General features: G+C 52.8%; 57 protein-coding genes (1 of these 57 cut by a window edge). 50 read left to right on the top strand and 7 right to left on the bottom strand.

What is annotated here, in order from left to right; all coding sequences use genetic code 11:
• Positions 1-449: the 3' portion of a hypothetical protein gene (locus NSU18_RS05040; protein ID WP_341148405.1), read on the top strand. It extends 289 nt beyond the left edge of the window; only the last 449 of its 738 coding nucleotides appear in the window; its start codon lies off the left edge, out of view; its stop codon occupies positions 447-449.
• An 80-nt stretch (positions 450-529) separates the two neighbouring features.
• Here NSU18_RS05040 and NSU18_RS05035 read toward each other — a convergent pair whose 3' ends face one another.
• The gene (locus tag NSU18_RS05035) at positions 530-910 is read right to left on the bottom strand and encodes a PilZ domain-containing protein (protein WP_036694281.1); all 381 of its coding nucleotides are present in this window, start codon (positions 908-910) and stop codon (positions 530-532) included.
• Positions 911-1,053: 143 nt separating this feature from the next.
• Here NSU18_RS05035 and NSU18_RS05030 point away from each other — a divergent pair, with 143 nt between their 5' ends.
• From NSU18_RS05030 to NSU18_RS05005, 6 genes are all read left to right on the top strand, one after another.
• A complete protein-coding gene (locus NSU18_RS05030) occupies positions 1,054-1,659 on the top strand; it encodes a pentapeptide repeat-containing protein (protein WP_341148404.1) in 606 nt (201 codons plus the stop codon).
• A 153-nt stretch (positions 1,660-1,812) separates the two neighbouring features.
• Positions 1,813-3,444: a sensor domain-containing diguanylate cyclase gene (locus NSU18_RS05025; protein WP_341148403.1), complete on the top strand. Its 1,632-nt coding sequence runs from the start codon at positions 1,813-1,815 to the stop codon at positions 3,442-3,444.
• Positions 3,445-4,105: 661 nt separating this feature from the next.
• Positions 4,106-4,909, top strand: coding sequence for a glucosaminidase domain-containing protein (locus NSU18_RS05020; protein WP_341021507.1), 804 nt, complete (start codon positions 4,106-4,108; stop codon positions 4,907-4,909).
• A gap of 5 nt (positions 4,910-4,914) precedes the next feature.
• A complete protein-coding gene (locus tag NSU18_RS05015; RefSeq protein WP_341021509.1) occupies positions 4,915-5,196 on the top strand; it encodes a holin in 282 nt (93 codons plus the stop codon).
• A gap of 114 nt (positions 5,197-5,310) precedes the next feature.
• Positions 5,311-5,733, top strand: coding sequence for a hypothetical protein (locus tag NSU18_RS05010; protein WP_341148402.1), 423 nt, complete (start codon positions 5,311-5,313; stop codon positions 5,731-5,733).
• Positions 5,734-5,888: 155 nt separating this feature from the next.
• A complete protein-coding gene (locus NSU18_RS05005) occupies positions 5,889-6,023 on the top strand; it encodes a YjcZ family sporulation protein (protein ID WP_209873522.1) in 135 nt (44 codons plus the stop codon).
• 215 nt (positions 6,024-6,238) lie between these two features.
• Here NSU18_RS05005 and NSU18_RS05000 read toward each other — a convergent pair whose 3' ends face one another.
• Positions 6,239-6,814, bottom strand: a complete 576-nt coding sequence (locus tag NSU18_RS05000; protein ID WP_341021511.1) for a hypothetical protein — start codon at positions 6,812-6,814, stop codon at positions 6,239-6,241.
• 213 nt (positions 6,815-7,027) lie between these two features.
• Here NSU18_RS05000 and NSU18_RS04995 point away from each other — a divergent pair, with 213 nt between their 5' ends.
• The 4 genes from NSU18_RS04995 to coaD all read left to right on the top strand — a co-directional run bounded on the left by NSU18_RS04995 (position 7,028) and on the right by coaD (position 9,244).
• Complete coding sequence (locus NSU18_RS04995; protein WP_341148401.1) at positions 7,028-7,420, top strand: hypothetical protein; 393 nt, start codon at positions 7,028-7,030, stop codon at positions 7,418-7,420.
• A 74-nt stretch (positions 7,421-7,494) separates the two neighbouring features.
• Entirely contained in the window at positions 7,495-7,770 is a 276-nt protein-coding gene (locus tag NSU18_RS04990) for a hypothetical protein (RefSeq protein WP_341148400.1), read from the top strand.
• A 363-nt stretch (positions 7,771-8,133) separates the two neighbouring features.
• On the top strand, positions 8,134-8,742 hold the full coding sequence (rsmD, locus tag NSU18_RS04985) for a 16S rRNA (guanine(966)-N(2))-methyltransferase RsmD (protein ID WP_341021517.1): 609 nt from the start codon (positions 8,134-8,136) through the stop codon (positions 8,740-8,742).
• Entirely contained in the window at positions 8,726-9,244 is a 519-nt protein-coding gene (gene coaD / locus NSU18_RS04980) for a pantetheine-phosphate adenylyltransferase (RefSeq protein WP_341021519.1), read from the top strand. The genes rsmD and coaD overlap by 17 nt, the downstream gene beginning before the upstream one ends.
• Here coaD and NSU18_RS04975 read toward each other — a convergent pair.
• Complete coding sequence (locus NSU18_RS04975) at positions 9,216-10,472, bottom strand: nucleoside recognition domain-containing protein (RefSeq protein WP_341021520.1); 1,257 nt, start codon at positions 10,470-10,472, stop codon at positions 9,216-9,218. The genes coaD and NSU18_RS04975 overlap by 29 nt on opposite strands.
• A gap of 161 nt (positions 10,473-10,633) precedes the next feature.
• Between NSU18_RS04975 and NSU18_RS04970 the strand changes: the two genes are divergently transcribed.
• Positions 10,634-11,674 carry a SepM family pheromone-processing serine protease gene (locus tag NSU18_RS04970; protein WP_341148399.1) on the top strand — a complete coding sequence of 347 codons (1,041 nt, stop codon included), beginning with the start codon at positions 10,634-10,636 and terminating at the stop codon, positions 11,672-11,674.
• Here the strand turns inward: NSU18_RS04970 and NSU18_RS04965 are convergent.
• Positions 11,664-12,902 carry a tRNA(Met) cytidine acetate ligase gene (locus tag NSU18_RS04965; protein WP_341023299.1) on the bottom strand — a complete coding sequence of 413 codons (1,239 nt, stop codon included), beginning with the start codon at positions 12,900-12,902 and terminating at the stop codon, positions 11,664-11,666. The genes NSU18_RS04970 and NSU18_RS04965 overlap by 11 nt on opposite strands.
• A gap of 139 nt (positions 12,903-13,041) precedes the next feature.
• Between NSU18_RS04965 and NSU18_RS04960 the strand changes: the two genes are divergently transcribed.
• The 22 genes from NSU18_RS04960 (at position 13,042) to NSU18_RS04855 (ending at position 38,121) form a co-directional block, all read left to right on the top strand.
• Complete coding sequence (locus NSU18_RS04960; RefSeq protein ID WP_340941084.1) at positions 13,042-13,563, top strand: YceD family protein; 522 nt, start codon at positions 13,042-13,044, stop codon at positions 13,561-13,563.
• 51 nt (positions 13,564-13,614) lie between these two features.
• Positions 13,615-13,788: a 50S ribosomal protein L32 gene (rpmF, locus tag NSU18_RS04955; protein ID WP_019911234.1), complete on the top strand. Its 174-nt coding sequence runs from the start codon at positions 13,615-13,617 to the stop codon at positions 13,786-13,788.
• 554 nt (positions 13,789-14,342) lie between these two features.
• Positions 14,343-14,939 carry a transcription factor FapR gene (gene fapR, locus NSU18_RS04950; protein WP_341021524.1) on the top strand — a complete coding sequence of 199 codons (597 nt, stop codon included), beginning with the start codon at positions 14,343-14,345 and terminating at the stop codon, positions 14,937-14,939.
• Positions 14,923-15,912, top strand: a complete 990-nt coding sequence (gene plsX / locus NSU18_RS04945) for a phosphate acyltransferase PlsX (RefSeq protein WP_341021525.1) — start codon at positions 14,923-14,925, stop codon at positions 15,910-15,912. Before fapR ends, plsX begins: the two co-directional genes overlap by 17 nt.
• 8 nt (positions 15,913-15,920) lie before the next feature.
• Entirely contained in the window at positions 15,921-16,910 is a 990-nt protein-coding gene (locus NSU18_RS04940) for a beta-ketoacyl-ACP synthase III (protein WP_341148398.1), read from the top strand.
• A gap of 91 nt (positions 16,911-17,001) precedes the next feature.
• On the top strand, positions 17,002-17,925 hold the full coding sequence (gene fabD, locus NSU18_RS04935) for an ACP S-malonyltransferase (RefSeq protein WP_341148397.1): 924 nt from the start codon (positions 17,002-17,004) through the stop codon (positions 17,923-17,925).
• A gap of 52 nt (positions 17,926-17,977) precedes the next feature.
• Positions 17,978-18,727, top strand: a complete 750-nt coding sequence (gene fabG / locus NSU18_RS04930; protein ID WP_341148396.1) for a 3-oxoacyl-[acyl-carrier-protein] reductase — start codon at positions 17,978-17,980, stop codon at positions 18,725-18,727.
• Positions 18,728-18,851: 124 nt separating this feature from the next.
• Positions 18,852-19,085, top strand: coding sequence for an acyl carrier protein (acpP, locus tag NSU18_RS04925; protein ID WP_036694165.1), 234 nt, complete (start codon positions 18,852-18,854; stop codon positions 19,083-19,085).
• Between the two features lie 223 nt (positions 19,086-19,308).
• Positions 19,309-20,547 (top strand): beta-ketoacyl-ACP synthase II, encoded by a 1,239-nt coding sequence (gene fabF / locus NSU18_RS04920; protein ID WP_209873549.1) that lies wholly within the window; start codon positions 19,309-19,311, stop codon positions 20,545-20,547.
• Between the two features lie 14 nt (positions 20,548-20,561).
• Positions 20,562-21,266 (top strand): ribonuclease III, encoded by a 705-nt coding sequence (gene rnc / locus NSU18_RS04915; protein ID WP_036728876.1) that lies wholly within the window; start codon positions 20,562-20,564, stop codon positions 21,264-21,266.
• 161 nt (positions 21,267-21,427) lie between these two features.
• A complete protein-coding gene (smc, locus tag NSU18_RS04910) occupies positions 21,428-24,997 on the top strand; it encodes a chromosome segregation protein SMC (RefSeq protein WP_341148395.1) in 3,570 nt (1,189 codons plus the stop codon).
• A 138-nt stretch (positions 24,998-25,135) separates the two neighbouring features.
• A complete protein-coding gene (gene ftsY / locus NSU18_RS04905) occupies positions 25,136-26,131 on the top strand; it encodes a signal recognition particle-docking protein FtsY (RefSeq protein ID WP_341021536.1) in 996 nt (331 codons plus the stop codon).
• 738 nt (positions 26,132-26,869) lie between these two features.
• The gene (locus NSU18_RS04900) at positions 26,870-28,333 is read left to right on the top strand and encodes a circularly permuted type 2 ATP-grasp protein (protein WP_341148394.1); all 1,464 of its coding nucleotides are present in this window, start codon (positions 26,870-26,872) and stop codon (positions 28,331-28,333) included.
• Between the two features lie 29 nt (positions 28,334-28,362).
• The gene (locus NSU18_RS04895) at positions 28,363-29,316 is read left to right on the top strand and encodes an alpha-E domain-containing protein (protein ID WP_341021539.1); all 954 of its coding nucleotides are present in this window, start codon (positions 28,363-28,365) and stop codon (positions 29,314-29,316) included.
• Positions 29,313-30,179: a transglutaminase family protein gene (locus tag NSU18_RS04890; RefSeq protein WP_341148393.1), complete on the top strand. Its 867-nt coding sequence runs from the start codon at positions 29,313-29,315 to the stop codon at positions 30,177-30,179. Before NSU18_RS04895 ends, NSU18_RS04890 begins: the two co-directional genes overlap by 4 nt.
• A 204-nt stretch (positions 30,180-30,383) precedes the next feature.
• A complete protein-coding gene (locus NSU18_RS04885) occupies positions 30,384-31,193 on the top strand; it encodes an SDR family oxidoreductase (RefSeq protein WP_341021541.1) in 810 nt (269 codons plus the stop codon).
• Positions 31,194-31,335: 142 nt separating this feature from the next.
• A complete protein-coding gene (locus NSU18_RS04880) occupies positions 31,336-32,133 on the top strand; it encodes a DUF2087 domain-containing protein (protein ID WP_445321846.1) in 798 nt (265 codons plus the stop codon).
• Positions 32,134-32,158: 25 nt separating this feature from the next.
• Positions 32,159-32,539 carry a GIY-YIG nuclease family protein gene (locus NSU18_RS04875; protein WP_341021546.1) on the top strand — a complete coding sequence of 127 codons (381 nt, stop codon included), beginning with the start codon at positions 32,159-32,161 and terminating at the stop codon, positions 32,537-32,539.
• Between the two features lie 122 nt (positions 32,540-32,661).
• Positions 32,662-33,072 carry a DnaJ family domain-containing protein gene (locus NSU18_RS04870; RefSeq protein WP_341021547.1) on the top strand — a complete coding sequence of 137 codons (411 nt, stop codon included), beginning with the start codon at positions 32,662-32,664 and terminating at the stop codon, positions 33,070-33,072.
• A 598-nt stretch (positions 33,073-33,670) separates the two neighbouring features.
• The gene (gene hrpB / locus NSU18_RS04865) at positions 33,671-36,163 is read left to right on the top strand and encodes an ATP-dependent helicase HrpB (protein ID WP_341021548.1); all 2,493 of its coding nucleotides are present in this window, start codon (positions 33,671-33,673) and stop codon (positions 36,161-36,163) included.
• 108 nt (positions 36,164-36,271) lie between these two features.
• Complete coding sequence (locus tag NSU18_RS04860; protein WP_076154013.1) at positions 36,272-36,916, top strand: general stress protein; 645 nt, start codon at positions 36,272-36,274, stop codon at positions 36,914-36,916.
• Between the two features lie 845 nt (positions 36,917-37,761).
• Positions 37,762-38,121, top strand: a complete 360-nt coding sequence (locus tag NSU18_RS04855) for a helix-turn-helix transcriptional regulator (protein WP_341021550.1) — start codon at positions 37,762-37,764, stop codon at positions 38,119-38,121.
• Between the two features lie 106 nt (positions 38,122-38,227).
• On the opposite strand, the gene NSU18_RS04850 is transcribed toward NSU18_RS04855, so the two are convergent.
• Positions 38,228-38,791 (bottom strand): TraR/DksA C4-type zinc finger protein, encoded by a 564-nt coding sequence (locus NSU18_RS04850; RefSeq protein ID WP_341148392.1) that lies wholly within the window; start codon positions 38,789-38,791, stop codon positions 38,228-38,230.
• Positions 38,792-38,977: 186 nt separating this feature from the next.
• Here NSU18_RS04850 and NSU18_RS04845 point away from each other — a divergent pair, with 186 nt between their 5' ends.
• From NSU18_RS04845 to NSU18_RS04820, 6 genes are all read left to right on the top strand, one after another.
• Positions 38,978-39,373 (top strand): DivIVA domain-containing protein, encoded by a 396-nt coding sequence (locus tag NSU18_RS04845; RefSeq protein ID WP_341148391.1) that lies wholly within the window; start codon positions 38,978-38,980, stop codon positions 39,371-39,373.
• A 209-nt stretch (positions 39,374-39,582) separates the two neighbouring features.
• Positions 39,583-42,177 carry a CHASE3 domain-containing protein gene (locus NSU18_RS04840; protein ID WP_341148390.1) on the top strand — a complete coding sequence of 865 codons (2,595 nt, stop codon included), beginning with the start codon at positions 39,583-39,585 and terminating at the stop codon, positions 42,175-42,177.
• Positions 42,178-42,363: 186 nt separating this feature from the next.
• Entirely contained in the window at positions 42,364-43,230 is an 867-nt protein-coding gene (locus tag NSU18_RS04835) for a PRD domain-containing protein (protein ID WP_341021556.1), read from the top strand.
• 21 nt (positions 43,231-43,251) lie between these two features.
• Positions 43,252-43,770, top strand: a complete 519-nt coding sequence (locus NSU18_RS04830; protein WP_341021557.1) for a PTS sugar transporter subunit IIA — start codon at positions 43,252-43,254, stop codon at positions 43,768-43,770.
• A 42-nt stretch (positions 43,771-43,812) separates the two neighbouring features.
• Positions 43,813-45,267, top strand: coding sequence for a PTS transporter subunit EIIC (locus tag NSU18_RS04825; protein ID WP_341021558.1), 1,455 nt, complete (start codon positions 43,813-43,815; stop codon positions 45,265-45,267).
• A 137-nt stretch (positions 45,268-45,404) separates the two neighbouring features.
• Entirely contained in the window at positions 45,405-45,719 is a 315-nt protein-coding gene (locus NSU18_RS04820) for a hypothetical protein (RefSeq protein WP_341021560.1), read from the top strand.
• 150 nt (positions 45,720-45,869) lie between these two features.
• On the opposite strand, the gene NSU18_RS04815 is transcribed toward NSU18_RS04820, so the two are convergent.
• On the bottom strand, positions 45,870-46,082 hold the full coding sequence (locus NSU18_RS04815) for a hypothetical protein (protein WP_341148389.1): 213 nt from the start codon (positions 46,080-46,082) through the stop codon (positions 45,870-45,872).
• Between the two features lie 255 nt (positions 46,083-46,337).
• On the opposite strand from NSU18_RS04815, the gene NSU18_RS04810 reads away from it, so the two are divergent.
• The 5 genes from NSU18_RS04810 (at position 46,338) to NSU18_RS04790 (ending at position 51,362) form a co-directional block, all read left to right on the top strand.
• Positions 46,338-47,600 (top strand): copper amine oxidase N-terminal domain-containing protein, encoded by a 1,263-nt coding sequence (locus NSU18_RS04810; RefSeq protein WP_341148388.1) that lies wholly within the window; start codon positions 46,338-46,340, stop codon positions 47,598-47,600.
• Between the two features lie 228 nt (positions 47,601-47,828).
• Entirely contained in the window at positions 47,829-48,344 is a 516-nt protein-coding gene (locus NSU18_RS04805; protein WP_341021566.1) for a sigma-70 family RNA polymerase sigma factor, read from the top strand.
• Between the two features lie 23 nt (positions 48,345-48,367).
• A complete protein-coding gene (locus NSU18_RS04800) occupies positions 48,368-49,495 on the top strand; it encodes a hypothetical protein (RefSeq protein WP_341148387.1) in 1,128 nt (375 codons plus the stop codon).
• Complete coding sequence (locus NSU18_RS04795) at positions 49,492-50,484, top strand: ABC transporter ATP-binding protein (protein WP_341148386.1); 993 nt, start codon at positions 49,492-49,494, stop codon at positions 50,482-50,484. Before NSU18_RS04800 ends, NSU18_RS04795 begins: the two co-directional genes overlap by 4 nt.
• Complete coding sequence (locus NSU18_RS04790) at positions 50,481-51,362, top strand: ABC transporter permease (RefSeq protein ID WP_341021571.1); 882 nt, start codon at positions 50,481-50,483, stop codon at positions 51,360-51,362. The genes NSU18_RS04795 and NSU18_RS04790 overlap by 4 nt, the downstream gene beginning before the upstream one ends.
• A 101-nt stretch (positions 51,363-51,463) precedes the next feature.
• On the opposite strand, the gene NSU18_RS04785 is transcribed toward NSU18_RS04790, so the two are convergent.
• Positions 51,464-51,790 (bottom strand): winged helix-turn-helix transcriptional regulator, encoded by a 327-nt coding sequence (locus NSU18_RS04785; RefSeq protein ID WP_036728810.1) that lies wholly within the window; start codon positions 51,788-51,790, stop codon positions 51,464-51,466.
• Positions 51,791-52,022: 232 nt separating this feature from the next.
• Here NSU18_RS04785 and NSU18_RS04780 point away from each other — a divergent pair, with 232 nt between their 5' ends.
• From NSU18_RS04780 to NSU18_RS04760, 5 genes are all read left to right on the top strand, one after another.
• Positions 52,023-52,805: a GTP cyclohydrolase II gene (locus NSU18_RS04780; RefSeq protein ID WP_341021573.1), complete on the top strand. Its 783-nt coding sequence runs from the start codon at positions 52,023-52,025 to the stop codon at positions 52,803-52,805.
• A gap of 74 nt (positions 52,806-52,879) precedes the next feature.
• Positions 52,880-53,935, top strand: a complete 1,056-nt coding sequence (locus NSU18_RS04775) for an ABC transporter ATP-binding protein (RefSeq protein ID WP_341021575.1) — start codon at positions 52,880-52,882, stop codon at positions 53,933-53,935.
• A gap of 70 nt (positions 53,936-54,005) precedes the next feature.
• A complete protein-coding gene (locus tag NSU18_RS04770) occupies positions 54,006-54,800 on the top strand; it encodes an ABC transporter permease (protein ID WP_341023302.1) in 795 nt (264 codons plus the stop codon).
• Between the two features lie 8 nt (positions 54,801-54,808).
• A complete protein-coding gene (locus NSU18_RS04765; RefSeq protein WP_341021578.1) occupies positions 54,809-55,594 on the top strand; it encodes an ABC transporter permease in 786 nt (261 codons plus the stop codon).
• Between the two features lie 243 nt (positions 55,595-55,837).
• Complete coding sequence (locus tag NSU18_RS04760; RefSeq protein WP_341148385.1) at positions 55,838-56,824, top strand: ROK family protein; 987 nt, start codon at positions 55,838-55,840, stop codon at positions 56,822-56,824.
• Positions 56,825-57,336 lie beyond the last annotated feature (512 nt).

Below are 57,336 nucleotides of genomic sequence, written 5' to 3'. Positions count from 1 at the left end.
TGGTCATCCTCATCGGCCTGGCCCATCTGGGAATCTTCAAGCTGCTGTACACCACAGCAAAATTCATACCCGGCAACCTGCAGACGGTTGGCTTCAGGGCATTGCTTCAATCCGTCTGGTCCAGCGGATTTCTAATGGTGATGGTGATGTTCTCCTTTACCGTAGCCTACAGTCTGCGCATGAAATGGAGAGTCTGGGTTGGCATCGCCCTTTTGGTCCTGCTGCAGAACGGGATTGGTTATCTGGAGAAGTTGCTCTTTAACACCTACTTCATTGGTCTGGATAATGCCTTTAAATTCGAGATTTACAATGGAGAACCCCAAACCGGCAGTGAATTTACTATTCCATACCTTCCAATTAATCCAGGGGCGCTGCTGTTTGAAGTGGCGGTGGTGTGCCTGATGATCTATGGAATGGTTATGCTGGTGAGGAGAAGAATCGAAGTATAAAAGGTACGTTCCTATTTCACGCAAGCAAGGTGTCTATCAGCCTTGCTTGCGTTTGTGTGCATCATTAAGGAGAGGAATAGCTATAAGCCTTGAGCGCTTCTTCCGCTGGTCCAGAGCTCCAGCTCCCGCAGGAGCTGTTCTTCCTCGTCTTCCTGCAGGTCCAGCCTTACCCCGTACTGGTATTGTCCCAGACCGAACATCCAGCCCCAGCGGACACTGCCTTCGTACTGTAGCTTCTCTTCCGCCAGCTGAAAATGAATAATCAGCTTAGTATCCCCTGCGGTGAAGCGGAGGTTCAGCGAGGTACGGACCTTACAGCCGGAGCGGCTAAGGTCAAGCAGGATACCCTCAGTCAATTTTCCCGCTCCCGGTCCCGAATTACTGGCGGGAATCTCAAGCCAGCAATCGATGGGCTGGTTCATTACATATCGGAATGGTTCTTTTCTGCTGGAGTCATCCATCATTTACCTCCGCGATTTTATTTGCTATTATATCGAAACGGCTACACTTGGACAATCTCCTAAAGTAGTATATTTAAAGAATAATATAGTATATGTTATACCATATCTTTGGTCCAATACCCAGATCAAGAGGTGCTTAAGCCATGTATCAATATTATAATGAAACGTTTATTGAGCATAATTTCGATTACGCGGCGTTGCAGGATGGAGAAATTAACGGCTGTACCTTTGAGCGCTGCTCCTTCCGGGGGGCTTCGATGGAAGAGATGACCTCCAGCGGCTGCCGGTTTGTCGATTGCGATTTCACCGGTGCCCTGCTGAATGCTTCGCTGCACACGGATGGTGCGTTCACCAACTGCAAGTTCACCGGAGCGAATCTGTTCGTGGCGAAGTTCGAGAACTGCAAGATGGTCGGATCGGATTTCGCCAACGCCCATATGGACGGAATCACATTGAGCGGAGGGGACTGGGCCTATACGAATCTGCGCCATCTGAATCTCAGCAGGCAGGATCTGCGTGGCATCCGGTTCACCGAGGCCGATATGCAGGGCTGTGATTTGCAAAAGGCGGATCTGCGCGGGGCGGATTTAAGCCGGGTTCAGCTTGCACAGTGTAAGCTTGCAGGGGCGGATCTGCGTGACGCCAAGCTGGAAGGGATCGACCTGAAGAGCCTGGATCTCAAAAACGTGCGGCTGGATGTGGAGCAAGCTGTGCTGCTGGCCCGCTCTATGGGAGCGAAGGTAGGGTAACGGCTCAAGAAAAAACGGCAGTGTGCCGGGTGCTGTATTATATTTCTGCTGGACTTTTCCGATAAAGAAATATCGACCCTTTTCGACATGTTGCTGCAAGAGTTCTTCAGTGGTCGGAATCATGAACAAGGTCATCGGAAGAGGAGAGTGTACATGTCATTAAGTCTTCGCACTTTATTTTCAACAGCATTTGCGGTCATTATCATCCTGCTCACGGCTATGCTCAGCTATGTGATCGGCAACCGTTCCACCACTTCCGTAGAAGTCGGTATCGGCAGCTCCCTGGCCGCAGAGGCCAATCAAATGTCCGAGAAGCTGGATCAGTTCATGTGGTCACGTTCCGGTGAAATAGAAGTTTTGAGTAAGCTTGATGCTTTTCAGGAGCCTGTGGAACCAGTAGAAGCCGGCGGATTGCTGGATCAGTTGAAGAAAAGTCTGCCGGTATTCACCTGGGTGGGCTTTCTGGATAAGACAGGAAATGTAGTTGCTTCTACTGATCGGATTCTGCAAGGAACAAATATCAGCCAGAGGCCGGTCTTCCAGCAGGCGCTTAAGGGAACCTTCGTCGGGGATGTCCACGATGCGGTGTTGCTCTCTAAGCTGCTGCAGAGTCCGACGGGCGAAGCGCTGCAGTTCGTTGATGTGAGCGTGCCGGTTATAGACAAGCAAGGACAGACAAGCGGCGTGCTGGCGGCACATCTTAGCTGGGAGTGGTCACGCGAGGTCGAGGCCTCCATTGTGAATCCGCTCAAAGAACGGCTTAAAGGCGTGGAGGTGTTCGTGGTCAGCAAGAAGGATGACACCATTCTGCTGGGACCTGAAGCGCTCACCGGCAAAAGAATGTCGGATGCGGTTCTGCAGCAGGCCCGCAGCGGCAAGAGCTCCTACGTGATTGAACAGGAGCGGGGCCGTGACTCCTATCTGACGGGATACGCCTACGGCGATGGTTACTTGAACTACCCTGGCCTTGGCTGGACGGTCATTATCCGTCAGCCTGCAGACATTGCTTTTGCCTCAGTCCATCAGCTTGAACGCTTCATATTGATCAGCGGTCTGCTGACCGCAGCAGTCTTCGCACTAATCGGCTGGCTGCTGGCCACATGGATCAGTCGTCCGCTGAGGGATATCACCCGTACAGCCGACCAGCTCAGCTCCGGTGCCGATGTGGAGATCCCCACGTCTACCCGGTTCAAGGATGTGGCGATTCTGTCGGCCTCTCTGCGGGGCCTGGTGAACAACCTGACTAAGACAGAGACCAAGCTAAGCTATATGTCGGATATGGCGCTGCATGATAAGCTTACCGGCTTGCCCAACCGGGCAGCGCTGGATGAGTTTTTGGCCCATGCAGTCAGTAAGGCCAAGCAGAAGCGGACAACGCTAAGCTTTTTGTACATGGATCTGGACGGCTTCAAAAAAGTGAACGACAGCTTCGGCCATGCGGTTGGAGATGCTCTGCTGCAGGAGGTTGCCTTCCGGCTGATGGACTGTACGCGGGACAATGAGATCGTTGCCCGGCTGGGCGGGGATGAATTCGTGATTATTCTCAATACCTCGGCGGGCAAACCGATGAAGGAAGCGGAGGTAGTGGCTTCGCGGATTATCAGCAAGATCAACCAGCCGATTCTGATCAAAGGCGAGGAGCTGCGTGTGGGCTGCAGCGTAGGTGCTGCTGTATGGACTCCGGACGGCGGAGATACCACCCTGACCCTGCGGCTCGCAGACGAAGCGCTGTATATCTCCAAGCGGAGCGGGAAGAACCGGATTACCTTCGAGGCGGCATCTTAGGATCAGGAGTCTGAAGCAGACAGATACAACAAACAACCTTTTATCAGCAGGACGGGGGTGCTCCTCTTGTGCCGGATAAAAGGTTGTTTGACGTGTTCTCACTACATTCAGCGCAGCCGCTTACGTGGATTAGACCATCTCTTTATCCATAGAAATCCTTCATCGTCCCGGAAAAACTTAATGCCTATCCAGCTCAGCGGTGTCCAAATTTCCTTGAAATAATATGAAGGCATAGTAAATTAGTCCCTCCGATATAGTTAATTATTACTAGTCTAAGCCAGGATGGAAGATTTAACAATACTTTTTATTACATATATATCCCATATTGTGCGTTCGCCCAGTTTTTTTGGGACTACAGGCATATGATGTAGAGGAATCAAAACTGGGCATATGCGTAAGAAAGGAGGGCTCTAGATGAGTGGAGGTCTGAGAACGTCAACCGCGACCATACTGGTATTGTTTATTTTGCTGATTATTATCCTTAGCGTATTTTAGCGGAAGAGAAAATAGGGGGTTATTGAAACAGCGCCTGGGTGTAAGCTCCGGGCGCTGTTTGCATGCGTATAAGCTTCAGTCCGCTTCCATATACATCATAACAGGGATAAGCACAGGCAGTTTGGCAGAGCGGTGCATTTATTACAGTAGGAAAGGAAGTGATGCAATGGCAAGCTCCGAATTTATCACCCGGATTGCTTCCTTCGCGGTTGCCGATATGCAGCGCAGCCGTATCGCAGCTTCGCTGACGATTGCCCAGGCGGCGCTGGAATCCGGCTGGGGAACGAGCGGCTTGACGCAGAAGGCCAATAATCTGTTCGGGATCAAGGGCAGCGGGCCTGCGGGCAGTCTGGTGCTTCCGACAACGGAATACAGGAATGGCCAAGCTGTACAGGTGACTGCCCAGTTCCGTTCCTATAATAACTGGGGAGAATCTATAGCGGACCATTCCGCACTGATTACAGGGGGAGTCTCCTGGAACCCCAAGCTGTACAGCAAGGCCATTGGAGTGGATGGCAAAACAGCCGCCCGCGAGATTGCTGCTGCTGGCTATGCAACGGACCCGGATTATGCAGCCAAGCTGATTCAGATTATGGATTCATATAACCTGTATCAATATGACAAGCTGAAGGAGGATGAAGAGATGTCGGCTGAAGATAAACAAAGAATTGCGGCGCTGGAAAACGAGCTGCGGGGGTTGAAGGAGCTGCTGGCAGGACTGTCTGTCAGCAGAGATACACTGAAGGCCGGCATTCAAGAGCAAGGCCAGTCCATTAAAGGTGTGGCGGAGCGACTGGCTGTCATTGAGGGCCGTGCAGTAATGAATGTGCCGGCCTGGGCTGAGCCCGCAGTCCAGGCGGCGGCAGCCGCCGGTCTGCTGGATACGCCGTCCGGCGGCAGCTATGATTTTTACCGGATGCTGACGGTATTGAACCGCGCCGGTCTGCTGGTTACCAGTGAGGGGGCGTAGCCGGTATGTACAATGATGCACTTAACAGTGTACTCGCTTTTGCATCCGTATTGGCGGTATTCGTCATGGCGCTGGTGCAGCTCGTCAAGAACAGCGTGAACCTTCCGCGCAACGTGGTTCCTGCGGTGGGGCTGGCCATCGGCCTGCTGGTAGGAGCGGCTGCGTATCCTTTTACAGATATGAATCTGATTCTACGTCTATGGGCCGGAGGCTTGGCCGGATTATCGGCAACGGGATTGTTTGAACTGGCGTTCAATAAGCGGAGCGGGACGACCAAAGATGAGTAGGATAGTACCGGCTGCTTGAGCGTAAATAAAATAAGGTGCAGGGAATGGTAGTTCTATCCAATCGTTTTGGTAGGAACACAAATATACTAGTGAAGAAGAGAGGAGGTGCTTGATATGGGAACTTATGTTGATGGAAGAACCTCACAGAATGCCAGTACTGCCAATTCTATTGCGATTCCAATTCTAGTAATTAATACTCCACAGCTGTTTGGGCAAATCGGCCTGATCACAGCTGGAGTAGGCACGAATCCACGTGTACTTCTGAAAGGAACCGTTTCGGTTTCGCTACCTCTTGCACTGGTTGGCATCACTGTAACCATCGTTAGAGGAACACTGGCTACGGACCCTGTTGTGTATTCTGCCACTTCCACTTTCAGTCTTAGTGTTTTGGCTCCGCAGGTTATCGCCTTTTCTGCAGATGATTTCCTCCCGACGATTACTCCGCAGTTAACCTATACTGCGTTTATCAGCTCGAATCTTTTGGGTACGGTCCGTGTAGGTCCGGAGAGCTTCGACGGCATTCTGGTGTCTGATTAATCTATGGACCCCTGGGACATCCTGCTCCGCTCTAACATTCGGGCGGGCAGGGTGCCCTTGTACATACGCCCCAAATTATGTCCGTTTCGCCCAATCTGATCAGGCTACTTACTCATATGATGTTTTGTAGTCAACATTATGAAGGAGGTAATCTCATGGGTGCAGATTGCGGATACGGTGGCAATGTAGGCGGCGTGAATACGTGTGGAGTAAGCCCTTGGACATCGACAGGCGCGATTCTGGTTCTTTATATCCTGCTCGTTATTATTCTGAGTGCCTGCTTCTACTAGGAGATCCAGTTAGTCAGCGCGGTCCCGGTAATCCGGGACTGCGCTTTTTTGCGGGTGCAGGGTGGACAATCCTTGCTGCTGCGACAGCCTGTAAAGGTTATCCACGGGAATCGGTTGTAAAAATCTTTTGGGAGTCCATCGCTGATGAAAGGTATCACCAACATTGCTGATAGTCAATCAATACTGGAGGTCCCATGCGGGTGACATAAGAAGTTTTACTTGGTTGTAATCTCTGACAACGCCTTATCCATCTGCGTTTCATTTGATTGTACGGCTTCGCTGTCCACAGCATCATTTCCGCGGAAGACATTCTTAGTATTCTGATAAAAGTCAAAGGCAAACTCCTTAATGGCCTCACCGTCAGGGTGATTGCGCTCCACAACGGTAGCCTTGAACAGGTTCGTCAGCATGTATCCGGCATCCCCGCTATGTGCGAGATAATTCCCGGCGGTGTACTCTTCCACGATCTGGGATTCAAAATCTTTAAGCTCCACAGCCGACGGAGTGTACGATCTCGCCAAAACTTCTGCGGCATCTGCTTTTTGTGTGGCCTCCGTATCCGTAGCCGCGATTTGCTGGATCGCCGATTCCCAGTTCACTGCCCCCTTCCCGGTGGAGGGTTCAGTGACAGGTCCGGGGGTTGATTGGGCTGCTGTCGGGCTCGTTGCCACGGTAGGAGTTGGGGCGGCCTGATTAGCTGGGGTGCTGCAGCCTGCGGTCAGTCCGATGGCACCGCCGAATACGATCATTAGGGCAAGGGACGACATCTTTTTATACAAGGGCTTCTTCATAGCGGTTCCTCCTGAATCTATCTGTTATCCATATACTATATATGTAACCTTGTCGTGCCGGATTGAATTTATTCACGGATGTGACTAATAGATATGAATATTTTGTGAGTCTATAGAACTAAGTCATTTGACCTGATATAATTGGTAAAAAATAGAATGGTGAAGAGGTGCTATTTTAAAATGAAGCGGAAACTGGCAACGCTTTTTTTTGTGATGATATTTGCGCTATCCTTAAGTGTGCAGCCAATATCGGCAGCAGGCAAGACTCAGAAGGTTAAGGTTACGTTTGTAAGTGCTGAACTGGTAGAGAATGATCATGTAGGCAATGAGTGGTGGTGGGGCGGATTCGTCAATGGAGAGGAGCTTGAGGAAGGGGATTCAGTCACGCTGGATCTGACTTCTACAGCAAGCATCAAGCTTCGTGCTGAAGCTCAGGAACAGGATAAGATCCCAGATGAAGGCTCGGCTAACGCCTCAATTAAGGTCTCTACCCTTAAGGATACCCAGAACAAATCGCTGACAGTGAAGGTAGTCGAAAACCGCGGGCGGTATTCCGGAAATTCAGCCTCCTGGAAGTTTGTGTTCAAGATCGATAAGGTCAAATGACAAGCAGAAATGAAGTAGAATAATACATTTGCTTCTGGTACAATCTATATATTAAGTTTGAAGGAGCGGAGCACATGAATGATGATCTGGTACAATTATTGCGGTCCGTTATTCGGGAAGAGTTAGTTTCAGTAAAGGAGGAATTAGTCACCGTCAACGAGCGTTTGGATCGAATAGAGACAGAGCAGCAGAACATGAAACAAGATCAGGAACAAATTAAACGTGCTGTGCTGGAAACAAACGAACGGCTCATCAACGTGGAGTCTCTTTTGGAGAATCAGCACAGAATTATCGAACTTCTCTCAGCACGCTCCATTGAGCAGGAAGCCAAGCTGAAGCGGATTATATAAGTATACACAGCATGCCCCCGCATCTTGATTTCAAGGCGGGGGCTTTTTGGCGTGAAATAAAAATCGAGGCTCCCTTTCGGGAGCCTCTTTCATGGGAGAGGAGAAACCGGACGAAGAGCTTATGGGGAAACGTAAGCCTGCTCCGCGGTTGTCTACGACATTTTGTGATGTCGATAGTTACAGGATGTCCCGGTTACAGGAGTTTTATACATTTGCATGTGAATATTCTTCTGCTCCTCATTGTGACAAAGTCGGACAATCTTTTTATTTCATGGAATAATTGTGGTACTATAGGCTTGGACTTATGCCCTGTAATGGCATAGTAATGTAGAGACATAAAGCTAAAAAGCAGGTGAATGATCGGTGAGAGTCATATCGGGAAGTGCAAAAGGCAGGCCGCTTAAAAGTGTTCCAGGCAATGGCACACGGCCTACTACCGATAAAGTGAAGGAAGCGTTATTCAGTATGATCGGGCCTTATTTTGAAGGAGGTACGGTGCTTGATCTGTATGCAGGTACCGGAGGCCTGGGGATCGAAGCTCTGAGCAGAGGGATGGAAGCTGCGGTATTTGTGGACATGGAGCAGAAGGCGATTGACACGGTGCGCGCTAATCTGAAGGCGTCTCGGCTGGAGGCGCAGGCTGAGGTCTACCGCAATGATGCGGGAAGAGCACTTGGGGCACTTCAAAAGCGCGGGAGAATCTTTGATCTTGTTTTTCTGGACCCGCCTTACCGGATGAAGCATGGAGACGAGCTGATGGTTACGCTGGCGGACAAGCTGCTGCTGAACCCTGATGCAGTGATCGTGCTGGAGCATGAATCGGGATATGCCTATCCGGAGGAGATACCCGGGTTCGTGAGAACGAAGCAATCCGTCTATGGAGAGGTTACGATCTCTATCTACCGGTATGAAGCTGCTGTTCCAGAGGCTGCCGCAAGCGGCAAGGAGGTTAATGATGAGTCTGCAAATTAGAAAAGAACGTGTCGCCATCTATCCTGGAACCTTCGATCCGGTTACGCTGGGACACATGGATATTATTCACCGGGCCGCCAAGCAGTTCGATAGGCTGATCGTTGCGGTGCTGAATAATCTGAGCAAGAATCCGTTATTCTCGGTCGAGGAACGGACAGAGCTTCTGCGTCAGGCGACAGCGGATATTCCGAATGTTGAGGTGGACAGCTTCCGTGATCTCCTGGTTAACTATGTGAGGCAAAAGGACGCCCAGGTCATTGTCCGGGGAATCCGGACTGTTACCGATTTCGAATATGAGCTTCAGAATGCTTCCATTAATCATAACCTTGACCCTGAAGCAGAAACTATATTTATGATGACCAATCCGAGATACTCCTATCTTAGCTCCAGTGTGGTCAAGGAGATTGCCCACTTCGGCGGGAAGGTCTCGGATTTTGTAACTCCTGAGGTGGAGCAGGCGATGAAGCTGAAGTTCAGCCGGATGGACGGCGGTTTGAAGTAAACAGCTTTACGGCAGCAGACAGCAGTAGCAGCAGCGTAACAACCAGGATCTGAAGTCCCAGAATCTGTGGGGTCAGAGTCCATATGTTCAGCGAAAGGCCCGCTTGCGGCAGAGCAGCTGGGGGAGAACCGGCAAGAACCGGCAGCACTGCAGACTGAATATGGAGCATCGGTGTCCACAGCAGGATTGTGAACGCAAAGGCAAATAGTCCATGCAGCAGCCTGACTGCGGTGAACGGGAGGAAGCGGACATTGGCTGCCTTCAGCACTGTCAGTGCCTGGAGCTGGGCGCAGATGCCGCTCCAGGCCAGTCCGGCGGACAGCAGTGCCGGGCCAAGAAGACCGCCTACGACGAAGCCTTCGGGACCTGCTGTGGCTGAAGTCATTGCCCGGGCTCCGAGATGAATCTCAAGCATGCTTCCTGTAACCATAACCGGCAGCTGAGGGAATAACCGGGTAACAATACTTATGACAACCGCGAACATGATCATATAGCCGCCTACAATCATTAGGCTCTGTACGGCGGAGGATACGGATTCACCTAGCACCTTACCGAAGCCCCGTCCGTCCCTTGAACGGGCATCTGCTGCTGCCTGATGGATACGCCCGGGTAAGGATGCTTTTTTGGCGCTGGAGCGGCTTCCGGTATGGCTGGGACCACTTTCTTGCGAAATAGGTGACGTCATCTTGCGGGGGCCATTGAAGCAAGCGGACAGAATTCCTGCGGCTACCCCTGACAGCCAGTGAATGGCAAGCAGGGCATAGCCGGCTGCTGGACTGTGCAGGAAGGCTGTTCCTACTACAATAAGCAGAGTGACCGGGCTGGCATAATGTACAACAGCCGCCAGTCTTCCAGCCTCCTTGTCTGTAATGTCCCCTTGCTTGTGCAGTTGCATCACTCCTCCGGCTCCTGCCGGGAAGCCTGCGGTTAGACCGAGCACCAGCGTCCAGCCGACCGCCCCGGGAAGTCTGAAGCACCGCTTCATCAGCGGTTCAAGCAGAACGCCGATACCATGCACGAAGCCGGATGCGCTTAGCATCTCTGAGAGGATCAGGAAGGGCAGCAGCGCAGGAAAAACCAGGGTCCACCAGAGCTTAAGGCCCGTAAGTGAAGCCTTGAACGAGGCTTCAGGTGCAATAATAATCGCTGCAGCGAGCAGAATGGCTGAAGCCCCGGGTATAAATGGAGCTGAATCCGACAGAAAGCGTCTGGATCTAAAGTTTATCATTAGAGTTATCCCCTCTTCATAGCTTAGGACATGGGCAGATCTTGTTACCAATTTATGCAGGGGAGACAACCATCATGCCACACAGCCGGAGTGAAGCTCAAGGCTAAGGTACGACATTCTAAGTGCCGGGGCATCATCCGCAGGAAAGAAGGGGAAGAGACTTGAGGCAGTATAAACGCCGGGTAGGCATTCGCGCTTCAGCCTATCTATTTTCATTCGTGGTCATTCTCTATGTTGTCGTCTTCATGAACACGCCTTATATTGTATATCAGCCGGGAAGCGCCTCGGAGGTGGCACCGATGATCAAGGTGGAGAATGCCGATCCGCAGGAGCAGGGAACCTTCATGATGACCACGGTTTCGGCAAGCTATGCGAATGTGGCTCTTCTAATCGCCTCTGTGTTCAACTCGAATGCCGAGGTAGTGTTGAAGGAAACACGCCTGCAAGATAAGACTGAGCAGGAATATGCTGCGGAACAGGTGTTCTATATGAATAGTTCACAATCCTATGCTGTGCAGGCAGCTTATCATGCGGCAGGTGTACCCTATGAGGATGTCGTGGATTATCTGTACGTGTTCTCTGTACCCGAAGCTGCCAATCAGGACCGGTTCCAGCCGGGGGACAAAATCATCAGTGTAGGCGGGCAAAAGGCCGCCGATCCGGCCGCGCTGTCCAAATTGCTGTCGGTTCACCAGATCGGGGATACCGTGGATGTATTGCTCCAGCGTGACGGCAAAGAGATTAAAGAGCAGGTCAAGCTGGTGGGGGTCAAGGATAAAGAAGCTGCGGCTGCCCGGCCGGGCTTCGGAGTCGTTATTGGTGCGGTTCAAAAGGTGGAGCCTAAGGAGAAAGGTAAAGCCGTCAGTTTCGTGGATACTAACGTAGGCGGGCCCTCTGCCGGACTGATGTTCACCATGGAAATCTACAACCGGCTTACGCCGGGGGATCTCACCAAGGGCCGGAAGGTAGCAGGCACGGGTACGATAGATGCGGAGGGGAACGTGGGGCTGATCGGCGGTGTGAAGCATAAGATTGTAGCGGCCGACCGTAAGGGCGCGGAGATTTTCTTCGTTCCGCTTAAAAACTATGATGAGGCCAAGGCAAAGGCGGAGCAAATCGGCACGGACATGAAGCTGGTTCCTGTCTCAACACTATCCGATGCTCTGAAATACATGGAGGAGCTGCCGGTCATCAAATCCTGACCGGCGGCTCAAGATAATCACTGTACAGATCGCTGCGCATCGGGTCGGCATAAGCCCCGGCGAACACAGCCGCCGCCTGGAGGTCCCGCTCCAGCATGGGATGGGTGTAGCGGGCAGGGCTTGTAATCACCGGAAGCACCGCTGTCAGCTTCATCTGCTTCAGCAGCTCCCGGCCGCTCTCGCGGAAGCCGAGAACCCTTATGTAGCCGGGACCCTGAGAGAGAACGGAGGGGGACATCTCTGCTTTGCTGTGATTCAGCAAGGTGTGAAGCAGCAGACGCTGAAGCCTGGTGAGTGTATACCGTCTGCTCTTAAGCTCCTGCAGCAGTCCGCCGACGGTGAACTTGTCCAGCTGGTGCAGGCTGCTGAGCAGCCGGTTCTCCAGGCCCTCGTTCATATCCTGCAGCGTGTGCAGCTCCGCAGCAGAGCGGGTAGAGAGTACATGGCGCAGCGGGCCCGCGAAGTCTTCCAGCCGTACCGGTCCCCGGCCTGCGGCACGCTCACGCTCCAGGATGGACAGGGCATACTCCGGCATGTAAGCTGCCGGTGATCCGCCCTCCTGCAGCAGCCTGCGGATGGCTGTTGCACTGGCAATGGCCGACCCGCTCTCCAGCGGGTCGTGGAAGCCCGCGCCGGTACGCGGCACGGTTAAGGGCTTGATCGCGCTGCCCAGCCGCCTTAGCGCGATCAGGTAGTGCAGGCCGAGGCTGTTGTTGGGCTGCCGTAATATATCTTCGGCATCTTCCGGTTTCTCCTCTCCCATGAAAGAGGCCCCCCAGGCCGCCGCCGCAGCAGCGCTGTAGGCGGCCGGGAATCCCGCGCCCCCGGAGAGGCGGGCGCGGATCTCCTCCTTAAGCGCACTGCTCTCTTCGGCCAGGAAGCCGGCCAGAGGCAGCAGTACGCCCAAAGAGCCTGCTTCGGAGCCGAAGCACAGGCTGCCGACGACACCGGTCGCCTCCAGCAGCGAGACCGCTCCGAAGGCGAACCATTCCGCCGGCTGGACGGCGTACGCCACCGGCAGTTCAATAACCAGATCGGCGCCCATATGCAGCGCCATCTCAGTGCGGGCGCGCTTGCTGACCGCCGCCGGCTCGCCGCGCTGGGTGAACGGTCCGCTCATAATGACAATGGAGCGGTCCGCTCCCGAGATTCTTTTTGCCTCGGTGAAATGATGGACATGCCCGTTATGTAAAGGGTTATATTCGGCTATAATACCTACAGCTGCCACAGTTGCTTCACGCCCCATTCTGGAATCTATATTGTATATCATAAATTGTCACGCTCCCTGAAACAATATAAAGGGAAAGTGGTTGACAAAGTCAGGGAATAATAGGTATAATAAATTTTGTTTGTTTGGAGTGATAACGATGAACATTCACTTTCGCAAATTAGCGAATGCCGACGAGCCTCTGGTCCTCCACGAAGTTGTGGATGTCAGCGGGATTGTCACAGGGCGCAAGGATATACTTGCTGTTGCACCACTCTCAGTAGACCTTAAAGCGCTGCCCGCGGGAACCGATAGTGTGAACGTGGTGGGAACACTGAACGGAGAAGTGGACATGTTATGTTCACGTTGTCTCGGTGAGGTCAAGAGTAAGCTGAACATTCCTTTCGCTGAGACCTTCAAGTGGCTTAAGCAGCCAATTCTTCCGGAAGATGAAGATGAGGAACTCATTTACATCACAGATGAGATTGTGGATCTTATCCCGTATGTGGAAGAAAATTTCGTACTGCACTTACCGGATTCGGTATTGTGCAAGGCAGACTGTCTTGGTCTTTGTCAGAAATGCGGACAGAACTTGAACGAAGGCACCTGCAGTTGCGACAACACAGTGATCGATCCTAGACTCGCTGCGTTGAAAGGATTCTTTACCAAGCAAGACGACTAAGAACAAATCCCAAGTGAATTGGGTTACAACAAAATCAGGAGGTGTCTAACAATGGCAGTACCACAACGCAGAACGTCCAAGACTCGCCGTGACAAGCGTCGTACTCACTTTAAACTGGTTGTTCCAGGTATGGTGAAATGCGAACAATGCGGAGAGCTGAAACTTGCTCACCACGTATGTAAAGTTTGCGGAACATACAAAGCAAGAGAAATCATCAAACAATAGTTTGAATATAAGAGTAGCACTTCATCTGCCGGTGAAGTGCTATTTTTATGTGAAAATAAGAGTTTATGAATGCAATCGGCTGGTTACAGCGGGCATATGCTCCGAATATATGTGAAAAACAGCATACATTGTGCCCGCACCCAGGCATACGGCCCGATTGTATGCGAAAAACAGCATACATTCTGCCCGAACCCAGGCGCATGGCCCGAATGTATGTGAAAAACAACATACATTGTGCCCGCACCCAGGCATATGGCCCGAATGTATGCGAAAAACAGCATACATTGTGTCCGCACGCAGTGAATCTTAGTCATCTGTTAGGATGACTTGTTGAGTAGAAGCTGGTACTGAGCTGCCGTGCCTTGCACTGCACGGGTTTTCAGGCGCTTTTCAAGCCAAAGCTTTATTTTTGCGCCGGCATGCTTTATACTACATATTAGTACCTGGTTCTAAATGGTAAGGAATAACAGTGAATCATAAATACAGCGGCCACTCTTGCGGGCCGGTGAGCTGCACATCAGTCCTGTACCGGGAGGTGAGCCGCTATCGAGCGGATGTCCAAGAAGGAACGTCAGCAGCAGCTGCTGGCTATAATTGAAGGGAACCCGTTTGTAACTGACCGGGAATTAACCCGCCAGCTGAAGGTGAGTATCCAGACGATCCGGCTGGACCGGCTGGAGCTGGGGATTCCGGAGCTGCGTGAGCGGATGAAGCAGATGGCGGAGCATTCCTATGATCAGGTGCGTTCCCTGCCGGCCGATGAAGTGGTCGGTGATATTGTGGATCTGCAGCTGGACAAGAGCGGGATATCGATCTTCGAGATCCGCGATGAGCATGTGTTCTCCCGTAACGGGATTGCCCGGGGCCATTACGTGTTCGGACAGGCGAATTCGCTGGCAGTAGCTATAATTAATGATGAGATTGCCTTAACGGCTTCGGCCGACCTCCGGTTTGTGCGCATGGTCCGGCTGGGCGAGAAATGCATTGCCAAGGCGCAGGTGCGCTCACTTGCGGGCCGGAACGGCAAGGCTGAAGTGGATGTATTTACATATGTCGGAGAAGAGCTGGTATTTCAAGGCCATTTTATAGTGTATCGTTCAGCAACTGAAGAGTACAGCGAAGGGGGAAACCGGAGTGCGGATCGCCATTGATGCCATGGGCGGGGATAATGCTCCTGAATGTAATGTGGAAGGCGCGCTGGCAGCGGCTGCAGAATGGAGTGACATAGAGATCGTACTTGTCGGTGATGAAGCGCGGCTTGAACCGCTGCTGAAGAGTAAGCCTTCCAATGTTACGGTTCGTCATGCGGGGGATGTGATCGGTTCGGATGAAGAGCCGGTGAAGGCGGTCCGCCGTAAAAAAGACTCATCCATGGTCGTAGCCGGACGGATGGTCCGCGAGGGAGAAGCCGATGCCATGATCTCCTCCGGCAATACCGGAGCGCTCATGACTACAGGACTTCTGGTAGTCGGAAGAATGGAAGGAATCGAACGGCCGGCGCTGGCTCCGATGATTCCAACGCTGGATGATGTCGGTGTGCTGGCCCTGGATCTTGGCGCGAATATGGATGCCAAACCGCAGCATCTGGCACAGTATGCCCAGATCGGCAGCATTTACCGCAATAAAGTGCATGGCATTGCGAAGCCCCGGGTAGGCCTGCTCAACGTCGGGACTGAGCCGGGCAAGGGAAACGAATTGACCAAGGAAGCCTATCCGCTCCTGGAGGCGTTGCCGGGCATTCATTTTGTCGGCAATGTGGAAGCGCGGGATGTGCTCACCGGAAGCTGTGATGTGCTGGTCTGTGACGGCTTCGCCGGTAATATACTTCTGAAGACGCTGGAGGGAACGGCCGGTGCGATGTTCTCCCTGCTGAAGGAGCAATTCAGCAAATCGCTGAAGACTAAGCTGGGGGCGGCGATCCTGATGCCTGAGCTTAGAGGGCTGAAGGGCAAGATGGATTATAAGGAACACGGCGGGGCGCCGCTGCTCGGTCTTAGCGGCCTGGTAGTCAAGGGGCATGGTTCGTCAGACGGCAATGCGGTGAAGAATGCGGTAAGACAGGCACGGATTGCCCTGAAGGCTGAGCTGGTGCCTAGTATATCGAAGGAAATTAGCGGGAAGTGAGTGAAGACATGAGACAATTACGTCCGGTTGGAATTATTGGGACTGGTAAATATGTACCTGAGAGAGTATTAACCAACAGCGATCTGGAGAAGATCGTTGAAACGAATGATGAATGGATCGTCAGCCGCACAGGAATCCGGGAACGGCATATTGCAGCCCCGGAACAGGCTACCTCCGATCTGGCCTATGAAGCGGCCCTGAAGGCACTCGAATCCGCAGGCATGAAGGCCGAGGAGCTGGATCTGATCATTGTCGCTACAGTTACACCTGACAGTGCCTTCCCTTCCACAGCCTGCATTCTTCAGGACAAGCTGGGGGCCAAGAACGCAGCCGCCTTTGACCTGTCGGCAGCCTGCTCAGGGTTCGTCTACAGCCTGGCTACAGCTACTGGCTTTATCCAGAATGGAATGTATAACAATGCGCTGGTGATTGGCGCAGATACGCTGTCGCGTATTACAGACTATACTGACCGCAACACCTGCGTGCTGTTTGGTGACGGCGCAGGTGCGGTTATCGTCGGCGAGGTTCCGGAAGGACGCGGCTTCCAGTCCTTCGATCTTGGGGCGGAAGGCTCTGGCGGTAGCCTGCTTAATCTTGAAGCCGGCGGCTCGCGTCTCCCGGCTTCCCAGCAGACCGTAGAAGACAAGAAGCACTTCATCTATATGAATGGCCGCGAGGTTTTCAAGTTCGCAGTACGAGTTATGGGATCGGCTACGGAGCGTGTGCTTACCAAGGCGGGATTGTCTAAGGAGAATATCGACTTGTTCGTGCCGCATCAGGCCAACATCCGGATTATTCAATCCGCTATGCAGCGTTTGGATCTGCCGCCGGAGAAGGTTGTAGTCAACGTTGATAAATACGCGAATACCTCCGCAGCCTCCATTCCGCTGGCTCTTGTAGAAGCAGCCGAGGAAGGCCGGATGAAGGCAGGCGATGCTGTGCTTATGGTCGGCTTCGGCGGCGGACTTACCTGGGGTGCTTCTGTGCTGATCTGGTAAGTATCGGGGCATTAATAATAGCAACGCGCAGCAGCTTGATCCGGAGAATATCCGGGTTGGCTGCAGTTAAAGGGAAGGAGCTGTATACCTCATGAGCAAAATCGCATTTGTCTTTCCCGGTCAGGGTGCACAGGCAGTCGGTATGGGTAAGGATGTATATGAAGCATTGCCTCAGAGCCGTGCGGTCTTTGAAAAGGGTGACGAGGTGCTTGGGTTTCCGCTGAGCGGGCTTGTATTTGAAGGGCCGGACAGCGAGCTTAAGCAGACGGTGAACACGCAGCCGGCACTGGTTACAGCCAGTGTGGCTTATCTGGAAGCATTAAGCGGTCTTAAGGTTATGCCGGATTATGTGGCAGGCCACAGTCTTGGCGAGTATAGCGCTCTTGTGGCAGCCGGCGTGCTGTCCTATGAAGATGCTGTAAGGCTGGTCCGCCTGCGCGGACAATTCATGGAAGAAGCTGTTCCCGGAGGACAAGGGGCTATGGCAGCTGTGCTTGGAGCAGACCGCGAAGGGCTTACGGAATTATGCCGCAGTATTACGGCGGCGGGTACTCCCGTTGAACTGGCGAATGTCAATTGTCCGGGACAGATTGTGGTCTCCGGTACCGTAGCCGGTGTCGGTGAGGTGGTCCGGCGTGTGAAGGAAGCCGGGGGCAAACGGGCAATTCCGCTGGAGGTTAGCGGGCCGTTCCACTCCTCATTAATGAAGGGTGCGGCTGAGCGGCTGGCCGCTGAGCTCGACAAGGTAACCTTTAAGGCTCCCGCTATGCCGGTAGTGGTCAATGTGACTGCTGCTCCGGTGACAGACCCGGAAGAAATCCGCAAGCTGCTGGTAGAACAGGTGTATTCTCCGGTACTCTGGCAGGATAGCGTGGAATGGCTTATCGGCGCAGGAGTAGATACTTTTGTAGAGATCGGCTCCGGCAGTGTGCTGGCTGGCCTGATCCGCAAAATTGACAGGAATGTCAAGGTTGTAAATATCAACAGTCTGGAGAGCGTGCAGGCTGGCTGGTAAGCAGCTTGGGCCTGGCCGCAGCCGCATGATTATCGAAGGGGGACAACATAGCATGTTTGCAGCACTAAAAGGTCAGACCGCCCTTGTAACCGGAGGGTCCCGGGGGATCGGCCGCAGCATAGCCTTGGCACTCGCTGCTCATGGCGTGAAGGTCGCGGTGAACTATTCCGGCAGTCTTCAGGCAGCCGAAGAGACCGTGGCCCGTATTCATGAGCTGGGCTCGGAAGGAATCGCTCTGCAGGGGAATGTCGGCCGCAGCAGTGACGCCGAGAACCTGGTCAAGGAGGTTATCCAGGCCTGGGGCAAAATCGATATCCTGGTGAATAATGCGGGCATTACCCGGGATAATCTGATCATGCGTATGAAAGAGGAAGAATTCGATCAGGTCATCGAGACGAATCTGAAGGGCGTCTTCAACTGCCTGAAGGCAGTAACCCGCCCGATGATGAAGCAGCGTTATGGCCGGATCATCAATATTTCCTCGGTCGTAGGTGTGACGGGAAATCCCGGACAGGTGAACTATACCGCTGCTAAGGCGGGTGTAATCGGCATGACGAAGTCTGCGGCCCGCGAGCTGTCATCACGTGGAATCACCGTGAACTGCATCGCGCCCGGCTTCATTGATACCGACATGACCCGCGAGTTGTCCGATGAGGTTCGCAGCGAGCTGATCAAGGGGATTCCCTTGGGAGAGCTTGGGCGGGCGGAGGACATTGCGAATGCGGCGGTATTCCTGGCTTCGGAAGGGGCAGCCTATATGACAGGCCAGACGCTTCATGTGGATGGCGGAATGTACATGTAAGGCTTCGCAGGGCATCAGATCATTACGGGGGAAGATGGACAGAGGCGGCCAGGGCAGCGTTTTTTATGCTCTATGGTATTTTGACTTCATATCTCGTATAATACCAAAAGAGGAGGTGAACCGGATGTCCGATGTATTGGAGCGTGTAACACGCATTGTCATCGACCGCTTAGGTGCCGATGAAGCAGAGGTAACATTAGAAGCGTCTTTCAAAGATGATTTAGGTGCTGATTCTCTTGATGTAGTAGAATTGGTAATGGAATTGGAAGATGAATTCGACATGGAAATCTCTGATGAAGATGCAGAGAGAATTACGACCGTGGGTGAAGTTGTGAAGTACATACAATCTCATACCTAGAGTCATATGATTGAGGGTCCCGTTCCTGCCAGGGCGGGACTTCTCCTCATTTTACGGTTCTTTAAGCCAAGCGTCCGCGAAGTGGTGCATGAGCATCTTGATGAAGATAATAACAGAACCGCAGATTAATTAATCTTGCGGCGACTGCAGTTTATATAGACATCTGGCATGTTTGCGTTTACTAATTGTAGAGGTACACAGCCTATAGACGGGGTGATTATGTTTGAATCATAGAGTAGTTGTAACTGGCATGGGTGTAATGACTTCGCTGGGTAAGGATCTTGAGACGTTCTGGGATAGCCTCATGAGCGGCAAGTCCGGTGTATCCCTGGTTGAAGCTTTTGATGTTAGCGAATATCCAACACGAATCGCTTCCTCGGTCAAGGATTTCGATGCGGAAGCACGCTTCGGCCGCAAGGAAGCCCGCAAGATGGACCGGTTCGTACAATTCGCGGTTGCTGCCGGTGAAGATGCGCTGAAGGACAGCGGACTTACAATCGGTGAAGATATCGATGCAGAACGGATCGGCGTATCTGTCGGCTCTGGAATCGGCGGCCTGGGCACATGGGAAGATAACCACAACCTGCTGCTCGAAAAAGGCCCGAAGCGGGTCAGTCCTTTCTTCATTCCGATGATGATTGCCAACATGGGCTCCGGCCAGCTGTCGATCAATCTCGGGGCCAAGGGGCCGAATACAACGACAGTGACCGCTTGTGCGACAGGCAGCCACTCCATCGGTGAATCCTTCCGTCTGATCCAGCGCGGTGATGCGGATGCGATGATCTGCGGCGGTGCGGAAGCGACCATCCGTCCTACAGGAATGGCAGGCTTTTGTGCAATGAGAGCCATGTCCACCCGCAATGACGAGCCGGAGAAGGCCAGCCGTCCGTTTGATGTGGACCGTGACGGTTTTGTCATGGGTGAGGGTGCGGGAATCCTGATTCTCGAATCCCTGGAGCACGCTGAGAAGCGCGGAGCCAAGATCTATGCCGAAGTTATCGGATACGGTCTCAGCGCCGATGCCCACCACATGACGGAGCCTGATCCTGACGGTGCAGCACGCTGCATGAAGATGGCGATCCGTGATGCCGGCATTAATCCTGAGGATATCGACTATATCAATGCGCATGGTACATCTACACCGGTAGGCGATAAATCAGAGACAGCCGCTGTGAAAAAGGCGCTCGGAGAGCATGCGTACAAAGTTGCGATCAGCTCGACCAAATCGATGACAGGCCACTTGCTTGGTGCTGCCGGCGGGGTGGAAGCGATTATCTGCGGGCTGTCTCTGCAGAAGGGTATGATTGCCCCTACCATCAATTTGGACAACCCTGATCCGGAATGCGATTTGGACTATGTCCCGAATGTGCCCCGTCAAGCGGAGCTGAATATCGCGATGTCGAATTCCTTCGGATTCGGGGGACACAACGCAACCGTTATTCTCAAAAAATATAATAAGTAAGGGGAGACAGTGCAGTGAAAGGAGACCTGAAGCAGTTACAAAGCCAACTTCAAATCCAATTTCACGATCCTGTACTTCTGAAGCAGGCTTTCACCCATGCATCTTATGTGAACGAACACCGGTTCAATCAGCATCAGGACAACGAGCGCCTGGAGTTCCTGGGTGATGCGGTGCTTGAGCTGACGGTGTCCGAATATCTGTATAATCTGCTCCCGGACAGACCCGAGGGAGAATTGACCAAGCTGCGTGCTGCGATTGTCTGTGAGCCGTCGCTGGTCCGGTTCGCCGAGACCTTGGGCTTCGGGCGGTATGTATTGCTGGGAAAAGGGGAAGAGCTTACGGGCGGGCGTACCCGCCCGGCTCTGCTGGCTGATGTGTTCGAAGCCTTTGTGGGAGCGCTCTATCTCGATCAGGGTCTGGAAACGGCCCGGAGATTCCTGGATAATCACGTATTCCCGCTGGTTGAAACCGACGGTAAGCTGCAAATGCAGATGAGCGACTTCAAGACAGAGCTTCAGGAACTGATACAGCATCATGGGATGGGTACGCTGGAATATCGGATTATTGAAGAACGCGGACCGGCGCATGAGCGTGAGTTCGTCTCAGAAGTATATATGGCCAGCCGTTCACTCGGCAGCGGCAGCGGCCGCTCCAAGAAGGAAGCCGAGCAGCAGGCAGCCGCAGCGGCGTTATTGCTTCTAAAGGAAGACGGTGCCTGAAGGCAGATTTGAACATCTGAAATGCGGAGTAGAGCAGCAATGGTCTGAATGCCGGCGGTTCGGCGGAAGTCAGACTTTTGCTGCTCTTTTTCGAAAGGTCAGTGGGGTTGTTTTGGCAAGGAAACACTATGGTATAATGGGTCAGAGGTGAGTGGCGAGTTATGTTTCTGAAACGGATTGAATTGGCAGGCTTCAAATCATTTGCCGACAAAACAGAGATGGAATTTGTACGCGGAATTACGGCCGTAGTCGGCCCGAACGGTAGCGGAAAAAGTAACATATCCGACGGCATCCGCTGGGTGCTTGGCGAGCAGAGTGCCAAATCCCTGCGCGGCGGCAAGATGGAGGATATTATATTTGCCGGAAGTGATGCCCGCAAGGCGGTCAACTACGGCGAGGTCTCGCTGACGCTGGATAATGAGGATCATGTGCTGCCGCTGGATTTCAGCGAGGTGACCGTGACCCGGCGTGTCCACCGCAGCGGCGACAGTGAATATCTGATCAATAAGCAGGCCTGCAGGCTGAAGGATATTACAGAGCTGTTCATGGATACCGGTATCGGCCGTGAAGCCTATTCGATTATCGGACAAGGCCGGATTGAAGAGATTCTCAGTACCCGTTCGGAAGACCGGAGGGGGATTTTTGAAGAGGCTTCAGGTATTGTAAAATATAAGTCGCGCAAAAAGGACGCCGGCCGCAAGCTCGATGAGACCGAGCAGAATTTGCTGCGTATTCATGACCTGATCAGTGAACTGGAGGATCAGGTGGGACCGCTGAAGGACCAGTCCGAGAAGGCGATAAGATACAAGGAGCTGCGGGAGCAGCTGAAGCATCTGGAGATTTCGGTATATGTGCATCAGATCGAAGGCATACATACTTCCTGGCAGGAGGGCAATGCCCGCCTGGAGGTGCTTAAGACGGAGCAGTTGGAGCTGTCCACTGTGGTCTCTGCCCATGATGCCAAGCTGGAGAGCGGCCGGGCGGAGCTGCGGAGTCTGGAGCAGGAAGTGGAGAAGCTGCAGGAACAGCTTCTGCGCAGCAGCGAAGCCAACGAGAAGAGCGAAGGCTACGGAGAGCTGCTGAAGGAGCGCCGCAGGAATCTGGAGCAGAACCGGGAACAGCTCATGCAGACTTTGGGCTCTGTAGGCGAACGTTCCGAGGGGCGGCAGCGTGAGCTGGCGGAGCTTGAGCATAAGCTGAAGCAGACCCGGCAAGCGCTGGAAGAGCTGCGGGCACAGCTGGCGGATGAGGAATCGAAGCTGCAGGGTGTGGCCGGAGGCATCAGCCAGAGCAAGGAAGAGAAGCTCAAGAGTGCTCTGCTTGAGCTGATGAACCTGATGGCCCAGGCGCGCAACGAGATCCGCTATGCGGATCAGCAGAAGGAGAGCCTGGAGCGGCGGATGAGCCGCAGCCAGGAGGAGAGCGGCAAGTGGACAGCCCGGCTGCAGGAGCTGGTCTCCGCACAGAGCGGACTGAAGGATAGGATTACCGCGCTCGGCAAGGAAATCGGACTGCTGCGCGGCGCGTACATTACGGAGAGCGAGCAGACCGGCAAACGGCAGAAGCTGCTTGAAGAGACGCAGAGCGGCCTGCGCAAATGGGAGCAGAAGCGCGAAGCCCAGGTGTCCCGGCATGAGACGATGAAGGAAATGCAGGATGATTTTGACGGCTTCATGCTTGGGGTCAAAGAGGTGCTGAAGGGCGCGCGGAAAGGACAGCTAAATGGCGTACACGGGGCAGTGGCCGAGTTGATCTCTGTTCCCGAGAAGCTGGAAATGGCGATTGAGACCGCTATGGGCGCTTCCTTGCAGCATGTGGTTATGGAGAATGAAGCGGTGTCCCGGCAGGCGATTGCTTTCCTGAAGCAGCGTCAGCTCGGGCGTGCGACCTTCCTCCCGCTGGATGTTATCCGGCCCCGGCAGATTACCGGCAGTGACCGCAGTATGGTTCAAGGTGCTGAAGGGTTCGTCGGTATCGGTTCAGAGCTGGTTGGCTATGAAGACAAGTACAGCAGTATTATCGGAAGCCTGCTAGGCAATGTCGTGATCGCTGAGAGTCTGGAGCAGGCGAACCGTATTGCGGCCAAGTGCCAATACCGTTACAGAGTGGTTACACTTGAAGGCGATGTGGTCAATGCAGGCGGTTCGATGACGGGCGGCAGCCAGCACAAGAAGAACAACAGCCTGCTTAGCCGCAAGCGTCAGCTTGACCAGCTCTCCGGCGAGATTGAAGAGAGCGAGCAGCAGATTGCCAAGCTGAAGCAGGGCATTAGCCGCTTGCGCGCTGAACAGGACAAAGGCTCCGAGAAGCTGGATCAGCTGAGGCATGACGGTGACGAGAAGCGGCTGGAGGAACAGCGCGTATCCGGCGATCTGAAGCAGCTGGAGCAGGAACTGCGGCATGTGCAGGAGCAGGTCGAAGGCGCAGGCGCGGAGCGGAGCGGCTTCGAGCAGGAGGTCCGCGGGCTGGACGAGGCCCGTAAGCAAGCTGAAGCTGAGCTGGCCCGGCTGGAGAAGGAAGAGCAGGAGGCGCATGCAGCGATCCGCAGTGCCGAATCGGACCGTAAGGCGAATGAGTCGGCCAAGGAAGAGCTGCAGGGCAAGCTGACCGGGATGAAGGTCACGGAGGGCAAGCTGGATCAGGAGATCTTCTCGCTGGAGGAGCAGCTGCGCCGGATGAGGCAGGACGCCGGCTCCCAGGAGAAGGAGCTGCGCCAGAGCCGCAGCCTGCTTATGACTATCGAGCAGGATCTGGAAGAGAATGCACGGGAGACTGTGAAGCAGAAGGAAGAGGTCAACAGTCTGCGGCTCAGCAAGGAAGATACGTCTGCGAGGCTTGACCTGGCCCGTGCCGACCGCGCGGCGATCTCGCGCAAGCTGGAGCTGGCCGAAGGTGAGACCAAAGACCAGCGTCAGGCGCTCCGGGCAGTCGAAGACAAGCTCCGTTCCACGGAGGTTGCCGTTGGCCGGCTCGATGTGGAGCTGGACAATATCCTCCGCAAGCTGAGCGATGACTACGAGCTGAGCTACGAGCTGGCGAAACAGCGTTATCCGGTGCCGGAGGATGTGCCTGCGGCACAGCTGGAGGTGCAGCGTCTGAAACGCAGCATCACGGGGCTGGGCGAGGTGAACCTTGGCGCGATTGAGGAGTATCAGCGGGTGCATGAACGCTATACCTTCCTCAGCGGGCAAAAGGATGATCTGGTGGAAGCCAAAACGACGCTGTATCATGTCATCCGTGAGATGGAAGAGGAGATGTCCAAGCGCTTCAAGCAGACCTTCGATGCCATCCGCCGCGAGTTCGGCACGGTGTTCACGAAGCTGTTCGGCGGCGGCCGGGCAGATCTGCAGCTGCTGGACCCTGAGCATATGCTCGATACAGGGATTGATATCGTTGCCCAGCCGCCGGGCAAGAAGCTGCAGAACCTCCAGCTTCTCTCTGGCGGAGAACGCGCCTTGACTGCGATGGCTCTGCTGTTCGCTATTCTGCAGGTCAAGCCGGTGCCGTTCTGCGTCCTGGATGAGGTGGAAGCGGCGCTGGATGAAGCTAATGTGGTGCGCTTCGCCCAGTACCTGCGCGAATTCTCGGAGCAGACGCAGTTCATCGTAGTGACCCACCGCAAGGGAACGATGGAGGAAGCTGACGTACTCTATGGCGTGACGATGGAGGAAGGCGGCGTATCCAAGCTCGTATCCGTGCGGCTGGAGGATGAAGAGGCTGAGATAGCTTAACGATATAGATTGAACAGAAATTTAAAGTTAAAGGAAAAGTGGCGGAGGGGAATTTTGGTACTGTAGGACCGCTCATTTTATATAGATGCAGGATTCAAAAAGTGATCCCTATAACCCTTTAGGAGGAAGCATAAGCCTATGAGTTTTTTCAAAAAACTAAAAGACAGCATCTCCGGCAAAACGGAAAGCGTAACGAAACAGTTCCGCGACGGTCTGGAGAAAACACGCAAGGGCTTCGTTGAGAAGGTCTCTGATCTGATTATCCGCCGCAAAAAGATAGATGAAGAGTTCTACGAGGAGCTGGAAGAGATTCTGATCGGCGCTGATGTAGGCGTGAATACGGTCATGAATCTGGTGGAGGAGCTGCGCGCCGAAGTGAAGCAGAAGCGGATCGAGGACGCGGCGGAGCTTCAGCCGATTCTCTCCCGCAAGCTGATGGAGCTGCTGCGCGGCGATGACGACAACAGTCTGAACGAGAATCCGGACGGCATTACCGTGATCCTGTTCGTTGGTGTGAACGGAGTCGGGAAGACGACGACCATCGGCAAGCTGGCGCATCGCTACAAGCAGGAAGGCAAAAAGGTTCTGCTGGCAGCTGGCGACACCTTCCGTGCCGGAGCGATTGAGCAGCTTGAAGTGTGGGGCAAGCGTGCCGGAGTGGATGTGATCAAGCAGCAGTCGGGCTCGGACCCGGCTGCTGTGATGTATGATGCGGTTCAGGCTGCCAAGCAGCGCAGTGTGGATGTGCTGATCTGCGATACGGCAGGCCGGCTGCAGAATAAGAGCAATCTGATGGAAGAGCTGAACAAGATCTTCCGTGTCATCCAGCGCGAGATTCCAAGCGCACCGCATGAGGTGCTGATGGTGCTGGATGCGACCACCGGACAGAATGCGCTGACCCAGGCTAAGCTGTTCGGCGAGAAGAGCGGTGTGACTGGTCTCGTACTGACGAAGCTTGATGGAACGGCGAAGGGCGGTATTGTGGTAGCGATCCGCCAGGAAATGAACCTGCCGGTGAAGCTGGTCGGCCTCGGCGAGAAAATGGAAGATCTCCAGCCGTTCGACTCCGACCAGTTCGTGCACGCCCTGTTCGCAGGCATGATCTCGGAGGAAGAAGCTGACTCCGGGGAATAACCGTTTAACTATGAATGGATAAGATAGTCAGAACCTATATACAACAGGCTGCACACTCCCCGGGAAAGGATGAATTTCCGGGGAGTTTTTTGTGTTGAAATCGTGCTGTCAAACCAGCAGTTGAAAAAACTACACTTAATTAAGTGTAGTTCAGCTAATGGACCGGAGAGATCTTATCCCCGCGGAAACGCCACTTTTTGCAGCTTATCGGACTCAGGCGACCTTATCGTCTTTCTGCGAGACGTTTTGGAGCTGAATTGCAGGGGATAAGGTCCACGCGGTCCGTTAATCGCCCAAGTGGCGACTTTCTTCCCGGATAAGAGCACCTCAGTCCTTTACGCTAAACCAAACGCTCCTAAAGAACAATGATCGCTTGGGGAAAATGTAATTTGAAGGGGGATTGCATCTGCTCCACTATTTTTAATCTGATAAGATACTTACTATAAAAATACATTATATGAAAAATTCATAATAGTACTGCTTGTCAGCACTCCGGCATACAATGGGATGTGGAATGAACGCAACTCGCCAACAAAAGCAAGTTTAAGAGAAAGGAAGCGATCCCAATTCGGCAAGATGGTTCAGAAACTCCATTTTGCTGTTATATATATTGACATGAATAATATTATTTACGTATTATGAAGGTAGTAAATCATATTTTCGTGGCAAATTTCTAAATTCTGAACTTAATTGTCAAGAAACTTAACACATTATACTGATCCGAGAGGAGTCGGGCTCATGTCCAAACTAGATCCTTTGCCCGGTCTGTCTCCGTATCCGCTCCAGCATTTCTATGATGAGATGTATGCGGATGAACGGAGCGTACGGCCTCATTACAAGCATGTGAACCGCATGTTTTCCGGGATGAGCCCCGAAGAGCTGCAAGGCAAGCAGAAGCTGATGCAGCGTCGGATGATGGAAGAAGGCATTACCTTTACGCTGTATAATCCGGCACAGGATCAGCCGATGGAGCGGACGATTCCGTTCGACATGATTCCGCGCATTATCCCCAAGGGTGAATGGGAACGGCTGGAGGCGGGCATCGTGCAGCGGATTACCGCACTGAATCTGTTCATTCATGATATTTACCATGAGCAATACATCGTGAAGGACGGTATAGTACCGCGGCGGATGATCATTTCGAACTGTTATTTCCGGCCGGAAATGTCCGGACTCCGCGTACCCGGCGGTGCGTACATCACCACTTCAGGAATCGATCTGATCCGGCATCATGACGGCGAGTATTATGTGCTTGAGGATAATCTGCGCACACCCTCCGGCTTCTCGTATCTGTTCAAGGGCAGATCGCTCATGAACCAGCTGTTTCCTGAGTTGTCGTTTGCCAGCTCCATCCGCGATGTGGACCACAGCCTGAACCGTTTCCTCTCTGTGCTGCGCAGTCTGTCCCCGTCCCGGACCAAAGATCCGGTCATTGCTCTGCTGACACCGGGGGAATACAATTCGGCATATTATGAACATGCTTTTCTGGCGCAGCAGATGGGCATTCATCTCGTTGAAGGCCGCGACCTGGTCGCGCAGGACCACAAAATCTACCTGAAGGTGATGAACGGGCTGCGCAGGGTCGATGTGCTGTACCGCCGGCTGGATGATGATTTCATTGATCCGCTGGCTTTTCAGCCGAGCTCGCTGCTTGGGGTTGCAGGTCTGATGAATGCTTACCGGGCAGGAAATATAGCGATTGCCAATGCGCCGGGAACCGGGGTAGCAGATGACAAGGCCATGTATGTGTATGTACCGGACATGATCCGCTATTACCTTAATGAAGAGCCGATTCTGAGCAATGTGCCGACCTATCTGCTGTCACGGCCGCAAGAGCGCCAGTATGTGCTGGATCATCTGTCTGAAATGGTGGTGAAGGAGACATCTCTTTCCGGGGGCTACGGCATGCTGATCGGAAGTGAGGCCACGAAGGAGGAACTTATAGACTTCCGGCTCAAAATACTGGCCGAACCGGAGCGTTATATCGCTCAGCCGATTATGTCGCTGTCCCGTGCGCCAGTCTTGGCAGAAGGCAGTATGGCTCCGCGGCATATCGATCTGAGAGCATTTGTGCTGATGGGGGCTGACCGCAAGCCGCATGTCATACCAGGAGGGCTGACCCGGGTGGCGATGCGTGAAGGCTCGCTGGTCGTGAATTCCTCTCAAGGGGGCGGAGTAAAGGATACCTGGGTAATGGCCTAGAGACTATCTATGGTAAAGGGGTGGCTAGAATGCTGAATCGCAATGCAGAGGCTTTATTCTGGATCGGCCGGTATATTGAACGGGCTGAGAATCACGCCCGGCTGATCGACGTACATTACCATATCCAGCAGGAAGAGGATTTCCAGGAAGAGGGCCATAAGTGGTCGCGCCTGATTGACGCGCTTGGGGTGCGAAGCGAGTATCTGCGTCAGTTTGAGAGCTTCAACGAGCAGGATGTATTGTCCTTCATCACACTAGATATGGGGAATACCAACTCTCTATTCTCCTGTGTGCATCAGGCAAGGAACAATCTGCGCACCCTGCGCCAGCATCTGCCGAGTGAGCTGTGGGATATTGTCAACGGCTTCAACCTGTGGCTCGGGGAGCAGTCGGTAGCGGATATCATGCGCGGTCCCCATCCATTCTATCAGCAGGTCAAGGAACGGGCGGCGATGTTCCTCGGTGCGGAGCAATCGGTGATGCTGCGGGGCAATGAATGGCATTTCATCGAGAGCGGCCGGTTTCTGGAGCGGGCAGAGAACACAACGCGTATTCTGCAGACTGTCACGGTATCCTGCAGATCAAAGGATATCAGCTCTATCTATACCCAGCTTCAGGCTGTGTTGAAATCGGTGAGCGGCTACCAGTCCTTCCGCCGGTATTATGCCGATGATATGTCGCCGGAGTGCATTCTGGAATTCCTGATCGTCAACCCGCTGTTCCCCCGTTCGATCCGCTTCTCGTTCCACAAGCTGGAGGAGCATCTGGCCAAGCTGGAGCTGGACACAGCAGAGAAGGGCTCGGGGCATGAGAAGGTGATCCGGCAGGCGGGTAAGATCAAGGCGGAGCTGGATTATATGGAGAAGGATGAGATGTCCGGGGACCTGGCCCTGGATGTGCTGGATGCACTCATGATATCCTGTCAGAGGCTCGGCAGAACGATGGACGGTGCTTTTTTTCGCCGTGAAGGAGTCTCGGTATGAAAATACAAATTCATCACACAACCACCTACAGCTATCCCGAGCCGGTGACGGACAGTGTCAATGAGATCCGGCTGACGCCGCGCACAAACTACCGGCAATCCTGTTATCATCATGAAGTAGAGGTGCATCCGGCGGCCAACCTGCTGACCTATGAGGATTTCTTCGGCAACCGGGTCCATGCCTATTCGGTCAATAAGCCGCACACGGAGATGGTGATTCACACCAAAGCGACCGTGGTCACGCTCGACAAGGCGCAGGGCACGGATCTGCCGCATATTCCGCTGGAGGAGCAGGTGAAGCTGCTGAATGACGAGAAGTTTCAGAACCGGTATATAGAGTTTATTCTGCCTACCCGGTACACCGAGGTGACGCCGGAGCTGGTGGAATTCGCGTCGCAGCATCCTTTTGAGGACGCCGAGGATATGTATGAATGGACCCGGAAGCTGTCGTCCACGATCTATGAGCAGTTTACGTACGATCCTGAGGCGACCAGCGTCAATACAACGGTAAAAAGAGCGCTGATGCTCAAACGCGGAGTCTGCCAGGACTATGCGCATCTGATGATTGCGGTCTGCCGCAGCGTCGGCTTGCCCTCGCGTTATGTGAGCGGGTACCATTTTGTCGGGGATCTGCAGGGGGGCAATGCGAACTTCGAACAGGCCTCCCATGCTTGGGTGGAGACACATATTCCGGGTACAGGCTGGCTGGGCTTCGATCCGACCAATAATGTTGAAGTGAACTGGCGTTACATCAAGCTGGGGCATGGACGTGATTATAAGGATATTGTTCCGGTCAAAGGTGTATACCGCGGAGCAGCAGGCACGCTTACCGTTAAGGTGGATGTACGGCAGCTGGAGAATTGAATGCGTAGAGGAGACCCCGCAGATGTGGGGTCTTTGCTGTTGCAGGTAAGCTGCAATCTATGCCCGGTTAGCAGATGTGCTGTGCATGTTGCACAAGGTTTGTGCAATTTTTTGCATAATATGATTATAATCAAGCGCCAATTGGGTAATCTTGAAACAGAGCCATTACAAGCTGAATGGTATTCACGGAAGGAGAGTGTACATATGAGCCCCAATATAGCTAAGAAGCAGCGTTTTCAGGGGAAAACAGCCATCATTACAGGTGCGGGCTCGGGAATCGGCAGAGCGGCAGCGATCCAGCTGGCACGTGAAGGCGCGAATGTAGCCTTGTTCGATTTGGTGAACGAACGTACCTCTGTCCTGGAACAGAAGCTGAACAAGCTGCGCAAGGACTGTGCTTTAGCCATTGATGTGGATACTTCGGATGCCGGCCGGATGGAGGAAGCGGTACGCAGAACCGTGGAGCATTTCGGAGGTCTGGATATTGTGTTCGCCAATGCAGGCATTAACGGAGTGGTCGGGCCGATTGAGGAGCTGAGCGTAGATGATTGGGAGAAAACCCTGTCGGTCAACCTCACAGGTACCTTCCTGACGCTGAAATACAGCATTCCCCACCTGAAGGAGAAGGGTAAAGGAAGCATTATTATTACCAGCTCGATTAACGGCAACAGCAGATTTACCAGCTTTGGCTGGTCACCATATAGTACCACTAAGGCCGGTCAGGTCGCTTTTGCCAAGATGGCTGCACTGGAGCTGGCCAAGTTCAAAATCCGCGTGAATGTCATTTGCCCGGGAGCGATTGCCACGAATATCGACGAGAGCACGGAGTGGAACGATGATGTGGAATCGATTGTCATTCCAATTGAATTCCCTGAAGGAGCACAGCCGCTTGCAGACGGACCGGGCAAGCCGGAGAATGTCGCCGATCTGGTCGCCTTCCTGGCCTCGGATGAATCCATTCATATTACCGGCTCGCAGATTGTGATTGACGGTGCGGAGTCGCTGCTGTCTTAGGCATTTTCTGCCGACCGTTTCTGCTATGAGACACTGCCAACATTGGCGGTGTCTTTATTTTGCCGTAAATAATCTAATTAGATACTTGTAAAATAACAAACGAAATGTTAACATGTCTGTATTAAAGCAAACGAAAGGCGTGATGGTCCAGTTGGTTAAGGAGAATGAGGTGGTGCGGATATCGGAGAAATTCTGGAATGCATCGATTGCAGAATTGAAGCAGGGCTATAATGCGGAGACGGAAGAGCGGACGGAAAAATATTATTGTCTGGTCTGCGGTGCTGCCTTCGAGAAGGGCTTGATCTATAAGGATGGCGTGCAGTATTACGAAGCGGAGAAGTTCGCAGCTCAGCACGTAGACAGGGTTCATGGCGGGATGTTCAACTGGCTGCTGACACTGGACAAGAAGCTGAGCGGGTTGACCGAATTGCAAAAGGGGCTGCTGCAGGCCTTCCGCCAAAGTCTTAGCGATGCAGAAGCAGCCAAGGAGCTGGGAATCGGCAGCACCTCTACGGTGCGTAACCACCGGTTCACGCTTCGCGAGAAGGTGAAGCAGGCCAAGCTGTTTTTGGCGGTTATGGAGCTGGCGGAGGAGAAGCCGGGAGCATCATCGCCTTTTGTGAGTATTCCGCGTACGGCTGTGATGGTCGATGAACGGTTCGCGATTACCGAGCAGGAGAACGCCGAGATTCTGGGCAACTATTTCAAACAAGGGCCGGACGGCCCGTTGTCAGAGTTCCCTAAGCGGCAGAAGCGGAAAGCGGCTATTCTGCGCCATTTGCTGCAGCGTTTTGAGACCGGGCGCAGGTACAGTGAGAAGGAAATCAATGCGGTGCTTGAAGCGGCTTACCCCGATTACGTGACGCTCCGGCGGTATCTGATTGATTACGGGCTGCTGTCCCGTGAAGAAGACGGAAGCAGCTACTGGGTGAATTTATAACGGAGAGAAGAAAGGGAGAGAAGAAATGACAGATAAAACCAGACGCAAGGAACTGGGATATAATTATGCACACTCGCACAGGCCGATGGGGGTATACCGGATTGTGAACACCGGCAATGACAAAATGTATGTGGGAAGCAGCCTGAATCTGGACGGTGTCTGGAATAAGCATAAGTTCATGCTGGATATCAAAGGCCATGACAACAAGGCGCTGCAGGAAGACTGGAATGAACGTGGTGAAGCGGGCTTCCGCTTCGAGGTGCTGGAGCAGATTAAGCCGGAGGAGGATTTCGTGGCGGATGTGCAGGAGCTGAAGAAATACCGCAAGATGCTGCCGGAGATGGAGAGTAAATGGCTGGAGCAGCTGTCTCCTTACGGGGAGCGCGGCTATCATAAGCAGAAGTAGAGAATAGGTGGAGATGGAAGGAATTTCATAAGCGGCTGTGGTAAAATGAGGGCAAAGCGGCGGTAAATAAGCCGGATGTAATTAGAAGAGGTGCTCAGCTGCTGATGAAAGGTGCGGTGTGTATGGCTATATTGTCTTGGCTTGCAGAACAGAGAATTCAGGAAGCAATGCGCAGCGGAGAGTTCGCCAATCTGCCGGGGCATGGCAAGCCGCTTGCGTTGGAGGATCTCTCCGGCGTACCGGAGGAATTGCGGATGTCCTACAAGATTATGAAGAATGCCGGGCTGCTGCCGGAGGAAGTGACACTGCGGGCAGAGTGCGTAACGCTCGAAGAGCTGCTGGTGGCTTGCCACCGCAGCGGCAACAGTACTGCTGAGGAACGCAAGGAGCTGGAGGGCAAGCTCTCCCTGAAGCGGCTGCGTCTTCAGATGCTTTTGCAGCAGCGGGGTCTGGAAGGCAATGCTGCATATGCGGATTATGGGGACGCGATCGGGCAGCGGCTGGCCGGGGTGGAACGGGATGGCAGGGAGTAGTTATTGATATGGCAGGGCGACTGGGCGGATGGAAGATAGATGAATAGTGAAAAGATAAGTTAAATAGTTGAATGGATAGATAGGCGAGTTAGTGAATAGGCGAACAGATGGGTAGACGAGTATTGAAGTAAGTATGAGGCCTCCGGTTCATGGAACCGGGGGTTTTTGTGCAAATAGAAGAATTTGTATGTTGCACACGATAACTTATATCCTTCTATTTCTCGCTGAAACGGTACCGTCCTTTAACAGGACGGCAAAACCGTTTCCACTTGGAAGATTAGTTGGGAGGGGGGAATAGGTGGATTTCCTCCACTTGCTGATGAGCGGATTGGCGTTTCGGGAACAGTAATTGGAAAAAGGGAACTTAAATTATCACAGGTTTCTTTTAATGGTCAACCTAACAGCAATAGTTGTCCTTTTTCCACTTGTTTGCCTCTAACTCATACGAAATCAACAAACTAAACTACATTTTTCCACTTATTGTTGAAGACTAAATCCTCGCACAGCAGTAACGAACCGCTTGATATCTGGAAAGAATTCGCCGATGATAGGGAGATGGAGATTTAATTTAACTTTTAGCAGATGATGGAGAGATGAAATGAAGCAGCTTCCGATTATACAGGTGCTCCCTGACCTGAAAAGAATTCTGACAGACCGTGCAGCGGCGGTTCTGATTGCTGAGCCTGGAGCGGGGAAGACAACGGCGGTGCCGCCTGCTTTTTTGGAGGAGCGCTGGCTGGCCGGTAAAACTATCCTGATGCTGGAGCCCAGACGCCTGGCCGCCCGTTCGGCCGCAGCTTATATGGCTGCTTGTCTGGGAGAGAGTGTGGGTCAGACCGTAGGCTACCGTATGCGGATGGATACCAAGGTGGGGCGGAATACCCGCATTGTTGTAGTTACGGAAGGTGTGCTGACGAGAATGCTCCAGAGCGATCCTTCGCTGGGGGATGTGGGGCTTGTGATCTTCGATGAGTTCCATGAGCGCAGTCTGCATGCAGATCTTGGACTGGCACTCGCGCTTGAAGCGCAGAGTGTGCTGCGCGAGGATCTGCGCATTCTGGTGATGTCGGCGACGCTGGACGGAGACCGCGTAGCTTCTCTGCTGGGTGAAGCGCCAGTTGTACGCTGCCCTGGCCGCACCTATCCTGTGGATACAATCTATATGCCGGAGGCAAGTAATGCGGGTCCTGAGAAATCGGCAGCCGCCGCTGTCCGCCGGGCGCTCGCTGAGCAGCCGGGGGATGTGCTTGTTTTTCTGCCTGGTGAGCGGGAGATCCGCCGGACGGAGCAGGAGCTGGCGTCAGGAGGTCTGCCGCCAGGAACGGTAGTGCGGCCGCTCTATGGCCAGTTGCTGCAGCCGCAGCAGGATGCCGCGGTGGCTCCTGCGGTGGATGGTGAGCGAAAGGTCGTGCTGGCGACTTCGATTGCCGAGACGAGTCTGACAATCGAAGGGGTACGCACGGTGATTGACACAGGGCTTCGCCGGACGCAGGTGTTCTCTGCGCGTACTGGCATGCCGCGTTTGACGACGGTGCCGGTCTCGAAGGCATCGGCCGATCAGCGGCGCGGCCGGGCAGGCCGCACAGCACCGGGCGTCTGCTACAGGCTGTGGAGCCGGGAGGCTCATGATCAGCTGCCGGACGATAGCGTTCCGGAGATCATGGAGACCGACCTGGCGCAGCTCGCCCTGGAGCTGGCGCTATGGGGCGTGCGCGATCCGGGAGCGCTCGCCTGGCTGGACGCGCCGCCTGCCGCGCCTTACGCGCAGGCCACGGCGCTCTTGCGCCAGCTCGGCGCGCTGGACGCCGGCGGCGCCATTACGTCGCACGGCCGCAGCATGGCCGTGCTTGGCGCGCACCCGCGCATCGCGCATATGCTGCTGCGCGCGGCAGACCTTGCAGCCGCGCCGCTCGCCGCCAGGCTCGCTGCGCTGCTGCAGGAGCGGGACCTCTTCCGGGGTCCCGCGGCTCTAGATAGCGACCTCACGCTGCGCGTGGAGGCGCTGCTCGGGTTCGAGCGCTCCGCCGGTAACGGCGGAGCGGACCTGGCGGCCTTGCGCGCGGTGCAGCGCGAGAGCCGCAGCTTCCTGGCGCAGCTGCAGGCAGCGCCGGGCGAAGGGCCAGGCGACATCAGCCGCAGCGGCCTGCTGCTGTCGTTCGCCTATCCCGACCGGATCGGGCAGGGACGCGGCAATGGCGTGTTCCTGCTGTCCGGCGGCCGGGGGGCGGCCATGCGCGAGGGGCAGCCGCTGGCGCGCTCGCCCTACATCGTGGCACCCGGCGTGGATGACCGTGCCGGGCAGAGCCGGATTATGCTTGCCGCAGCGCTCTCCGAGCAGGACCTGCTGAAGCATCATGCGGACAGCCTTCTGGAGGAGCGCGAAGTCTACTGGGACAGTGAGAGCGGAAGCGTGAAGGCGCGAAGAGTGACCCGGCTGGGGGCGCTCATTCTGAAGCAGACGACCCATGAGCGCGCTACTCCCGAGGAGACAGAGAGCGTATTGCTGAAGGTGATCGCGGCGGAAGGGCTACAGCTGCTGCCATGGGAAAAAAGCACCACTCAGCTGCGGCAGCGGATGGAATTCATGCACTCGCTGCGGGCCGATTGGCCCGATATGTCGGATGAAGCGCTCACGGATACATTGGAGGAGTGGCTGGCACCCTTTATACAAGGGATGCGGAATCTCCGTGATTTGCAGCGGGTGAAACTGGCGCAGGCGCTGGAGGGGATGCTGGATTGGAACAGCCGCCAGCAGCTGAACAAGGAGGCGCCAACACATATTACGGTACCGAGCGGTTCGCGGGTTCCCTTGGATTACAGCAATCCGGGAGCGCCGGTACTGGCAGTCAGACTGCAGGAGATGTTCGGGCAGACGGATACTCCGAGGATCGGTGGAGGGAAGGTGCCGGTGCTGCTTCACCTGCTGTCTCCGGCGAGAAGGCCGATGCAGATTACCTCAGATCTGGCGAGCTTCTGGCAGAACACCTATTTCGAGGTGAAAAAAGATCTGAAAGGCCGTTATCCCAAGCACTACTGGCCGGATAATCCGCTGGAGGCAGTACCCACCAACCGTACGCGTCCTACCAGATAGAATAAGTAGGTTATCAGATATAAATTCATCCGGTGAAGCTTTTCCTGTTTGGGCACTGCGTGAACGGGTAATAGAGTAGCGAACAACAATTACGAAGGAGGGCTTCAAGTGACAGAGAAAATTATTGGTGTATTCGATACGGAACAAGAAGCAACCAGAGCAATTGAAAGTTTGCAGAGTCAAGGGTTCACAAACGATGAGATTTCAGTAATAACGAAGGATCGAGATGACCTGAAACACATCTCCGAAGATACAGGAACAATGGCGCCGGAAGGCGTTGCCACAGGTGCGGCCACCGGCGGCGTAGTGGGCGGAATTACCGGACTGTTGGCCGGGATCGGTGCGCTGGCTATTCCGGGAATTGGTCCAATCCTTGCCGCAGGCCCAATCGCAGCTACATTAACAGGGGCTGCCATCGGAGTAGGGGCAGGCGGTCTGGTGGGAGGATTAATCGGACTCGGCATTCCCGAGGATGAGGCCAGAGATTATGAAGGCTACATCGACAGCGGCAAAATCCTCGTCCTCGTCGATGACAACGGCCGCGGAAGAGATATCCATACCGTGTTCCGGGGTAACCGTTCACTCAACTCGGGCCGGTACGACAGCCTGTACCCGGAGGATACGCTGGCAGATCGCGGAGCAACGAATCCGGATCTGGTCCCTAGAGACACCACGGTTGGCAATACCTTGGGCAACAGGGGCGCGATGAATGCAGACCGTGACCCGGACCTCTACAACCGTGACAAAATCTAATGATATAGCGGAGTAGTATCCCGCTAATATAGCAACCTCTAAGAACTGCCTGCGGGACAACCCCCAGGCAGTTCTTTTTGCGGCTTGGATCGTGTTCCTACATTATAATATGACATAAGGGAATGGACACATACAGCCGCTTATTATTTAAATTCAACATATGAAAAATTCACAATACTCCCCACCCCCCCAACCCTACCCCTAAGCCACCCGACCTGCCCAGATCCTGCATAGATCTAGCATACATCCATAAAGCGAGACAGAGGACAGCCTGGAGGCTACGAACCGTTATAGTGCGGGGAATAGTTGGATTTTCAACACTTACTGATGAGCTTTACTCATTATCATCAGCAATAATTGGAAAAAAGACACTTAAAAAACCGCAATACCCCAACTTATAGGCAAACGGGCAAATTAGCTACCTTTTTTCCACTTGCTGCCGTTTAATGCTCGAAGTTTGATGAAATTAGATACGTTTTTCCATTAAAAATATTATTTCATCATATGAAAAATTCATAATAGAAGTTCAAAATCAAAATAGCTACCCCTATCCACGCCGCCTAATCCCATACCAACCAATTACTTATCTACTTCAAAACAGAAAAAGTGAAAGATCAGCCATTATCGACAAATAGGCAACTTGCTATAGGCAACTGCTAAATGACAAATGTCTCATTTCCTTGATCGGCGACAGTACTCCCCCAGTATCCTCCCCAATTTTAAATAACTTGTTGTGAAAGCTGGGAAATAGAGTTTATACTAGAGTAATAGTGGAAATTGCCAAGCGGCAACAGTTTTTTTCTGCTATATGATGTCAAACAAAAAAACACCCCGGGAGGTGTCTTATGGCGTTTATGATTGCCCAGCGGGCGTTTATAAAGGTATACCTGATTACCATGGTGGAGCAGCACAAGGGGTATGGTTATCAGATGCTTGAGGATTTACGCAGAGATTTCAAAGCTCATGGCTATTCGCCTCCCCAAAGTGAAATTTACCGCGCCCTGCATGAGCTGGTACAGCAAGGGATATTGTACCGCACCAAGCAGCTCAAGGGGAGCGATCCGAAGGTCGATTTTCAGGAAATTGTCCTGTATCATTTCACTTCGGACGGGGAGGAGAAAGCCAAGCTGTATAAGAAGCAAGTGAAGGCTGACCTGGACCGGTGTCTTGGAATTCTCAATAAGGCAGTAGCAGACAATTACTGATAGGAGATCCGCGAGCTGCTCGCTCATGCCTATCGATCTGGCCAAGATCCGGCGGACTCAACTAAATCAGTCTATCCACGAGCCTCGTAAGCTATGAACTGCCGGATCAGGTATCCTCATCTTCAGAATCCTGGCCCGGCGGGGTCACAGGCGAGCTTGCGCTGCCATAATCCTCCACGGCTTCCCAGGCACCGGCGTCGTCGAACCGTCCGCTATTCTGCTGGCGTCCTTCGCCTGCACCGGAGGGCGGGGGAGTCATGACCTCTTCTTCCACAGGACGTGCGTCAGTGTCACTGCTGGTTGGGGCATGCTCCACGGTATAACGGGTGTAGGGGATGGCCTCAAGCCGTTCATAAGGAATCTCTTGCTTGCTGGCCTCGCAAATGCCGTACGTTCCGTTATCCATCCGCGCAAGAGCAGCCTCGACCTCCGTTAATTCTTCGGATAGCGAGGTGTTGATGGACAGATCGCGGCTGCGTTCAAATGTCTCCGTGCCTGTATCGGCGGGATGATTATCGACAGAAGAGAGCTCGCCCGTAGAGAGAATAAGGGAATCACCAAGCAGGCTGTCTTCAGCACCGTTGCCGGAGAAATGCTGCTCCAGCTCTGCCTTGCGTCCCTCAAGGGCGGCCCGGAGTGTAATTAATTGGTCTTTGGTTAAGTGGCTCATGTGTCATCTTCCTTTCAGCTTGATTAGTAGTTACACTGTTGTAATCTTTCCTTACCCTAATGTGTTATAGAGCAATCAGCGACATCTCTATGCTGAATTGTAACTTTAGTGATATTTTCAGGCTGCTTTCACCCTGTTATAATAATTACTGCCGGATGAAAGCAGCATACACTTGGAGGTTATGAAATGGACGAACATATGAAACGGCGGCTGGATAAGCAGAGAAAGCTGTTCAGCCAGCTCGGTATTACCCTTGATGCACTTACCATTCATGAGAAGGAATTCAGTATGAAGCTTCGCGGCTATGATGCCGAGGAGGTAGATACGTTCCTTGACAGCGTAATTAAGGATTATGAACGGTTCTATGCCACCATAGCCGATCTGATGGATAAGTGGCAGGAGCAGCAGATTGAGATGAAAGAGCTGAAGGCAGAAGTGAAAACCTCAGCCACTCCGGCCCCAGTACCGATTATTAAGGGGATCGATCCTCAGGATCTGGAGGATATCATCATCAAGCTGGAAGCCAATGTGCGTCAGCTCAAGGACAGATTGCCTATGCCCCGCACGGAGGGGTATTTGTAAGCCCTGTGCAGCCACAGCATGAGAGACAACAATATGCAGCATAAGTATAACTCTGGACGGGGGTTGGACCATTGCCGGAGAAGCATGCGTGGAGCTTGAAGATCCGCGGCAAAATCGCAATAGGATATGTCATCATACTATTAATGCTAGGGCTATTTCTGATTATAGTCTCTGGCCGGATTAACAGCCTGGAGAAAGAAACCGTGTTCTTGAGCGATCATGATATAGAAGTTCATGAACTTACATATCAAATTGAGAAAAATGTACTCGATATGGAGACCGGACAGCGGGGATACGTGCTTACTGATGATGAGTCTTACCTGGCACCGTATAATGACGGTCTGGTGCAGTGGAGGATTAATGCAGCGAAGCTGAATAATCTCATTGCTGATAACCCGAATCAGGTGCGGAATCTGGACACGATTACGGATAATATCGAGAAGTGGGTCGATGTCGCCGGGCAGCATGTGGTTGAACTGAAGAAGAATGGCCATACGGAGGCGGTTAACGCTTTTTTCCGTAACGATACGGGGAAAAGTCTGGTCGACACGATTCGCTCCCAGTCTGACTACTTTCGTGATATTGAACGAACTCTCACGAATGACCGGATCAGCAATCTGAAGGACAGTAACCATAAACTGCTGATTACTATGTATATATTATGGGGATTGGTAGTTGTACTGGCGCTGCTCATTACTTATCTGCTCTCAGCCAGTATCGTGAATCCTCTGCACAGCGTTATACAGGCCATTAACAGTATTGCCTCCGGCGGTAACCGCTCAGAGCGTATTAAGGTGAAGACGCTGGATGAAATCTATGATTTGGGTGAAGCGACCAACGGGCTGCTGGATAATGTGCAGCGGGAGCAGTGGATGAGCGAACAGCTTACCTCGATGTCGATTGCCCTGCAAGAGACCGTTGATATGCCTTCGCTGTGCAGAATTTTTGTCAGCCGCTTGTCAGTTATGCTGGAAATGCAGTATGCCACTATATACGTCGTGAATGATGAAGAACTGTTCGAGCGCATCTATTCCTACGCAGGATCAGAGAATAAGGAAGAGAGCATCGGGCCGGAGGTTATTCAGCCGGGAGTAGGCTTGGCGGGCCAGTGTGCGCTGGATCAGCGGATGAATGTGATCGAGCAATTGCCTGATGACTATATTTACATTAACTCTGCGCTGGGCAGAACGCCGCCGAAGTTTGCGGTCATTGCTCCGATTATTTTTGAGAATAAGACTGTTGCTGTACTGGAGATTGCTGCACTGACGCGTTGGGCGCCATATCATTTCGGACTGCTGAAGGAATTGCTGGACATGATGGGGGTTACCGTGAATTCGGTGAAGACCCGGATGGAGATCCAGAGGCTGCTGCATGAATCGCAGGTGATGAACGAAGAGCTTCAGGTTCAATCGGAGGAGCTTCAGACCCAGTCCGAGGAGATGCAGATGCAGACGGAGGAGCTTCAGAGTCAGACCAGCGAGCTGCTCACCGTGAACAAGGAGCTTGAGAATCAGAAACATGTAGCCGAGAATGCAGCGATCGAGCTGGAGCGGTACAATGAACAGCTGGAGCAGAGCTCGCGCTACAAGTCTGAGTTCCTGGCCAATATGTCACATGAGCTGCGTACACCGCTGAACAGTATGCTGATTCTCTCGCAGCTCCTGACGGAGAACCGCAATCATACCTTAAATGAGGAAGAACTGGGTTATGCCTCGGTCATCTACAATTCAGGCAGTGATTTGCTCAATATGATTAACGATATTCTGGATCTCTCCAAGGTGGAAGCCGGCAAAATGCTGGTGGAAATGGATGCCGTTAATCTCACCGAGCTGCCCTCACTGCTGCAGGGTTATTTCGGCAAGCTTGCCGAAGCGCAGAATGTAGAGTTTAACGTGACCTTGAACCCGGAGGTTCCGGATCTGTTCTTCACCGATGAGATGCGTCTGCATCAGATTCTGCGGAATCTGCTGTCTAATGCCTTCAAATTCACTGAGCAGGGCTCTGTTAACGTGGAGATTGCCAAGCTGACGGCGTATTCGGATCAGCATTACATAACAGAGGGGCCGGTGCTGGCCTTCGCTGTGCAGGATACTGGAATCGGAATCTCTAAGGAGAACCGTGAGCTGATCTTCGAAGCCTTCCGTCAAGTGGACGGAACGACAGCCCGTAAATTCGGGGGAACCGGTCTGGGCTTATCCATCTCCCAGCAATTGGCTCAGCTTCTGGGCGGACACATCAGCCTGGAGAGCGAAGAGGGCAAGGGCAGTACATTCACCTTGTATCTCCCTTGCCGTGAACTGGTCAGTGAAGAAGAACTGTTCCATCCGGCGGAGCTGGCTCAGACTGCAGCCGGGGAGGAGCATTCCTGGCCCCCTCCTGATGAAGGGCAGCCGGGTAATACCCAGGACTCCCTGTTCGAGAAGGAATATGCCATACTTCAAGGCAAAACTGTCCTGATTGTCGATGATGATATGCGCAATATTTATGCCTTGCAGAAGGGTCTGGAGCCTTACGGAATGATCATCATGACCGCTCAGACGGGATATGAATGTCTTCAAGTAGTTAGAGAGCAGCCGGAGGTGGATATCGTACTCCTGGATATTATGATGCCGGTTCTGGATGGTTATGACACGCTGTCTATTATCCGCGAGGAGATGCATCTCACCGACCTCCCGATCATTGCGGTCTCTGCCAAGACAATGAAGGAAGACCGTGAGCGCTGCCTGGCCGCCGGAGCCACTGATTTCATCAGCAAGCCGGTACTGATGCAGGACGTCATTACACGAATGTGCCGGTACATTTGACTTTTCCAAAAACCCATTGACGGGAATACAAGGTATGCTTTATGATGGGTTCATAAATGATCATTTATATGCAGTGGCGTGTTACCTTAACAGGGCATGAGCCAAGATTCGTACTCAACACTTTGAGTCCAGTCTTGGCTCTTTTTTGTGCAAAAAATCAGGCAATGGGCGGAAAGGAGGGGGAACTTGGCGAGGGACACTGAACAATTTCAGGTGCTGCGGGTGATTGGAAATAATGTCGTAATGGTAGAGGGCGGCAAGAAGAGCAAGGAATATGTAATCATTGGCAAGGGCATCGGGTTTGCGCTTAAGGATACAGGTGTTATTGATTCGGATGATCCCCGGATTGAGAAGCTGTTTCGGCTGGAGGACCGGGAGGAATGGAGTCAGTATCAGATTCTGCTGGAGGACATTGATCCCAAGGTCATGAAGATCACAGATGAGATTATCTCTGATATCGCCCGTGAGTTTCCCGGCAAGTTAAACGACAAGATCTATTTGGCGCTCCCCAGCCATATCCAATTCACCATCTTCCGCTTGCGCAGCGGGATGGACATTGTGAATCCATTCCTGGAGGAGACCCGGATGACGTTCCCCAAGGAATTTGAGATCGCTTCCAAGGCGGCTGAGAAGATCAGCGAAGGCTTTGAAGTACAGATTCCTGAAGACGAGGTCGGTTTCCTTACTTACCACGTCTACTCTGCGGTCAGCAATGTGCCGGTGGGCCAGCTTGTGAAGGCCTCCAATCTTGTCAGCGAGCTGATGGAGATGATCCGCAGTGAACGCAAGATCCGCTTTGAGCAGGGGAGTATGAATCATGTCCGGCTGATGGTCCACTTGAGATTCTCGATTGAACGGATTCTGCAGGGTTCGCTCATCGACAATCCTTTTGTAAAGCATATCAAGAAGGAATTCAAGGATGAATACAAGCTAGCTCACAGGATGGGCACATTCATGCAGGTCAAGCTTAGTGTAGACGTACCCGAAGAAGAAATCTGCTTCCTGGCTATGCATCTGCACCGGCTGTTCCAGACCCTAGAGAAGAATAAATAGCAGCGGCAAGGAGTGAATTTTATGTTTTCGAGATGGAAAGCTAAAAAAGAAGAGAAACCTACTGAGACGGTAACCCGCCTAGAGATATACGCTCCGGTCAGCGGACAGTCCGTACCGTTAACGGAAGTGCCGGATGAGACCTTTGCTGGTGGGCATATGGGCCAAGGCATTGCCATAGAACCTATAGAGGGACGTTTAACGGCCCCTTTTGACGGAAAAATTGCGCATGTGGTCAAAACTAATCACGCTCTAATCCTGGAGCATGCCTCCGGGTTACAGCTGCTGATGCACATCGGAATTGATACGGTCAGCTTGCGGGGCGAAGGCTTCATCAGCCATATTGCCACCGGAGATGAAGTGCAGGCAGGGCAGACGCTGATCGAATTCGATCTGGAGGCGATCCGGGCTGCGGGATACCGTACCATTACTCCAGTGATAGTAACTGGTAACGGGGAGGAAACCCCGGAGGTGAATTGTCATTACGGCCAGGTTACGGCAGGAACGAGCAGTATTCTTACAACAACAGCTTCACAGCCTTAGAACATACACGTAATAATATGAAACCAGGGGGATGATTTCATTATGTTGGCTTTTCTACAGAAGTTAGGGAAATCTCTGATGCTTCCAGTGGCAACTTTACCGGCGGCAGCGATTCTGCAAGGGTTCGGACTGATTAATTATGAGAAGGATTTCCATCTGGGCAGTACCGTGGGCGGATTTCTCAACCAGTATGTGGCTCCTTTTCTGAATGCGGGTGCGGGCGCGATATTCGGTAATCTGGCGCTGATTTTTGCAATTGGGGTAGCGATCGGGTTCGCAGGCGATGCGGTTGCCGCGCTGTCTGCCCTCATTGCTTATCAGGTGCTGGACAGTATTCTCAAGGTGCTCCCAGCTCAAATGCCGTTCATCGCCGATGATGTGAAGCTGAATATGGGCGTGCTGGGCGGGATTTTTGCCGGAGCCTGGGCCGCTTACCTCTACAAGAAATATCATAATATTAAAATGCCGGACTGGCTCGGCTTCTTCGCAGGCAAACGCTTCGTACCCATTATCACAGCTATCACTACCATGATTCTCGCAGTGCTGATCGGTATGATCTGGAGCCCGATTCAGGATGTCATCAGTGACTTCGGTACCTGGGTTGTCGGTCTCGGCGGGGCAGGTGCATTTGTATTCGGGACGGCTAACCGTCTGCTGCTCCCGTTCGGCCTGCATCATGTCATCAACGCCATCGCCTGGTTCCAGCTCGGTGATTTCACGAACGCTGCCGGGGATATTGTTCACGGAGATCTGACACGCTTCTTCGCCGGAGATAAAACTGCGGGAATGTTCATGACAGGCTTCTTCCCGATTATGATGTTCGCTATGCCGGGTGCAGCCCTGGCGTTCATTCACACAGCCAAACCGGAGAAACGCAAAATGGTCGCGTCCATCTTCATCGGATCGGCAATTGCTTCCTTCCTGACAGGGATCACGGAGCCGCTGGAATTCTCCTTCATGTTCCTTGCACCGCTGCTGTATCTGGTACACGCCTTACTGACCGGTTTTGCCGGATTCCTGATGTATGTGCTGGATGTGAAGCTCGGGTTCGGATTCTCTGCCGGGCTCATTGACTATCTGCTTAACATGAAGCAGTCCACCAATGCGTGGGTGCTGATTCCGGTCGGGCTTGGCTTCTTCGTCCTCTACTATCTGTTGTTCCGGTTCATTATCGTCAAGTTCAACCTCAAAACCCCTGGACGCGAGGATGAGATGGAAGAGGACCTGATTGATCTGTCCAAGAGCGCAGCAACGGTGCCGTCCTCTTCCAGAGCCGCCAAGATTCTGGAGAACATCGGTGGTCCTGGGAACATCCGCAGCATCGATGCCTGTATCACCCGCTTGCGCCTTAATGTAAATGATGACAAGGCGGTTAAAGACTCCGCGCTTAAGCAGCTCGGTGCTTCCGGTGTGATGCGGCTTGGACAGGGTGCGGTACAGATTGTGTTCGGACCGCAATCAGAGCAGCTCAAGGATGATATCAAGAAGCTGATGTAGCTTGAAGAATATCAGCAGAGCAGAATAGCGTTTCCAGACAGGCATCCTTGACGGGTGTCTGTTTTTTGCAGCAGGCTATTGCAATATATACAATACCGAGTATAATACTTGGTATAAAGAAAAAGGAGTCGGTACCTTTGTCAATAGATGATTATCTGGATTTGCTGAATTATGCCAAGGCAATTAACGATGAACAGTGGCAGGCTGATCTCCTGGAGAAATTGAAGAACTATGAGAAGCTTGCCGAAGAAAAGAAACAAGTGGATAGTGTGAGAGCGCTATGGACGCGGTTCGATGATATTAACGTATTGCTGATGCAATTATTCGATAAGCTGAGAGAGCAAGAGGATACACCGGATAGCAGTCTGTGGAAAGAGCAGATTTGGGAGCTGAAGATGGAGCGGATTCACGTGGCCAAGCAGCTTCAAGCGCGGTATATCAAGAGTAGATAAAGAAGAAATAATCGGAGATATGATTAGGTAGAGATAGAGATAATATAATGAAAGAAAATGGCATGCAGTTAGTCTGCTCAGCCATGAAATGCACATTGAAGAGTGAATTTCGCAGATTCACTTTCAGGCTTGTCGTCGTGTGCTTGGACTTTACTTGGACATTTCCATTCCATTACGCATCATAGTCATACACATAGTCATCATTTCGTCGCACTGCTGCATTTGAGTCATCATCTTATCCATATCCATGTTCATCATGCCCATTTCGGTCATGGTTTCCATGCACATCTTCATGTTCTTCATCTTGCACATCATGTCTTCCATACACATGTTCATCATCATTTCCATAGATTTCTGTTCCATCACTAGCTCCACCTTTCAATTTATAATAGCTTACACCTAATAAACTACTATATTTTGTTGGTGAGTTCAACCTTTTTATGGATATTCAGCAGCTATCAGCCCTACCGCTTGCGGTAGGGCTATTTCTGTGAAGTCTAGAAGTCATAGGATTGACATTTGATTGAAAAATTCTGTTTGAACGGGGGCCATACCGGTTATAAACTTAAAAATCTGTTTGTTCTGGGGAAAGGGTGGGTATGGGTGAGAAAAAGGCGAATGACCGGACCTGTGATCTGGCGCGTGTGGACGGCAGTCTTATGGCTGGGAGTAGCCGTGGCACTGGGTATAGTGGACCACGCGGAAGCTTCGCCGGCAGCGGGCAAAACGATCGAGGTCAATCTGGACGATAAACCGTTGTCTTTTGAGAAGCCTCCATTGCTGGATAAAGGGACAACAATGGTTCCGTTCCGTCCGCTGTTCGAGGCGATGGGTCTTAAGGTAGGCTGGAATCCCGCACAGCAGACGGTAACCGGTACGAAAGAAGGCCTGACCATAGTAATGAAGATAGGCAGCAAGACGGCTACTGTCAATGGCACCAGTGTTCAACTTTTGCAAGCGCCAACAATCCTAGACAGCTACACCATGGTCCCGCTCCGCTTCGTCGGGGAGTCCACTCAGGCACTGGTGGCATGGAACCCGTATAAGCCGCAGATTCTCGTCTACACCGACCCTTATCTGGCGGCGAACGGCCTGACCAAAGCAACGGCGAAGGCGGCAGTTGACAAGCAAATTGCCGAATTCAAAAAAGTATATGACGAGCAGATCGCCAGCCAGCCGCCACAGCCTAAGCCGCCGGCTCCAGGGACTGTCCCGAATGCTCCGGCCGGAGACGGTTCCTACAAGCCAGCTGCTTCGGACCAGGTAAATCTGAGCAATCTGCAGGGAATGTACTACGGCTTCAGCCCGGACTACGACGGGTTTGAATGCGGCGGGATGTGCTGGAATATCATCAGCTTCCTGCCGGGTAATAAAGTGGTTGTGGATGCTCCAAAGCAAGGCGGACCGGAGACAATCAACTGCTCGCGTGACGGCTGCCAGACTTACACGATACAAAGCGGTAAGCTGAAGCTAAGTAACGGGGACAGCTATGATATTGCGGTCAAATCCGGCAAGCTGCATATTGACGATATTGAGCTCAGCCGGGTCAAGACGGTCAAGAACGGGCTGACCCTAAGCGGCACTTATGTTCACCGCGGCTTCCAAGGGCTGGCCGGGATATCAGCCGGATCGACCTCCTGGACACGGACGCTAGTGCTGAATAGCAATGGTACCTTCACCAGCGATAACCTGATGCTGGGTACCGTCCAGGGCGGGGCACCTACAACAGGCGGGGCAGGAGGCTCAGACAGCGGTTCCTACAAGATAAGCGGCAATACCATCGTATTCGCTTTTGGCAACGGCAAAGTATCCAGCTCTCTATTCTTCCAGCATGATGACGGCAGCATCCAGGTTGGCGACGAGAATTATGACAAGGAATAGTCAGGAATGGAATAGCAAGACGCAAACGGTCCCCGGGATTTAACCGGAGGACCATTTTTTGTGGATGAGGCTTAGAGCAGCGCCCGGAGTGGATGTATGCGGGCCAACCGGCCTGCCGTATAATTAGAAGATCAGCATTGCTGGAGAGAAATCTTGAGGCAAGGTGATACAAATCCGCCGTAGCCTCCGTCTTACTTATAGCTGCAGCGGATAAGGAGGATTTACCTAATGAATATTCCGGAATCAGACCCATACAAAATAATCTTTTATGAGCATTACCCGAGTGTGCGGCGTAAGCTGGCGGCACTGGTGCGGGACGAGAGTGCTGCCGATGATCTGGCACAGGAGGTTTTTATCAGACTCTACAGAAATCCGCCGGATGATCCGGCGGCTCTGGGGGCGTGGCTGCACAGAGTGCTTACGCGGATCGGATATGATTATCTGAACCAGCGGGTGAGAGAGCGGCGTCTGATCGACAAGCAGGAACTGTTATATGATGCGGGGGCTTCTGCTCCTACAGGGGAAGAAGTGGTCCTCAGCAAGCTGGATCAGGAGGATGTACGGAGCTGGCTCGAGGATCTTCCTCAGCGGGACCGGCAGGCCTTACTGCTTAAGTATTCGGGCTACAGCTACGCAGAGATCGCAGTGGAACTGGGCGTGAGGCCGCCGGTGGTTGGAACCCTGTTAAGCCGGGCGACAGCCAAACTGAAACATCATGCCGTGAAGTCCATTCCGCAAGAATAATGAGATCCGGGAGGAAAGAAACCATGAATAGATCAAACGGGCAGGTACAGCCCCAGAGCACAGATGAAGCCTGGGCTAAATTACAGAAGAAGCTGGGAGATGAGCCGGTCAATCCGGTGTGGGCTACTTGGGGCAAGCAAGAGACCCTTCTAGAGGAACAGACGGCCAAGACTGATAGATCAGATAGAACAGAATTGGCAGCAGAGGAAGTGCTTCCGGCAGCAACGGCGGATAACCTTGCAGCAGCGGAGCCAGTACAGAATACAGGGCGGAAGTCACGCCGGCCTATGATGAGCCGTAGCCGCAAGTGGGCCGCAGCGGCAGCAGGCGTAGCGATTTTTGCAGCAATTCTGGCTACTCCGGTAGGGAATACAGCCATGGCAGCCCTGCTGAACCAGTTCAAGATGCAGGAGGCTACTGTAGTTGAAGAAGGTGATCTGCGGGATATGTTCTATCAGATCACAGAGAATGGCACTGGCAATATTGAGCAATCCCTTGAGGCCTTCGGTGATGTCTCCATCACTAATGGTGAGATGAAGGAGAATGTTCCGCTCAAGGATATCCAAGGCCTGCTGGGCTACGGGCCGCTGAAGGGGTCCGTTATGGATTCAGTCAAGTTTGTCCGGGTAAGCGGCTCCCATGATATCACACTGAACCTGAAGGTGGAGGAAGTGAACAAGGCACTGAAACGCCTGGGCTCGGACAATCTGCTGCCTGCATCTGTAGACGGCAAGCCGATTACGCTTCATATCCCTGAGCAGGTGAATTACGATCTGGGCAGCGATCAGCACTGGGGAGCCTTATCGCAGATGAACACGCCTGTCGTTACTGTGGATCCTTCTGTGGATCTGGACGAAGCGGTTGATGCCGTTGTGAACTTCCCGCTGATTCCCGACAATCTGCGAAGCAGTCTGCAGAAGAGCCGGATCTTGTCCGGAGATCTGCCGATGCCGCTGGTTAAGGGCAGTCATGATGAACAGATTACGGTGGCCGGTACGCCGGTGATACTTACTGAAAATAAGTACAGTAACACTAACAATTATACGGCTGTCTGGGTTCAAAGGGGGCAGTTTCTGCAGTTTTACGGCGGAGATATCTATCCTGAGCGCGAGCAGTTCATTCAGAAGGTACAGGAGTTGATCACACAATGAGCAGTATCCCTGCGATTGATGCGAACGCCTTGACCAAAGCTTATCCGAACGGGCGCGGTTGCCGGGATGTTACTCTGACTGTGGGGAAAGGGGAAGCCTTCGGCTTCCTCGGCCCCAATGGTGCCGGCAAGAGTACTTTTGTCAAAATGCTGGTCGGACTCATCTCGCCAACAGGCGGCCATGCCTCCATCCTGGGACATCCGCTGGGCTCTATGGAAGCCAAAATGAAGATTGGCTACCTGCCGGAGCTGTACCGCTATCAGGACTGGCTGACCGGTGAAGAGGTGGTCAGGCTTCATGCCAAGCTGTGCCGGATTCCGAAGTCCGTCATAGATCAGAGAATTCCGCAGCTCCTGCAGGAGGTAGGCATCGGGCTGCGCGGGAGAGACCGGGTCAAGCATTATTCCAAGGGAATGCAGCAGCGGCTGGGTCTTGCATGTGCATTGGTGAATGACCCGGAGATTCTGTTCCTGGATGAACCCTCCTCAGCCCTTGATCCTATCGGGAGAATGGAAGTGCGGAAGATTCTGCAGAAGCTGAAGGAACGGGGAATAACTATTTTTCTCAACTCTCATTTACTTGAGGATGTTGAAGTGCTGTGCGACCGGATGGCTCTGCTGAGTAACGGAGCGGTCCTGCGGCACGGCAAAGTAGCGGAGATGCTGAATAAACGGACAAGCTGGCATTTCAAAGTGGGCGGATATACGCCTTTTTTGCTGTCCTGGCTAAATGAGCATACAGGGTTATCCATCCGGCAATCAGTGCCTGCTGCGGGTAAATCTGGCTATGATCCGGCACAAGAGGAGTCAGATTCAAGTGTCGTGTGGCTGGAGGCGGAGCTGGATCATGAGGAACAGGCTGGCTGGCTGAACGGGCTGATGGTGGAGCAGGGGATGACGCTGTACCAGGTGAACCGCCAGTCTGAACGGCTGGAGGACTGGTTCATGGATGCGGTAGCCGGGCTCAGTCATAGGGGGGAGAAGGAATGAGAACCATACTGGCAATGACCTGGAAAGAAATGCTGCGCAAAAAAGTGATGCTGCTAACCCTGCTGCTGACCCTGGTGTTCCTGATTGCCTTCTGGTTCGTGGCGGATACCGTGGGAACAAACGATCCGGGGGCCGGAACTCTGGGGAATGGCAGCGGGTTATTCATGCAGTTCATGAACGGCGCTTTTATTCTGAGTCTGGGCTTCTTCTTCGGCGCGTTCGTTATAGCCTTTCTGGCGATCTTCAGCTCCTTCTCGGTGATTGCCGGTGAAGCAGAGCAGGGGGTCATGCAGGCTCTGTTGCCCCGGCCGCTGCCTCGCTGGAAATGGTATCTTGGCCGCTGGCTGGGCTTCGTCACGCTGGGAACGATCTATGCCCTCATTCTGTTCACTGCCATTCTGCTGATTACAAGTGCCCACGCGAACGTTCCCAGAGATACGGTCGTGCTTGCGAAGTCATTTCTGTTGTTCGCCTCTGTAGTTCCCTTGTTAATCTCTGTATCCATGCTGGGTTCAGGACTATTCTCCGCGCTTGGCAACGGTGTGTTCATGACGATGCTCTACGGGGCAGGATTTCTTGGGGGGATGGTGGATAAGCTTAGCGGGTCGCTGAGACTTGCGGAGGATGGACTGAAGGTGCTGAATAATCTGACGGGAATGATCTCGATGATTATGCCCGCAGATACCCTGCAGCGCCGAATGACTGTTGAGCTGTTCAGCTTGAAGGATATGAATGGCCTGGTATCGATGGATAGCGGGGCGCTTACTCTGCTGAATTTCAATTCGTTCCCGTCTAATAGCTTTGTCGTATACGCTGTAATCTACACTGTGGTTATCTTTGGGCTGGGACTGCTGTGCTTTCAGCGTAAGGATCTGTAGGAATCAGCCATGCTTACTATTTTTAAAAAACAAACAAAGCAGCGCCCCGAAGGTTCCTGTTCAGGAGCTTCAAGGGCGCTGCTTCGCGTGCCGTGCGGGAATCATTTGGTCACGCCGATCTCGATCCAATCCGTAGACCAGTTACCGATCTCTCCAAGAATGGGGGCAAGGGCCGTACCTTTATCGGTTAACGAATACTCAATTCGTACGGGCATCTCAGGATATACAGTACGCTGTATGATCCCTTCCGTCTCCATTTCCTTCAACCGGTCAGACAAGACCTTGCCGCTAAGGTTGGACAAGCAATGCTCAATTTCTCCGAACCGCCGCGGACCATCCATCAGGACGAATACGATCAGGGCGACCCACCGCTTACTCAGTACATCCACGGCTTTCTCAAACCGGGGGCACATCTCAAAATCATTCATAAGGATCACCTCAGCATTCATTATATCATAAACTTACAATAAGTAATTATAAATATTTAAATATATATTATAACTTGACGAAGTTATATTACAATGATAAACTAACTTACAAATAGTTACTATGAAGAAAGTTAAATATCAAAATTTAAAACGAAGTGTATTCTTTTCGCAGTAAGTTTGCGAATTGGAGTCGAGAAAGCTTATACTATCAAACTTTTAGGACGGTGCTCTAATGATCAACCCAAATATCCTTTCTATACTACAGAACAAAATCAGCCGGATTCCTATGGAAAACTCCACGAATATATTGGTCGGACCTATAACTCTGCCTGTTAATCTGGATGGGGAGACCATCACCTTCAAATGGTACAGCTGGCTGAACGTGACGGACGAAGAGCTTCAGCGCGCTGAAGGCAAGGAGGCTACCGAGCTGCTCATCAGCCGTTTATCCTCAATGAAGCTTGCGGATGGACAGCAGTCCAGTGTTCTGGTCTACGGAGATTTCGAGCATTCCGAGGAAGCGCTGATCCGGATGCACAGCATTTGCCACACCGGGGACATCTTTGGCAGCAAGCGCTGCGATTGCGGGTTCCAGCTGCACCAGTCGATGAAGATGATTGCCCAGCATGGCGCCGGAGCACTCTTTTATCTGGCGAATCATGAAGGAAGAGGGATTGGCCTGTTCAGCAAAGCAATGGCATATCTGCTCCAGGAAGAAGGGTATGATACTGTGGAGGCCAATCTGGAGCTTGGATTCGCCGATGATTCCAGAGATTACACCGATGCGATCAGCGTGCTTCAACACCTGCGCAGCCATCCGGTGACATTGATTACCAACAATCCGAAGAAGCTGGAAGCGCTGCGGGCTGCCGGAATGAACACGGTGAAGCGGGTGCCGCTATGGGGTGACGTATCGGTCTTCAATGAGAAGTATCTGCGGACCAAGGTGGCCCGTTCCGGACATCTGGAGGCTGTGCCGGGTGCGGAGTTTTTTGAGGGAAGAGTAGCTAAATAAGCAAGCTGGACGGATATGCATCCATTCCATTATAATGGGGTACTGAACCCAATCCTAGCTTAGTGAGGTAACCTATGAATGCAATTCAAGTGCAGGACTTGCGCAAGACCTTCAAAGTCCAAAAAAACCGCGAGGGCCTCAAAGGGGCCTTCGCTGATTTGTTTAAAAGGCAGTATTCCGAAGTGACAGCAGTCAAGGATATCTCGTTCAGCATTCCCGAAGGTGAAATCTGCGGATATATCGGAGAGAACGGTGCTGGGAAATCGACGACGATCAAGATGCTCACTGGAATTCTTGTCCCTACCGCCGGCAGTCTGACTGTTGGCGGCTTCGTGCCGTATGAGGAGCGCGAGAAGTTCGTGCAAAACATCGGCGTCGTTTTCGGCCAGCGGAGCCAGCTCTGGTGGGATATCGGCGTGATTGAATCCTTTCAGCTGCTGCGCAAGGTATACCGGGTGCCCGAGCAAGAATTCAAGAAACGGCTCGATGAGCTCGTGGAACGCCTGGAGCTTCAGGATCTGCTGAACCGTCCGGTCCGTAAGCTCAGTCTGGGCCAGCGGATGCGCTGCGAGCTGGTAGCCGCACTGCTGCACAATCCGTCCATTCTGTTCCTGGATGAGCCGACGATTGGACTGGATATTGTCGTGAAGTCGGAGATCCGTGAATTCCTGAAGGATATGAACCGGGAGCATGGCACAACTATCCTGCTGACAACACATGATCTGCAGGACATCGAAGCGCTCTGTTCGCGGGTCATCATGCTTGATGACGGGCGGATTATCTATGACGGAGGTCTGGAGGATCTGAAGCAGCGCTGGGGAACCGGGCGTGAGGTGCAGTTCCAGTTCGGAGCGGCTACGAAGCTGCAGCAGCTGATCCACTGGACGGACGGCATGCCGGTTACCTGGACCGCGGAGAATGAGCTGGCGGCCAAGGTCTGGATTCCGCTGGAGCTGAATGTATCGGATGTGCTGGGCCGTGTCGTCGGCCAGGCCGATATAACAGACATCAAAATCATCGAAACGAACACGGATGACATCGTCCGCAGTATTTACCAGTCAGGCTCAGCTGAGAAGCCGGAGGAGCGGATTGCCGCCCTCAGCGATGAGAAAGAGGTTATCCATGTCTGAGAAGCTGGCAACGGCAGTGCCCTCCTCCGGCGGTTCTCCGGGCGGTTCCCGGGAGAATGGGCGGAGGCTGCTGCTTGGCGCTTATTTTGATTTTATCCGTATCCGGTTCCTGACCATGCTTGCTTACCGGGTGAATTACTATTCGGGGATTCTGATCTACACGCTTAATATCGGGGTGAACTATTTCACCTGGAGAGCGATCTATGGCGATGGTGAATCGCTTGGCGGCTTTACCGGGGCGCAGATGACCACCTATGTGGCGGTGTCCTGGATGGCGCGGGCCTTCTACTTCAACAATCTGGACCGGGAGATCTCTACGGATATCCGTGATGGAAGCATCGCGATCCAGTTCATCCGTCCTTATAATTATGTGCTGGTCAAAATGATGCAGGGTCTCGGCGAAGGCCTGTTCCGCTTCATGATGCTGATGATTCCGGGCATGCTGATTGCCATTCTGCTGTTTCCGGTACAGCTCCCGACGGAGCCTTCGGCTTGGGCCGGGTTCCTGGTCATGCTGTTCTTCAGCTTCCTGATCAGCTCGCAGATTAATATTATCACAGGCCTGTCAGCCTTCTTCGTGGAGAACAATGAGGGGATGATGCGCATGAAGCGTGTGGTCGTGGATCTGTTCTCAGGGCTGATTGTGCCAATTACTTTGTTCCCGGACTGGTTGTCTTCCGTGCTTAAGGTTCTTCCCTTCCAGGCAATTACCTATCTGCCGGGTTCTGTATTTACAGGCCGGGTGCAGGGGGTAGGCATCTGGAATGTGCTGGGTATCCAGGTTATCTGGTTCCTGATTCTGCTCATTCCGATTGTCTGGCTAAATCACGCAGCGCGTCAGCGGCTGTTCGTGCAGGGGGGTTAAGCTGAGCTATGTACTACCTGGGCTTATTGATTGAATATCTGAAGAATTATATGAAAACACGGTTAACCTACCGCGCGGATTTCTGGGTGGAGGTCATCTCCGACCTGCTGTTCCAGGCGACGAACTTTATCTTCATCCTGGTCATCTTCATGCACACCGACAGCCTGGGCGGCTGGAATCAGAACGAAGTGGTGTTCGTCTACGGCTTCTTCATGGTGCCGTTCGGCGTGTTCAGCTGCTTCGTCAATATGTGGGGCTTCAGTGAACGGTATATTGTCAAAGGCGAAATGGACCGCATCCTGACCCGTCCAGCGCATAACCTGTTCCAGATCTTCCTGGAGAATGTGGACCCGCCGTCCCTGTTCGGCTCTATCATCGGGCTGATTATCATGGCGATCAGCGGCAGCAATCTGGGCCTGCCGTTTGAATGGTGGACTCTGCCGATGCTGATTCTTCTGACCCTCAGCGCAGTAGCCATTTATACGGGGATCTATACGACACTGACCTCGTTGTCGTTCTATTCGGATGCCCCGACAGGCATTCTGCCGCTGATGTATAACATCCAGACGTACGGACGTTATCCGGTAACGATCTACAACCGGGCGATTCAGGTGCTGCTGACCTGGATTATCCCGTTTGCTTTTGTCGGGATATATCCGGCGGCCTTGTTCCTGCACCGCGATGAGATGCGGACGATGGCGCTGCTGACCCCTCTGGTCGGTGTGGTCTTCCTCAGCATCGGCCTGATGGCCTGGAGCTTCGGAGTGAAGCGGTATAAGGGCGCCGGTTCTTAAGGTTCTTAAGACGGTGGAATGAAATAGCTATAGAGTGAGGGGTGCCCCGCAGCATGAGTATTGGCTGCCGGGGCACCCCTCTTTGTCAATAATATAACAGCAATCGCTATCCGCAGGATGTTTGTTTTCAAGTGAAACGTACTATCCATATGCTCGGAAAATGCTACTTAACTAAAAGTTGAAAGCGCATAATAAGAGGAGAGAATTACAGCATTCTAATGAGAGAAAGAAGGATGGAGCTGGATGGACAACAAATACATAGTCGGCATTGATCTGGGCGGAACTAATATTAAGGCAGGCTTATTCGATGAGCACTTCACAGCGTTAGAGGAGCTATCAATACCCACAGAAGCGCAGCTGGGTCCGGCCCATGTGCTGGAGCGGATCAGGCTTGCCGTTACTCAGCTGTGTGCGGGAAGCGGAATTTACGAGTCGCAGATTGCCTGTATGGGTATGGGAATCCCAGGGCTCCTCGACCCGGAGGAGGGCCTGTCGGTCTTCTCACCGAATTTTCCCGGCTGGGAGCAGGTCCATGTGGTCAACGAAATGAAGCCATACTACAACTTCAATGTATACATAGACAATGATGTGCGCGTTAATCTCTACGGGGAATGGCAACGGGGTGCCGGACAAGGGCACAGGCATCTGATTCTGCTCACACTTGGGACGGGGCTCGGTTCAGGGATGGTCCATGACGGCAAGGTGCTCTACGGGACAACCTTCAGTGCTGGTGAAATCGGACATATGAATATGTTCCGGCAGGGGCGGCCCTGCCGCTGCGGAAGCTCTGGATGCCTGGGGAGGTATGTATCTGCAGTGGGGATGGTGAATACCTTCAAGGAGAAGCTGGAGGCAGGGAGGGGCAGCCTGATTCAGACCTGGACTAAGCAGGATCAGGAGCAAATCACGGCACAGATGATCTCGGAGGCGTATGATCTGGGAGACCCCCTGGCCATTGAAGTCATGCATGAGACGGGGGAGCTGCTGGGGTTCGGGCTGGCGAATGTGATCAATCTGCTGAACCCGGAGCTGATTATTATCGGGGGCGGCATGGCCGCAGCAGGAGACCGTCTCCTGAATAGTGTCCGCGATACCGTAAATGCCCATGCGCTGAAGCTGTCTGCAAGCCGGTGCCGGATTGTTCAGGCGGAGCTGGGCAGCAGGGCGGGTACGTTGGGTGCGGCTGTGTATGCTTATCGGAAACAGAGCAGGCACAACTATATAGATTGAACTAAAAAATGGAGCTAGAATCAGATTAAAAAGAATGGACAAGCTTGTTAAACCCTATCAACCCAAAATCTAATGGACCGGAGAGATCTTATCCCCGCGAAAACGCCAATTTTTGCAGCTTAACGGACTCAGTGGACCTTATAGTTTCTCTATGAGACGTTTCGGAGCTAACGTGCAAAGGATAAGGCCTGTGGAGTCCGTTACTCGCCCAATTGGAGACTTTCTTCTCAAATAAGTGCAGCTCAGTCCGTTACGCTAAGCCAAACGCCCCTGAAGAACAACGCCCGCTTGGTAAAAAGATGTAATTTGAAGGGGAACTGCGTCTGCTCCACTATTTTGAATCTGATAAGGTAATAGTTCAATTTATATAGACTATTCTAATTGAGCAGAAATGCGCTGATGCAAAAATATTGAATTCAAATAATTCACCATATGTCCATATATAAGCCCCGAATCGACATGAATCGTCAAATTAACCCAATGAATATAGTAACTGACAGGCGATATACTGA

The organism is Paenibacillus sp. FSL H8-0048 (assembly GCF_038002825.1).
Taxonomy (GTDB): domain Bacteria; phylum Bacillota; class Bacilli; order Paenibacillales; family Paenibacillaceae; genus Paenibacillus_AQ.
The sequence above is the reverse complement of the archived record's forward strand: the minus strand, read 5'-3'. Positions and strand labels throughout refer to the sequence as shown.

What these genes read in the sequence shown, in the direction of transcription:
- NSU18_RS04785 (WP_036728810.1), bottom strand. Translation starts at nt 51,790, where the DNA reads ATGAATGATTTTGAGATGTGCCCCCGGTTTGAGAAAGCCGTGGATGTA.
- NSU18_RS04775 (WP_341021575.1), top strand. Translation starts at nt 52,880, where the DNA reads ATGAATGCAATTCAAGTGCAGGACTTGCGCAAGACCTTCAAAGTCCAA.
- fapR (WP_341021524.1), top strand. Translation starts at nt 14,343, where the DNA reads ATGTCCAAGAAGGAACGTCAGCAGCAGCTGCTGGCTATAATTGAAGGG.
- NSU18_RS04760 (WP_341148385.1), top strand. Translation starts at nt 55,838, where the DNA reads ATGGACAACAAATACATAGTCGGCATTGATCTGGGCGGAACTAATATT.
- NSU18_RS04975 (WP_341021520.1), bottom strand. Translation starts at nt 10,472, where the DNA reads ATGATAAACTTTAGATCCAGACGCTTTCTGTCGGATTCAGCTCCATTT.
- NSU18_RS05035 (WP_036694281.1), bottom strand. Translation starts at nt 910, where the DNA reads ATGGATGACTCCAGCAGAAAAGAACCATTCCGATATGTAATGAACCAG.
- NSU18_RS04900 (WP_341148394.1), top strand. Translation starts at nt 26,870, where the DNA reads ATGTCCAAACTAGATCCTTTGCCCGGTCTGTCTCCGTATCCGCTCCAG.
- NSU18_RS04800 (WP_341148387.1), top strand. Translation starts at nt 48,368, where the DNA reads ATGAATAGATCAAACGGGCAGGTACAGCCCCAGAGCACAGATGAAGCC.
- NSU18_RS05025 (WP_341148403.1), top strand. Translation starts at nt 1,813, where the DNA reads ATGTCATTAAGTCTTCGCACTTTATTTTCAACAGCATTTGCGGTCATT.
- NSU18_RS04780 (WP_341021573.1), top strand. Translation starts at nt 52,023, where the DNA reads ATGATCAACCCAAATATCCTTTCTATACTACAGAACAAAATCAGCCGG.
- NSU18_RS04810 (WP_341148388.1), top strand. Translation starts at nt 46,338, where the DNA reads ATGACCGGACCTGTGATCTGGCGCGTGTGGACGGCAGTCTTATGGCTG.
- rpmF (WP_019911234.1), top strand. Translation starts at nt 13,615, where the DNA reads ATGGCAGTACCACAACGCAGAACGTCCAAGACTCGCCGTGACAAGCGT.
- NSU18_RS04960 (WP_340941084.1), top strand. Translation starts at nt 13,042, where the DNA reads ATGAACATTCACTTTCGCAAATTAGCGAATGCCGACGAGCCTCTGGTC.
- NSU18_RS04990 (WP_341148400.1), top strand. Translation starts at nt 7,495, where the DNA reads ATGAATGATGATCTGGTACAATTATTGCGGTCCGTTATTCGGGAAGAG.
- NSU18_RS04805 (WP_341021566.1), top strand. Translation starts at nt 47,829, where the DNA reads ATGAATATTCCGGAATCAGACCCATACAAAATAATCTTTTATGAGCAT.
- NSU18_RS04995 (WP_341148401.1), top strand. Translation starts at nt 7,028, where the DNA reads ATGATATTTGCGCTATCCTTAAGTGTGCAGCCAATATCGGCAGCAGGC.
- hrpB (WP_341021548.1), top strand. Translation starts at nt 33,671, where the DNA reads ATGAAGCAGCTTCCGATTATACAGGTGCTCCCTGACCTGAAAAGAATT.
- NSU18_RS04815 (WP_341148389.1), bottom strand. Translation starts at nt 46,082, where the DNA reads ATGGAACAGAAATCTATGGAAATGATGATGAACATGTGTATGGAAGAC.
- NSU18_RS04940 (WP_341148398.1), top strand. Translation starts at nt 15,921, where the DNA reads ATGAGACAATTACGTCCGGTTGGAATTATTGGGACTGGTAAATATGTA.
- NSU18_RS05010 (WP_341148402.1), top strand. Translation starts at nt 5,311, where the DNA reads ATGGGAACTTATGTTGATGGAAGAACCTCACAGAATGCCAGTACTGCC.
- NSU18_RS04845 (WP_341148391.1), top strand. Translation starts at nt 38,978, where the DNA reads ATGGACGAACATATGAAACGGCGGCTGGATAAGCAGAGAAAGCTGTTC.
- NSU18_RS04850 (WP_341148392.1), bottom strand. Translation starts at nt 38,791, where the DNA reads ATGAGCCACTTAACCAAAGACCAATTAATTACACTCCGGGCCGCCCTT.
- NSU18_RS04890 (WP_341148393.1), top strand. Translation starts at nt 29,313, where the DNA reads ATGAAAATACAAATTCATCACACAACCACCTACAGCTATCCCGAGCCG.
- NSU18_RS04855 (WP_341021550.1), top strand. Translation starts at nt 37,762, where the DNA reads ATGGCGTTTATGATTGCCCAGCGGGCGTTTATAAAGGTATACCTGATT.
- ftsY (WP_341021536.1), top strand. Translation starts at nt 25,136, where the DNA reads ATGAGTTTTTTCAAAAAACTAAAAGACAGCATCTCCGGCAAAACGGAA.
- NSU18_RS04895 (WP_341021539.1), top strand. Translation starts at nt 28,363, where the DNA reads ATGCTGAATCGCAATGCAGAGGCTTTATTCTGGATCGGCCGGTATATT.
- fabD (WP_341148397.1), top strand. Translation starts at nt 17,002, where the DNA reads ATGAGCAAAATCGCATTTGTCTTTCCCGGTCAGGGTGCACAGGCAGTC.
- fabG (WP_341148396.1), top strand. Translation starts at nt 17,978, where the DNA reads ATGTTTGCAGCACTAAAAGGTCAGACCGCCCTTGTAACCGGAGGGTCC.
- NSU18_RS04825 (WP_341021558.1), top strand. Translation starts at nt 43,813, where the DNA reads ATGTTGGCTTTTCTACAGAAGTTAGGGAAATCTCTGATGCTTCCAGTG.
- acpP (WP_036694165.1), top strand. Translation starts at nt 18,852, where the DNA reads ATGTCCGATGTATTGGAGCGTGTAACACGCATTGTCATCGACCGCTTA.
- NSU18_RS04875 (WP_341021546.1), top strand. Translation starts at nt 32,159, where the DNA reads ATGACAGATAAAACCAGACGCAAGGAACTGGGATATAATTATGCACAC.
- NSU18_RS04795 (WP_341148386.1), top strand. Translation starts at nt 49,492, where the DNA reads ATGAGCAGTATCCCTGCGATTGATGCGAACGCCTTGACCAAAGCTTAT.
- NSU18_RS05005 (WP_209873522.1), top strand. Translation starts at nt 5,889, where the DNA reads ATGGGTGCAGATTGCGGATACGGTGGCAATGTAGGCGGCGTGAATACG.
- NSU18_RS04880 (WP_445321846.1), top strand. Translation starts at nt 31,336, where the DNA reads ATGGTCCAGTTGGTTAAGGAGAATGAGGTGGTGCGGATATCGGAGAAA.
- NSU18_RS04885 (WP_341021541.1), top strand. Translation starts at nt 30,384, where the DNA reads ATGAGCCCCAATATAGCTAAGAAGCAGCGTTTTCAGGGGAAAACAGCC.
- NSU18_RS04790 (WP_341021571.1), top strand. Translation starts at nt 50,481, where the DNA reads ATGAGAACCATACTGGCAATGACCTGGAAAGAAATGCTGCGCAAAAAA.
- NSU18_RS05015 (WP_341021509.1), top strand. Translation starts at nt 4,915, where the DNA reads ATGTACAATGATGCACTTAACAGTGTACTCGCTTTTGCATCCGTATTG.
- NSU18_RS04830 (WP_341021557.1), top strand. Translation starts at nt 43,252, where the DNA reads ATGTTTTCGAGATGGAAAGCTAAAAAAGAAGAGAAACCTACTGAGACG.
- NSU18_RS05000 (WP_341021511.1), bottom strand. Translation starts at nt 6,814, where the DNA reads ATGAAGAAGCCCTTGTATAAAAAGATGTCGTCCCTTGCCCTAATGATC.
- smc (WP_341148395.1), top strand. Translation starts at nt 21,428, where the DNA reads ATGTTTCTGAAACGGATTGAATTGGCAGGCTTCAAATCATTTGCCGAC.
- NSU18_RS05020 (WP_341021507.1), top strand. Translation starts at nt 4,106, where the DNA reads ATGGCAAGCTCCGAATTTATCACCCGGATTGCTTCCTTCGCGGTTGCC.
- NSU18_RS04765 (WP_341021578.1), top strand. Translation starts at nt 54,809, where the DNA reads ATGTACTACCTGGGCTTATTGATTGAATATCTGAAGAATTATATGAAA.
- coaD (WP_341021519.1), top strand. Translation starts at nt 8,726, where the DNA reads ATGAGTCTGCAAATTAGAAAAGAACGTGTCGCCATCTATCCTGGAACC.
- NSU18_RS05030 (WP_341148404.1), top strand. Translation starts at nt 1,054, where the DNA reads ATGTATCAATATTATAATGAAACGTTTATTGAGCATAATTTCGATTAC.
- NSU18_RS04870 (WP_341021547.1), top strand. Translation starts at nt 32,662, where the DNA reads ATGGCTATATTGTCTTGGCTTGCAGAACAGAGAATTCAGGAAGCAATG.